Raw genomic sequence first — 56,938 nt, 5'->3', positions numbered from 1 at the left:
ACTCCACTTCCCTCCACTTCGTAACCCACACGCACCCCGGCGCGCCGAGGGAGCGGAGAAAAGGCCTGCGGAGGAACAAAAAAAGCACCGACCTCATGGGTCGGTGCTCGGATGCGGTTTCAGCGGTTGCGGATCAGCGTTCCCCCTGCCGGCGGTCCCAGCGGTCGTTCATCCGGTCCATGAAGGACGACGACGACTTCGGCTTGCGCTCATGGGCCGGTCCGGCGGTGGCGGTGGTCGCTCCTCCGCCCCGGGTCGGAGTCACCGCGAGGATGACGCCCCCCAGCATGACGACGAATCCGATCACGCCCACGATGACGAGCGGAACCGAGACTCCGGCGATGAGGCCGCCGAGGCCGATGAGCACCAGGACGGTGCCCAGCACGATGTTGCGATAGCTCAGGGAACGGCCGCCTCCGCGCGCGCTCACGACATCGGCGTCGTTGCGCATGAGATGGCGTTCCATCTCGTCGAGCAGACGCTGCTCCTGTTCGGAGAGTGGCATGCATCCCCCTCTTTGGGCTCTATGGCGTCGATTCTACGCGGCGCTGGGATCACTAGGCTAGGCCCGTGTCACCCCAGAGCGACCCGGTCGAGGCGGTTTCCCAGCGACTCGACACCTTCGTCACGGGTCAGCGCTCGAGCACCGCGCGGATGGGCGACGAAGCGGCCCTCCTCGTCGACGTCGCCGCGTCGACCCTGCGAGGCGGAAAAGGGCTCCGCGGGCGCTTCTGCATCGCCGGGTGGAGGGCAGTGGAGGAGGCATCCGTCTCGTCTTCCTCGGCGTCCGAGATCACGGATGCCGCGACGACCGCTGCGGCCGCCCTCGAGGTCTTCCACGCGGCCGCCCTCGTGCACGACGACCTCATCGACAACTCCGACACGCGCCGAGGGCGCCCGTCCGCACACCGCGCCCTCGAGCGTGCGCACCGCGACGCGGGGTGGACCGGCGACGCCGCGGCCTTCGGTCGCTCGGCCGCCGTGCTGCTCGGGGATCTGCTCGTCGCGTGGAGCGACGACCTCTTCGAAGAAGCGCTCGCGCAGCTCGACGCCGCGCGTGCCGCCCGCGCCCGCGCGGAGTACGCCACCATGCGACGTGACGTCACGATGGGGCAGTTCCTCGACATCGCCGAGGAGTCGGCCTACGCGAGCGAGCCCGACGACCGTCACGCCGACCGCGCCCTGCGTGTCGCCTCCTTCAAATCCGCGCGCTACAGCGTTCAGCAGCCCCTCGTCATCGGGGCGGCGATCGCCGGCGGCGACGACGCCCAGCGCGCGGCCCTGGCGGCGTTCGGGCATCCGCTCGGCATGGCGTTCCAGCTGCGCGACGATGTGCTCGGCGTCTTCGGCGACAGTGCCGAGACGGGCAAGCCCTCCGGCGACGACCTGCGCGAGGGCAAGCGCACCGTGCTCATCGCGTACGCGCGCGCGGCGCTTCCGCCGTCGGCGCGCAGGATCGTCGACGAGCTCATCGGAGATCCGGGGCTCGACGACGACCAGATCGCGTCGCTCCAGCGCACGATCGTCGACAGCGGTGCGCTCGACCGCGTGGAGCAGCTCATCGCGGATTACGCGCGCGACGCCGACCGCGCGCTGTCGGGCGCGCGCCTCGGGAACACCGCCGTCGGCGAGCTGCGCGATCTCGCGCGCGCCGCGACCGTGCGTACGCGCTGATTACGCGAGAGCCTGCGCGACCCGCCGCACCTCGCTCTTGCGTCCGGCGCGGAGCGCCTCGATGGGAGCCGTCCCGATCGAGTCCTCACTCGTGAGGAGCCAGTCGATCACCTCGTCGTCGGAGAATCCGGCATCGTGAAGCACGATCACGGTTCCCCGCAGCGACGAGAGCGGACGACCGTCGACGATGAAGACCGACGGCACTTTGAGCGGCCCGTGACGGCGCGAGCCGATGAGATGCGATTCGTCCAGGAGGCGATGAACGCGCCCGAGCGGCTCGCCCAGGACCTCGACGAGTTCGGGAAGCGTCAGCCAATCGGTCTCGATGCGCGGCACGGAATCTGCGGTCACGAAGCAACTATCTCATCCACGTGGCGGGGCTGCTCCTGCCACATTCGTCACATTGTTCACAACCGTCACGTGAGAGCACACCTGTTGACACCTGTTCCCATTCGTGACAGCGTTTTCCAAGTCGACAGAGGGGGGATCTCTTGCGACAGGAGAATGGTTCGACAGCTTTTCCGGAGGGCCGCGCCGCGCTCCGCCGACGCCGCGCCGCGGCGGGCGGCGCCGCGATAGCGGGCTCCATCGCCATGGTGCTCTCGGCCGCGCCCGCGCAGGCCGCCGAGACGAGGGCGGAGACGCCGACGCGGATGCCGCACCTCGACCCCGTCGAAGCAGGGGGCCTCGGTCCTGCACGGCCCGCGGGCATGACCGCCGTCGCGGCTCCCGCCGCGGTGCGCCTGCCCGCGGCTCCCGCAGCCGCCGCTTCCGCTCCCGCTCCCGCCTCGAACGGGGTCCCGGAGACGTACGTCGTCCAGCGCGGCGACACGGTGAGCGCCATCGCGGCGCGCCACGGCCTGCGGACGGCGGATGTGCTCGCGATCAACGGTCTCGGCTGGTCGAGCATCATCTACCCCGGCCAAGTGCTGCGGCTGACGTCGGGCGCGGCATCCGCCCCCGCCCCGGCCCCCGCGCCGTCGGGCACGACCTACACGGTTCGCGCGGGCGACACGATCTCCGCGATCGCACGGCGGCACGGCGTCTCGACGACCGCGGTGCTCGCGGCGAACGGCCTCAGCTGGTCGAGCATCATCTACCCCGGCCAGGTCGTGAAGATCCCCGCGGGCGGATCGACAGCCACCGCGGCTCCCTCCCCCGCTCCCGCGCCCACTCCGGCGCCCGCACCCGCACGGCCGGGCACGTCGTACACGATCCAGGCAGGCGACACCATCTCGGCGATCGCCCGGCGGCACGGAGTGTCGACGGCATCCGTGCTGTCGGCCAACGGTCTCACCTGGTCGAGCATCATCTACCCGGGCCAGATCATCACGATCCCGACGGCGGCGCCGGCCGTGCCCGGCCTCGATGCGGAGCAGGTCGCCAACGCGCAGCTCATCATCCGGATCGGTCGCGAGCTGGGCGTGCCCGACCGCGGCATCGCGATCGCGCTCGGCGCCGCGATGCAGGAGTCGTGGCTGCGCAATCTCGACTGGGGCGACCGGGACTCGCTCGGTCTGTTCCAGCAGCGGCCGAGCGCCGGATGGGGCACCGCAGCGGAGGTGCTCGATCCCGCACGGGCCACACGCGCGTTCTTCGGCGGTCCGGGCGATCCCAACGGAACGCGCACGCGCGGACTGCTCGACATCCCCGGGTGGGAGGGCATGAGCTTCGCGCAGGCGGCGCAGGCGGTGCAGGCATCGGCGTATCCGGATCGTTATGCGAGGTGGGAGCAGCCCGCTCACGCCTGGCTCGCGGCCCTCGGCTGACGGTCGCGCGGGTGCGCCGCTGCCCGGGCTGCTCTCACGGCGTCCGTAGACTTCTCCCGTGAGCACGAGCCAGCAGGTGGACCCGCTGATCGGCCGTCTCGTCGACGGTCGATACCGGGTTCGCGCGCGCATCGCGCGCGGCGGCATGGCGACGGTCTACGTCGCCACCGACCTGCGGCTCGAGCGCCGCGTCGCGCTGAAGGTCATGCACAGCCACCTGAGCGACGACACCGTCTTCCAGAGCCGGTTCATCCAGGAGGCTCGTGCCGCCGCCCGCCTCGCCGATCCGCACGTCGTCAACGTGTTCGACCAGGGCCAGGACGGCGAGATGGCGTACCTCGTCATGGAGTACCTGCCGGGCATCACCCTGCGCGAGCTGCTCCGCGAGCAGCGGCGTCTCACGGTGCCCCAGACGATCTCGGTCATGGACGCGGTGCTGTCGGGCCTGGCCGCCGCCCACCGCGCGGGCATCGTGCACCGCGACGTCAAGCCCGAGAACGTGCTTCTCGCGGAGGACGGCCGCATCAAGATCGGCGACTTCGGGCTCGCCCGCGCGACGACCGCGAACACCGCGACCGGATCGCAGCTGCTCGGCACGATCGCCTACCTCGCGCCCGAGCTCGTGACGCGCGGCACCGCCGACGCCCGCAGCGACATCTACGCGCTCGGCATCATGCTCTACGAGATGCTCACCGGCGAGCAGCCGTACAAGGGCGAGCAGCCGATGCAGATCGCGTACCAGCACGCGACCGACTCGGTGCCGCGCCCCAGCGTCAAGAATCCCGGCGTGCCCGAGCAGCTCGACGAGCTCGTGCTGTGGGCGACCGAGAAGACGCCTGACGACCGCCCCACCGACGCGCAGGTCATGCTCGACCGGCTGCGCGAGATCGAGCGCGAGCTCGGCATCACACCGCAGACCACCACGCGCTCGGCGGCGACCGGCGTGATCGCCGACGATGTCATCGACTCGGGTGAGCTCACCGCGGTGCTCCCCTCGACGACCGGGCACACGACCAGCCCCGTCGAGACCGTCGACAACGCGACACGCCTGCGCCGTGCCACCAAGCGCCGCGCCGCGAAGGGCGGCTGGCTCATCGCGCTCGTCCTGCTCCTCGCCGGGCTCGCCGGCGCGACCGGGTGGTGGTTCGGGTCGGGCCCCGGATCGCTCGTCGCGGTGCCCGACGTCACAGGCCGCACGTTCGCCGAGGCGGAGCAGCTCCTCGCCGCCGAGTCGCTCGTCGCAATCGAAGAGGGCGAGAACAGCCTCGACGTCGACCCTGGACTCGTGATCCGCAGCGAGCCACCCGTGGGGGCGCGCGTCGAGAAGGAATCCGAGGTCCGCGTGATCGTGTCGCTCGGGCCGGCGGAGGTCACCGTGGAACGGCTCATCGACCTCACCGAGACCGACGCGCGAAGAATCCTCGAGGATCTCGGGATCACGCCCGACGAGGAGAACGAGGAGTTCTTCACCGGCGCTCCCCAAGGCGCCGTCGTCGGGACGATGCTCAATCCGCGCGTGGGCGAGCCGTACGCGTGCGGTGAGGGCTGCACGGCCCACGAGGGCGATGGCGCGACGCTGTGGGTGTCACTCGGGCCCGTTCCCGACGTGGTCGGCGAGAGCGAGGACTCCGCCCGCCGCACGCTCGAGGGTGTGCGCCTCCTGGTGGCAGAGGAGTCCCAGACCGAGACGAGCGAGGAGATCGCGGCGGGCGATGTCATCCGCGTCCTCGGCCGCGAGGACGGCGGCTGGCTGCGTCCCGGCGACACCGTGACGCTCGTCGTCTCGACGGGCCCGCCGCTGTTCCCGATCCCGGACGTGCAGGATCTCACGCGCGACGAGGCGATCGCGACACTCGAGGGCGCCGGGTTCCAGGTGGACTACGCCGTGTTCTGGGCGGCGTTCCCGAACTCGCTCACGCGCGTGACCGGAACCGACCCCGCTCCCGGCGAGATGCGCGTCAAGGGTACGCGCGTCTACCTGCAGATCACGGCGTCGGGCTGACACGGGCGCCACGGATGCTTCGGCCGAGGCATCCGTCGGTCACCGCTTGTGGTTCTCGAGCTCCTCGGCCACCAGAAACGCGAGCTCGAGCGACTGCATGTGGTTCAGTCGCGGGTCGCACAGCGACTCGTAGCGCGTCGCGAGCGTCTCTTCGTCGATCATCTCGGAGCCGCCGAGACACTCGGTGACGTCGTCGCCGGTGAGCTCGACGTGGATGCCGCCCGGGAACGTCCCGACCGCGCGGTGCGCCTCGAAGAAGCCGCGCACCTCGTCGACGACGTCGTCGAAGCGACGCGTCTTGTAGCCCGTCGGGGTCGTGATGCCGTTGCCGTGCATCGGGTCGGTGACCCACAGCGGCTCCGCGCCCGAGTCCTTCACGGCCTGGAGCAGCGGCGGCAGCGCGTCGCGGATCTTGCCGGCGCCCATGCGCGTGATGAACGTGAGGCGGCCCGGCTCGCGCTCGGGGTCGAGCTTGTCGATGAGGGCGAGCACCGTCTCGGGCGTCGTGGTGGGGCCGAGCTTCACGCCGATCGGGTTGCGGATCTTCGAGAAGTAGTCGACGTGCGCGCCGTCGAGGTCGCGCGTGCGCTCGCCGATCCACAGGAAGTGCGCCGACGTGTTGTACGGCGTGCCCGTGCGCGAGTCGATGCGCGTGAGCGGACGCTCGTAGTCCATCAGCAGGCCCTCGTGGCCCGTGTAGAACTCGACGCGCTTGAGCTCGTCGAAGTCGGCACCTGCCGCCTCCATGAACTTGATCGCACGGTCGATCTCGTTCGCGAGGCGCTCGTACCGCGCGTTCGCCGGGTTCTGCGCGAAGCCCTTGTTCCACGAGTGCACCTCGCGCAGGTCGGCGAAACCGCCCTGCGTGAAGGCGCGGATGAGGTTGATGGTCGAAGCGGCGGTGTGGTAGCCCTTCAGCAGCCGCGACGGGTCGGCCTCGCGCGACTTCTCGGTGAAGTCGTAGCCGTTGACGATGTCGCCGCGGTACGCGGGAAGCGTCACGTCGCCGCGCGTCTCGGTGTCGCTCGAGCGCGGCTTGGCGAACTGCCCCGCCATGCGCCCCATCTTCACGACCGGCATCGACGCGCCATACGTCAGCACGACCGCCATCTGCAGCACGGTCTTGATGCGGTTGCGGATCTGGTCGGCGGTGGCCCCCGCGAACGTCTCGGCGCAGTCGCCGCCCTGCAGGAGGAACGCCTTGCCCGCCGCCGCGCGCGCGAGCTTGTCGCGCAGCTGGTCGACCTCGCCCGCGAAGACGAGGGGCGGGAGGGTGGCGAGCTCAGCGGATGCCGCGGCCACCGCCTCGGCGTCGGGCCACACGGGCTGCTGCTTGATGGGCAGAGTCCGCCAGTGGTCGAGGGCGTCGAGGTGCTGGAGCATCCGCCAATTGTATCGGCGCGCGGTGCGCACCAGCTCCGTCCGTCACCGCCTGGCGGGAGTGCTGCGCGTCAGGACGCGGCATCCGCCTTCGACCCGTCCTTCGACGGCTTCTTGAGCCGGTCCTTGACCGTCGAGGCGTAGACGTCCTCGTACTCCTGCTCGCCGAGCCGCTGGAGGGCCACCATGATCTCGTCCGTGACCGACCGCAGGATGTAGCGGTCGCCCTCCATCCCCGCGAACCGCGAGAAGTCGAGGGGTTCGCCGATCACCACACCCACTCGCACGACGCGCGGGATGCGCGTGCCGATCGGCATCATCGTGTCGGTGTCGACCATGACCACCGGGATGACCGGCACGTGCGCCTCGAGCGCCATGCGCGCGATGCCCGTGCGGCCGCGGTAGAGCTTGCCGTCGGGGCTGCGCGTGCCCTCCGGGTAGATGCCCAGCAGGTCGCCCCGCCCGAGCACCTGCAGGCCGGTGTTGAGCGAGGCCTCGGATGCCTGGCCGCCCGAGCGGTCGATCGGCAGCTGGCCCGTCGCCTTGAAGAACATGCGCGTGGCCCAGCCTTTGATGCCCCGCCCGGTGAAGTAGTCGCTCTTGGCGAGGAACGCGACGGGTCGGTCGATCATGAGCGGCAGGAAGATCGAGTCCACGAACGACAGGTGGTTGCTCGCGAGGATCGCAGCGCCCTCGGACGGGATGTTGCGGCGACCGATGATCCACGGGCGGAAGATCGCCTTGACGATCGGTCCGATCACCACGTACTTCATCAGCCAGTAGAACATCGCTACACCTCGCGCCCCGCGAGATCCGCCGCCCCGATGAGGCCCGCGTCGTTGCCGAGCCTCGCGATCGCGAACTCCGCGACGGGTCGGTCGCCGTAGCCGGGCAGGGCCGTCTCGTACGCGAGGCGCACGGGCTCGAGCAGCGTCTCGCCGAGTTGGGCGACGCCCCCGCCGATCACGAACAGCTCAGGGTCGAGGACGGCCTGGAATCCGCCGCACGCCTCGCCGAGCGCAGTCGCGACCCGCAGCAGAGCCTCGCGTGCCCCTTCGTCTCCCGCGAGCACGAGGCGTGAGACCGCGGGGCCCGAGATCGTGCCCTTCTGCTCGCGCAGCTCCGCGAGGGCTCTCCCCCGCTCGCTGCCCTCGTCGGCGATCGCGTTCGCCTCGCGCTGCAGTGCGCGTCCGGAGGCGTACTGCTCGAGGCATCCGTTCTGCCCGCATCCGCACGGGAGCCCGTCGCGGATGAAGCGGACGTGACCCAGCTCGCCCGCGATGCCGTGACCGCCCCGGAACAGCTCGCCGTCGACCATGACGGCGCCGCCCACTCCCGTGCCGAGCGTGAGCATGACCATGTCGTCGACGTCGCGCCCGGCGCCGAATCGGAACTCCGCCCAGCCTGCCGCGTTCGCGTCATTCTCGATCGAGACGGGAAGCGGGATGTCGCGCTGGAGGATCTCGCGCAGCGGGTAGTCGTGCCACGCGATGTTCGGGGCGTGGATGACCACCGAGTGCGTCTTGTCGATGAACCCGGCCGCGGCGACGCCGACGGCGGACACGTCGTGGTGCTCGATGAAGTGATTCGCCATGTCGGCGACCGCGCTCGCAAGCGCCCCCGTGTCGGCGGGCGTCTCGACGCGGACCTTCTCGAGGATCGCGCCGTCGGCGTCGACGACGCCTCCGGCGATCTTCGTCCCGCCGATGTCGATCCCGACGTTGAGCACCAGTGTCCTTTCAGCCGACGCGCTCGCGACGGCGCCTTGAAGTCTATCCGCGCGAGGCCGCTCGAAACCGGCCCCGCATGTCACCTTCCACAAGCGCATGTCGTGCACAGCATGGGCGACTAAACTCGTCCCATTCACCCGAACATTTCATTGCCGGTACCGAAGGAGCTGCCGTGGTCCAATTCGAAGTCCCAGCGATCGTTCCCGCCGATCCACAGGCGAACGTCACTGACCTTCTCGTCGAACGTCTGAAGGCGACGCCCGACCGGGCGCTGTTCGCCGTCCCCGAAGGCGAGGGCTGGCGTGACATCACCACGGCCGAGTTCCACCGCCAGGTCATCGCGCTCGCGAAGGGCTTCGTCGCGGCGGGCATCGAGCCCGGCGACAAGGTCGGCTTCGTCGCGCGCACGACCTACGACTGGACGCTCGTCGACTTCGCGCTCTTCTTCGCGGGCGCGGTCATGGTGCCGATCTACGAGACGAGCTCCGCTTCGCAGATCCAGTGGATCCTCACCGACTCGGGTGCCGTCGCATGCATCGTCGAGTCCCCCGACCATGCGGCGCGCCTCGACGAGGTGCGCGCCGACGTGCCGCTCATCCGCTCCGTGTGGGAGATGCACCGCGGCGACCTCGACAAGCTCATCGAGCAGGGAAAGGACGTCACCGACGAAGAGATCGAGCGGCGCCGCAACATCGCGAACGGCTCCGACATCGCGACGCTGATCTACACGTCCGGGTCGACCGGCCGCCCGAAGGGCTGCGTCCTCACGCACAGCAACTTCGTCGAGCTGTCGCGCAACTCCGCGAAGGCCCTGCGCGAGGTCGTCGAGTACCCGGGTGCGTCGACGCTGCTGTTCATCACGACGGCCCATGTGTTCGCACGGTTCATCTCGATCCTGAACGTCCACGCGGGTGTCAAGACGGGCCACCAACCCGACACGAAGCAGCTCCTGCCGGCGCTCGGCTCCTTCAAGCCGACGTTCCTGCTCGCGGTGCCGCGCGTGTTCGAGAAGGTGTACAACTCGGCCGAGCAGAAGGCCGAGGCTGGTGGCAAGGGCAAGATCTTCCGCGCCGCCGCGCACACCGCGATCGAGCACTCGAAGCTGCAGCAGGAGGGTCGCAAGGTCCCGCTGGGCACGCGCATCAAGTTCAAGCTGTTCGACAAGCTGGTGTACTCCAAGCTGCGCACGGCCATGGGCGGCAACGTCGTGTACGCGATCTCGGGCTCGGCCCCGCTCGGCGAGCGCCTCGGCCACTTCTTCCACAGCCTCGGCGTCGTGATCCTCGAGGGCTACGGCCTCACCGAGACGACGGCTCCGGCGACGGTCAACCTCCCGACGAAGTCGAAGATCGGCACGGTCGGCCCGGTGCTCCCGGGCGTCGGCATCCGCCTCGCCGAGGACGGCGAGATCGAGGTGCGCGGCATCAACGTCTTCAAGGAGTACTGGCGCAACCCCGAGGCGACGGCCGCCGCGTTCGACGGCGACTGGTTCAAGACGGGTGACCTCGGCTCGTTCGACGAGGAGGGCTTCCTCACGATCACGGGCCGCAAGAAGGAGATCATCGTCACGGCGGGCGGCAAGAACGTCGCCCCGGCCGCGCTGGAAGACCCGATCCGCGCCAACCCGATCGTCGGGCAGGTCGTCGTGGTCGGCGACCAGAGGCCGTTCATCTCGGCGCTCGTGACGCTCGATCCCGAGATGCTGCCGACGTGGCTGGCGAACAACCAGCTGCCGGCCGACATGTCGCTGGCCGAGGCCGCTGCGAACGGCGCCGTGCGCGCCGAGGTGCAGCGGGCGATCGACGAGGCGAACAAGCGCGTCTCGCGCGCCGAGTCGATCCGCAAGTTCACGATCCTCTCCACCGAGTGGACTGAGGCGAGCGGTCACCTGACGCCCAAGATGAGCATCAAGCGCAACGTGATCCTGGCCGACTTCGCGGACGAGATCGAGGAGATCTACGCGGCGCCGGTCAACACGTCGAACGTGTCGCTCAAGTAGTCGAGACGGCGAAGAGCGAGGACCCGGGGCGGATGCCTCGGGCCCTCGCTCTCGCTCTCGCGTCGGAGCGGATGTCGCGGTGGAGCCGGCGTCGCCGCATCCGGTATCGCGTCAGAACCAGTCGCTCTCGCGGACTTGACGCATCGCGACGCGCCGCGTCTCGGGCGGCAGTCGGTCGAGGTAGAGCTTGCCGTCGAGGTGGTCGGTCTCGTGCTGCAGCGCCTGCGCCATGAGCCCCTCCCCCTCGATGACGACCTCGTTGCCGTCGAGGTCGATGCCGACGACCTTCGCGTACGGGTGCCGCGGTGTCTCATGCCAGAGTCCCGGCACCGAGAGGCAGCCCTCGCCCATGAGCTCGGGCTCGCCCCGCACTTCGACGAGCACGGGGTTGAGGACGTAGCCGATGTCGCCGTCGATGTTGTAGCTGAAGGCGCGTGTGCCCACCCCGATCTGGGGCGCCGCGACACCCGCGCGTCCGGGGAGCTCGACCGTGTCGAGCAGATCTTGCACGAGCGCGCGCACGCCCTCGTCGATGCCGTCGACAGGCGCCGCCGGCGCCTTGAGCACAGGGTCGCCGAAGAGGCGGATGGGCCGGACCGTCATCGATCAGGCGGCGACCGCGAGGGCGCGGAGTCCTTCGACGACCGTCGCCGCGAGCTCGCGCGCGGCAAGGCGCGTGGCCGGCTGCAGGTCGCGGAACGCGATAGCGCTCCCGGCCGCGATGTGCGGGTCGTACGGAATCTGCACGACCGCACGCACGCGCGAGCGGAAGTGCGCCTCGAGCTCATCGGCGCGCACGATCGGGGCGCCCGGGCGCGCGTGGTTCAGGACGACCACGGCGTTGCGCACGCGCTCGGCGTAGCCGTTCGTCTCGAGCCACGTGATCGTCTCGGACGCCAGACGCGCTTCGTCGACGCTGAGGCCGGCCACGATCACGAGCTGGTCGGCGCGGTCGAGCGTCGCGCTCATGACCGAGTGCACGATGCCGGTTCCGGTGTCGGTGAGCACGATCGAGTAGTAGTGCGCCGCGATGCGCGCGACGTCGTGGTAATCGCGGTCGCTGAACGCCTCGGACACGCGGGGGTCGCTGTCGGAAGCGAGTACGTCGAGGCGCGTCTCGTCGCGCGCGACGATCGATGAGATGTCGGCGTAGCCGCTCACCTCGCCGCGCGAGCGCACGAGGTCGCGAACGGTCTTGGCGCTCCCGCGCGAGACGCGGTCCGCGAGCGTGCCGCGATCGGGGTTGGCGTCGACCGCGATGATGCGGTCGTCGCGCGCGTCGGCGAGCGCCATGCCCAGCAGCGTCGTGACGGTCGTCTTGCCGACGCCGCCCTTGCGCGACACGACGGGCACGAAGCGCGCTCCTCCCGGAAGCGGCGCCGCGATGCGGCGGTCGAGCTCCTTGCGCGCCTGGGCGCGCTTGCTGTCGCCGAGGTGGATGCGCTTGCCGGAGATCGTGTAGATGAAGTGCTGCCACACGCCCTCGGGCTCGGGCTTGACGACCTGGTGCGGGTCGAGCAGGCGATCGGCCGTGAGCAGATCGGCGCTCTCACGGTTGGCCTCGAACTCCCCCAGCCGCTTCGACGTGAGCGAGATGTCGGACCGCGCGGGCGTGCGCTCAACCGCGCGTGCGGGACGCTCGGGATTCCCGGGGTGATGCGCCTCCCAGCGGGTCGCCGGGCTCGGCGACGGCGTCGCGCGCGTGCTGGGCGTGCGCGAGGGTTCGGCTGTCTCGCCCGCCGCAGTCGGCGTTGCGCCGGTTCCCGTTCCCGTCTCGCGCCCGCGCTCGCCCCGCGGGTGCGCCGCGATCGCGCCCGCGATCAGCGCGTCCAGATCGGCGGTCTCGATCGTCGGGCCGTTCTCCTCGGCCTCGGCGCCGGGCTGTCCCTCATCACCGGGACGCTCGGCGTCGGCATCCGATGCGATCTCAGGATCAAGCATGTCATCGACCTCCGGCTCAGCGACGGCCCCGTCAGCCAACTCGTCCGCGACACCAGCCTGTGCGACCGAGCCCCCATCCGCAACACTCTCGCCGACAGGAGTTTCGCCGATCGGGTGCCCGCCGGGCGTGATCGGGTCGAACGAGCCGGTGTCGACGAGCTCGGCGTCGATGACGTCGTCGCCCTCGTCTGCGTGCTCCGCCGCCGTGTCGACGGCGCCCGTCTCGATGATCTCGGCCTCGGCCGTGTCGGCGCCGAGGAGGTCGGCGTCGATGACGACTTCGTCGCCGACGACGTCGTCATCCAGGTCGTCGTCCTCTGACGCGATCGGGAAGCTCACCTCGACCTGCTCGGTGGATCCGCCCAGGATGTCGAAGCCGGTCGTGTTGATGCTCCCGGTGTCGGCCAGCACGCCGTTCTCGGCGTCGTCGGGGGTCTGGTCTTGTCGCTCAGGCGTCAATGCGGGCTTCTCCAAGGAGGCGTCGGGCAGGCGCGCGTACGATCGCGCGCCCTCCAGGCTACTGGGCGGGACGGATCACGACCAAAAGGTCACCGGCCTCGACCTGCTGCGCACCGCTCAAAGCGAGCCTCTCGACGACGCCGGAGACGGGTGCCGTGATGGCCGCCTCCATCTTCATGGCCTCGATCGACGCGACCGGCTGACCGGCCGTGACCTTGTCGCCGACCTCGACCTTGAGCGTCACGACGCCCGAGAACGGCGCGGCCACCTGGCCCGGCTTGCTCGTGTCGGCCTTCTCGGCTGCCACCTTCTCGACCTTGATCGAGCGGTCGCGCACGTAGACGGGGCGCAGCTGGCCGTTGAGCGTCGTCATGACGGTGCGGATGCCGCCGTCGTCGGGCTCGCCGATCGCTTCCAGACCCACGTAGAGCTGCACGCCGGGGTCGATCTCGGCGACGTGCTCTTCGCCGGGCTTGAGGCCGTAGAAGTAGTCCGGCGTGCCGAGGGCGGAGAGGTCGCCGTACGTCTCGCGGTTGTGCTCGAACTCCCTCGCCGGTCCCGGGAACAGGAGACGATTGAGCGTGCGGCGGCGGTCGGCCGCGTCGCCCGCGAGACCTTCCTGCTCCTCGGCGCTCAGCGGCGGGATGTCGATCGAGACGCTGCGGCCGGCGAGCACCTTCGAGCGGAAGGGCTCGGGCCAGCCGCCCGGCAGATCGCCGAGCTCACCCGCCATGAACCCGACGACCGAGTCGGGGATGTCGTAGTTCTGCGGGTTCTGCTCGAAGTCGGCCGGGTCGGCCTTCGCCGCGACGAGCGCGAGCGCGAGGTCGCCGACGACCTTCGACGAGGGCGTGACCTTCGGAATGCGCCCGAGGATGCGGTCGGCCGCCGCGTACATGTCCTCGATGAGCTCGAAATCGTCGGCGAGACCGAGCGCGATCGCCTGCTGGCGGAGGTTCGACAGCTGCCCGCCCGGGATCTCGTGGTGATAGACGCGACCGGTGGGCCCGGGAAGACCGGACTCGAACGGACGGTACAGGTGGCGCACCGCCTCCCAGTACGGCTCCAGGTCGCTCACCGCCTGGAGGCTGACGCCCGTGTCGCGCTCGGTGTGTGCGAGCGCCGCGACCAGTGCCGACAGCGACGGCTGGCTCGTCGTGCCCGCGAGCGGAGCGGCCGCAGCATCGACCGCGTCGACTCCCGCGGCGCTCGCCGCGAGCAGGGTCGCGAGCTGGCCGCCGGCGGTGTCGTGCGTGTGCAGGTGCACGGGAAGGTCGAATCGTTCGCGCAGCGCCGTGACGAGCTTCGCCGCGGCAGCCGGACGCAGGAGGCCCGCCATGTCTTTGATCGCGAGGATGTGGGCGCCCGCCTCGACGATCTGCTCGGCCAGGCGCAGGTAGTAGTCGAGCGTGTAGAGGCGCTCGGCCGGGTCGAGCAGGTCGGCGGTGTAGCACACGGCGACCTCGGCGACCGCGGTGCCCGTCTCGAGCACGGCGCTGATCGCGGGGCGCATCTGGTCGACGTCGTTGAGTGCGTCGAAGATGCGGAAGACGTCGACGCCGGTGCGGGCGGCCTCCTTCACGAACGCATCCGTCACCTCGACGGGTCGCGGCGTGTAGCCGACCGTGTTGCGTCCGCGCAGCAGCATCTGGATCGGGATGTTCGGCATCGCCTCCCGCACCGCCTCGAGGCGCTCCCACGGATCCTCGGCGAGGAACCGAAGCGCGACGTCGTAGGTCGCGCCGCCCCACGCCTCGATCGACAAGAGCTCGGGCGTCATCCGGGCGACGTGCGCGCCGGCCCGCACGAGGTCACGCGTGCGCACGCGCGTCGCGAGCAGCGACTGGTGCGCGTCGCGGTACGTCGTCTCGGTGACCGCGAGCGCCGTCTGGTCGCGGAGGGCCTTCGCGAATCCGGCGGGACCGAGCTCGCGCAGGCGCTCGAGGTTGCCGGCGGGGATCGGCGTCGTGAGGTCGATGTCGGGCAGCTTGCTGCCCGGCGACACCATGATGGGCTTCTCGCCGTACGGCCGGTTGACGGTGACGTCGGCCAGCCAGTTTAGGAGCTTCGTGGCCCGGTCGCGGGACGGATGACTCGTGAGCAGCTGCGGCCGCTCGTCGATGAACGACGTGCTGACGTCTCCCTCGACGAAGGCGGGCTCGTCGAGCACCGCGCGCAGGAAGGGGATGTTCGTCGCGACGCCGCGGATGCGGAACTCGGCCAGCGCGCGCTTCGCGCGGGCGACCGCCGCCGGGAAGTCGCGGCCCCGGCACGTGAGCTTGGAGAGCATCGAGTCGAAGTGCGGGCTGATCTGCGAGCCCGCGGCGGTCGTGCCGCCGTCGAGACGGATGCCGGCGCCGCCGGGCGAGCGATAGGTGGTGATGCGTCCCGTGTCGGGGCGGAAACCCTGCGCGGGGTCCTCCGTCGTGATGCGGCACTGGAGCGCCGCGCCGCGGAGCTGGATGCTCTCCTGGTGGAGGCCCAGATCGGCGAGGGTCTCGCCGGCCGCGATCCGCATCTGCGACTGCACGAGGTCGACGTCCGTCACCTCTTCGGTGACGGTGTGCTCGACCTGGATGCGCGGGTTCATCTCGATGAAGACGACCTCGCCCGTGCGCGGGCCGGCGGTCTCGAGCAGGAACTCGACGGTGCCCGCGTTGACGTAGCCGATCGACTTCGCGAACGCCACGGCGTGCGCGTGGAGCGCGTCGCGGATGGCGGGATCGAGGTTCGGCGCGGGCGCGATCTCGATGACCTTCTGGTGGCGGCGCTGCACCGAGCAGTCGCGTTCGAAGAGGTGGACCGTCTCGCCGGTGGCATCCGCCAGGATCTGCACTTCGATGTGCCGCGGACGCACGACCGCCTGTTCGAGGAAGACGCGCGGGTCGCCGAACGCCGCGCCCGCCTCGCGCATCGCCTCGGCGATGGCGGGCGGCAGGTCGTCGGCGGTCTCGACGCGCCGCATCCCGCGCCCACCGCCTCCGGCGACGGCCTTCACGAAGATGGGGAAGCCGATCCCCTCCGCCTGGGCGACGAGGGCGTCGACGTCGTCCGAGGCATCCGTCGATCGCAGCACGGGCACGCCCGCCGCGACCGCGTGCTCCTTCGCCGTCACCTTGTTGCCCGCCATCTCGAGCACCTTCGCGGGCGGTCCGATGAAGGTGATGCCGTTCTCGGCGGCCTTCGCGGCGAGCTCGGGGTTCTCGGAGAGGAAGCCGTAGCCGGGATAGATCGCGTCGGCCCCGGACTTGAGTGCGACGCGGATGATCTCGTCGACGTCGAGGTATGCACGCACCGGATGCCCGCGCTCGCCGATCTCGTACGATTCGTCTGCTTTCTGCCGGTGCAGCGACCCTCGGTCCTCGAACGGGAACACCGCGACGGTCCTCGCGCCGAGCTCGAAAGCCGCGCGGAAAGCCCGGATGGCGATCTCACCTCGATTGGCAACAAGGATCTTCTTGAACATTCGCACCTCGCGCAGGATCCGGCCGATAACCCAGCCGCCGGTACGGCTGAGTGTGCTCACAGCCTAGGGGACGGTAACGTAGTGCCTTGTGCACGTACTCTCCGTGAGCTCGCTCAAAGGCGGTGTCGGCAAGACGACCGTCACTCTGGGCCTCGCCTCCGCCGCGTTCGCGCGAGGAGTGCGCACGCTCGTGGTCGACCTCGACCCCCAATCCGACGTCTCCACCGGCATGGACATCCAGGTCGCCGGCCGCCTCAACGTGGCCGATGTCCTGGCGAATCCGAAGGAGAAGGTCGTCCGTCAGGCGATCACCTCCAGCGGGTGGGCGAAGGTCCATCCCGGCACGATCGACGTGATGATCGGCAGCCCGTCCGCCATCAACTTCGACGGTCCGCACCCGAGCGTGCGCGACGTGTGGAAGCTCGAAGAGGCGCTCGCGACGATCGAGGCCGACTACGACCTCGTCCTGATCGACTGCGCTCCCTCGCTCAACGCGCTCACGCGCACGGCGTGGGCGGCGAGCGACCGGGTCATCGTCGTCACCGAGCCGGGCCTGTTCTCCGTGGCCGCCGCCGACCGTGCCCTGCGAGCCATCGAAGAGATCCGCCGCGGCCTCTCCCCCCGCCTCCAGCCCCTCGGCCTCGTGGTGAATCGCGTGCGTCCGCAGTCGATCGAGCACCAGTTCCGCATCAAGGAGCTGCGCGACATGTTCGGCCCGCTCGTGCTCTCGCCGCAGCTGCCCGAGCGCACGTCACTCCAGCAGGCGCAGGGCGCGGCGAAGCCGCTGCACATCTGGCCGGGCGACTCCGCGCAGGAGCTCGCCGCCGACTTCGACGCACTGCTCGACCGCGTCATGCGAACGGGCCGCATCCCCACCCCGGCGACGCCGGGCGAGGTCCGCGCGCAGTAGTGACGACGCTTACAGCGGGCCGAGCACGCCCGCTCCGTCGCGCACCTCGAACACCAGCTGCGTCTCCGTCTTCGTGACGGCCGGATGGATCGTGATGTGCTCGAGGATCAGGTCGCGCAGCCGCTGCGGACTGGGCACCGCGACCAGGAGGACGAAGTCGTCGTCGCCTGCCACGTGGATCACGGAGAGGGCTCCCGGAATCGCGACGAGCCGGTCGAACAGCTCGTTCACGTGGGCGCGGTTGTGACTCGCGAGATGCACGCGTACGACGGCCTGGATCGGACGCCCGACAGCCGCCGGATCGATCCTCGCGCTGATGCCCGCGATGACCCCTGACTCGCGCAGCGCCTTGACCCGACTCGCGCACGTGGACTCGGCGATGCCGACGCGCGCGGCGAGGGCCGCGTTGGTCATCCGGCCGTCTGCTGACAGAGCCTCGAGGATGGCCCGGTCGGTGCCGTCCAAGACCGGCGCGGCGGGGTGCGGATTCTTCGGCGGCGTCATGATTCAGATGGCCCGGATCGCAGATTCCTCATGGAACTCAATTGTGCACCGTGGAACGTTCGGCGTCGATTGCAAAACTGCGAATGATCACCGACGATTGGTGCATGGCACCGACGACGTTGCACCCCGACACCGTTGCCGTGCATGCCGGCCGCGAAGACCTCGCGTCGATGGGCGTGCACGCTCCCCCGATCGACCTCTCGTCGACGAGCCCGCTTCCCGACGTGGAGGTCGGCGGGCTCTCGTACGAGGTGCTCGCGACGGGCGGCCGACCGTTCGACGGCGGCTCGAACGTGTACGCCCGTCTGTGGAACCCGACCGTGGGCCGATTCGAGGACGCCCTCGCGAAGCTCGAGCACTCCGAAGAGGCCGTCGCCTTCTCGTCGGGCATGGCGGCGATCACCGCCGTGCTGCTGTCCCTTCCCCGCGATCGTCGCCATGTCGTCGCCGTGCGCCCGCTCTACGGCGGCACCGACCACCTCCTCGACGCCGAGACGCTCGGAACCGAGACGACCTTCACGACCCCGGACAGGATCGCGGAGGCGCTGCGCCCCGACACGGGCCTCGTGATCGTCGAGTCGCCCGCCAACCCGACTCTCGAGCTCGTCGACATCCGCGCGGTCGTCGCGGCCGCGGGCGACGTGCCGGTCGTCGTCGACAACACGTTCGCGACACCCGTGCTGCAGCGCCCGCTCAACCTCGGCGCCGCCATGTCGCTGCACAGCGCCACGAAGTACCTCGGCGGTCACGGCGATGTCGTGGGCGGCGTCGTCGCGTGCGACGCGAAGACGGCCGCTGCGCTGCGCCGCACGCGGGCGATCACCGGAGCGATCCTGCATCCGCTCGCCGCGTATCTGCTGCACCGCGGGCTGTCGACCCTCCCGATTCGCGTTCGCGCCCAGCAGGCGGGTGCCGCGCGCGTGGCCCAGCACCTCGCACGCCACCCGCAGATCGCGCGCGTCCACTTCCCCGGTCTTCCCGGCGCCGACCCGCACGGACTCATCGGCACGCAACAGGACGGCCCGGGTGCGATGGTCTCGGTCGAGCTCGAGGGCGGCTACGACGCCGCCGTGACCCTCACGTCGAACGTGCGCATCTTCACGCACGCGGTCTCGCTCGGCAGCGTGGACTCGCTCATCCAGCATCCGGCTTCGCTCACCCACCGACCGGTGGCGGCCGCCGCCAAGCCCGGCGCGGGCCTCGTGCGACTGTCGATCGGCCTCGAAGACCCCGACGACCTCATCGCCGACCTCGATCAGGCGCTCGCGCGGATCGACGGCGTGAGCGGCGCGATGGAGGAGACGATCGCAGAGGCGGCCGTGACGGAGACGTCCGCGACCGTCTGATCCGACGCCGCTCCGAGCGGTCGGCGCCGGGTCGTGATCCGGCTCAGGCCGAGCGCGCCGCGCGGCGGGCCGCGAGCTCGTCCACCGCGTCGACCGTCTGCGGGTCGAACTCGACGAGCGTCGACTCGACCTCCCGCAGCACCTTGCCGACGGCGATGCCGAACACGCCCTGCCCACGGCTGACGAGGTCGATGACCTCGTCGTTCGACGTGCACAGGTACACAGATGCGCCGTCGCTCATGAGCGTGGTTCCGGCGAGATCGCGGATGCCGGCGGCACGCAGCTGCTCGACCGCCGTGCGGATCTGCTGGAGCGAGATGCCGGTGTCGAGCAGACGCTTCACGAGCTTGAGCACGAGGATGTCGCGGAATCCGTAGAGGCGCTGCGACCCGGAGCCGTTCGCACCGCGCACAGTCGGCTCGACGAGTTCGGTTCGGGCCCAGTAGTCGAGCTGGCGGTACGTGATGCCGGCGGCGCGGGCCGCCACGGCGCCGCGGTAGCCCACCTCGTCATCCATCGCCGGGAGGCCGTCGGTGAAGAGGAGGTCAGCGACGAAACGTGGTTCGTCAGCCGCTTCCGGTGCGGTCATACGCAATCCCCCCTCGTGGATCCCGATGGTTCAACGCTAGATCAGCCCGGGGCCTCGGGCAACGACATCCGACGTGTGTCGCCGACGTGTCGCCCCGGACGGGCCCGTCTCACGAAAGCAGGCGCTCCAGCGCGGAGCGGACGAAGATCGCGCGCACTTCGTCGAGTCGGCGCGTCAGCTCGGGTGCGAGCTCGCTCGCCCGCGCACGCGACGACGGGTCGGTGCGGCGCAGCAGCGGTGCGAGTGCCGACTCGACGAGAGCGACGTCGCGCTCCGCGCTCTGCCGCAGCGTGCGCAGGTGGCGGGGCTCGATGCCGTGGCGATCGAGCGCGACGAGTGCGCGCAGGATCGCCAGCGACTGCTCGGTGTAGGTTTCGCCGCCCGGGATCACGCCCGTGCTGATCGCGTCGTTGAGCAGCTGCGGCGCGGCGCCGGCGGCCGACAAGAGCTCCTCGCGCCGATAGCGGCGCGGGGCCGGCACGATCGACGGCGGCGGAGGCACCGTCGGTGTCGCGGGGTCGCGGCCCGCGTCGAGGTCTTCGAGGTATTCGCGGATGACGCTCAGCGGCAGGTAATGGTCGCGCTGGAGCGTGAGCGCGAGACGCAGCCGCTCGAGATCGGCCTGCGAGAACTTGCGGTAGCCGGACTCGGTGCGAAGGGGCGACACGATCCCCTGCACCTCGAGGAAGCGCAGCTTGCTCGAGGTCAGGTTCGGGAACTCGGGCCCGAGCCGTGCCAGAACCTGACCGATGCTCAGCAGGCCCGCGGGCGCAGCGCGCTCGCGGGCGTTGGCGCCTGACATCACGCGTCCGCAGCCTGTGCCAGATCGGCCGGTGAGACGAAGAAGTTGAGGCGGAACTTGCCGATCCGCACCTCGGAGCCGTTCGTGAGCCGCCCGCGGTCGACGCGCTCGCCGTTCACGTACGTGCCGTTGAGGGACCGCTGGTCGACGATCTCGAAGGCGGTGCCGCTGCGGGTCACCTCGGCGTGACGGCGTGAGACCGTCACGTCATCGAAGAAGATGTCGGCTTCGGGGTGGCGGCCGATCGTGGTGACGTCGGTGTCGAGCAGGTACCGAGCGCCGGCCGTGGGTCCGGAGCGCACGATGAGGATCGCGGCGCCGCTGGGCAGTGCGTCGATCGCGTCGAGTTCGGCATCGGTCAGGTCGCTGCCGAACGGCACGAACGACAGGTCCGAGTCATGCCCGAATGTCTGCGTCGTGTCGGCCGCGCGATCGGCGGAGCCGGCTTCGCCGCCCCCGCCCGCAGCCCGTCGGATCTCGCCCGAGTCGGGTCGGCGAATGTCGTCCACGTGCTCCTCCTCTGGCGTCCAAGCCTATCTGAAAGGTCGTCCGCCGAAAGAGCGGATCGCGCCTTTCCGGTGAGCGGTCCTCCGCCACCGCCGAGCAATGTTTCGGCGTGTGTCGGCTCGAGGTGCCGGCCGCCCCCGTCCCCCCCTAGCCTGGGCGGGGTAATCGAACCTACTGACAGGAGACCCGTCGTGTCGAGCCCGCACCGCCACCTTCCGCCCCTCGAGGTGCGTGAGCGTCCGGCGTGCATGTGCGCCCACGGCGGAGCCTGCTCGACCTACGCCCCCGGGCACGCGCTGCACCTCATCCAGGCGCGACTGGCCGCCGCGACCCCGTCCGAGTGGGTCGACGCGATCGTCGAGAAGACGGATGCCACGGCCGGCACCCTCACGCTGCGCACGCTCGACGAAGCGACGCGCATCGTCGTGTGGAGCGGGGCCGGCGCGGCATCCGCGGTCTCCGAGGGCACGCCCGTCGCCCTGCACGCACGCTACGACGTCCTCGCCGCCGGCGCGGCGCGGTTCAACGTCCTCCGCTGACGGCGGCGGGTGCCGCCGTCCTCGTCACGCGGCGGCGACCATCGACTCCCGCAGCTTGCTGCAGGCGTCCATGCACGCCTTGCACGCCTGCGCGCACATGCGGCACACGTCGCTGTGGTCGGCGTGCTCCATGCACTCGTCCATGCACTGCTGGCACATGGCGATGCACGCGTCGAGCATGGCGACCATGGTCGCGGGCGTCATGCCCTGCATCCGCAGCATGGCGCGCATCATCGTGTTGCACATGTCCGCGCAGTTCATGCACGCGGGCGCGCACGACATCATCTGGGTCGAGCACACCGTACACGCCTGCTCGCAGGCCGAGCAGGCGTCCAGACACGCCTGCACCAGGGACATGTCCATCGCCTGCATGCCCGGCATCGACATCATGTCCTTCGACATGGCGTCCATCCCGCACCTCGCTTCCGTCTCGGTCGTCGCTTCGGCGGGGCAGGAGCACCCCGCCTGACGGAATGGTAGGCCCGCGTCCGAGCGCGCAACACCCCCGGGCTAGGCTCGGAGTCGTGTTGTCACGAGAAGTTCACAAACGGCGTTCCTCTCCGGCCGCACGATGGGCGGCGACCGTCATCGCGAGCGTGTTCGCACTGAGCTCGCTCACGCTCGTCGCACCGCCCGCGGCGGCCCACGACGAGCTCATCTCCGCGTCGCCGGCAGCCGGCGAGAGCGTCGAGAGCATCCCTGCCGAGGTGCGGCTGGTGTTCAGCGGCGTGCTCTCCCCCGAGGCCGGCGCCACCGCGGTCGACGTCGTCGACGGCGCGGGCACCTCGCTCGCCGACGGCGACCCCGTCGTCGAGGAGAACACGGTCACACAGGCGCTCGACGCGGCATCCGACGCATCCGGAGAGATCCGCGTGCTGTGGCGCGTCGTCTCGAGCGACGGCCACCCGATCTCGGGCGAGTACACGTTCACGGTGACCGCTCCCCCGGCGCCCTCGCCGACCGAAACCGCGACGACCGAGCCGACCACGCCCCCCGCGACCGCCGAGCCGACCGAGACACCGGTGCCCGACGATCCGGACACCGATGCCGACGAGAGCGTGACCTTCCTGGCGTGGCTCATCCCCCTCGTGCTGGGACTCCTCGTGATCGCCGGAGTCGTCTACCTCATCGCATCGAGCCCGCGGCGCCGCCGCGCACGGCGCGAGAAGGCGGCGGCGGATGCCTCGGCCGCGGCATCCGGTTCGCCGTCGTCGGCCGACGCCGACCCCCGATCCGACCACCCCGCCGACCACTAGGCTGGAAGTCATGCCTCACTACGACGTCGCCATCCTCGGCGCGGGGCCCGGCGGGTATGTGGCCGCCGTCCGCGCCGCCCAACTCGGCCTCACGGTCGCGATCATCGAAGAGAAGTACTGGGGCGGCGTGTGTCTGAACGTCGGATGCATCCCCTCGAAGGCGCTGCTGAAGAACGCCGACCTCGCGCACCAGGTGCTGCACAAGGCGGACCTCTTCGGCATCTCGGGTGACGTGCAGTTCGACTTCGGCGTCGCGTGGGACCGCAGCCGCAAGGTGGCCGAGGCGCACGTCAAGGGCATCCACTTCCTCATGAAGAAGAACAAGGTCACCGAGTACGAGGGGCGCGGATCGTTCACCGACGCGAACACCATCGTCGTGACCAAGGCCGACGGCTCGACCGAGACGGTCACCTTCGACAACGCGATCATCGCGACGGGCTCCAGGGTGCGGCTGCTCCCCGGCGTGCAGCTCGGCGGCAACATCGTCACGTACGAGGAGCAGATCCTCGCGCGCGACCTGCCGAAGTCGATCGTCATCGTCGGCGCCGGCGCGATCGGCATGGAGTTCGCGTTCGTCATGGTCAACTACGGCGTGAAGGTGACGATCGTCGAGTTCCTCGACCGCGCGCTGCCGAACGAGGACGAGGAGGTCTCCAAGGAGATCACGCGCCAGTACAAGAAGTACGGCGTCGACATCCTCACCTCGACGAAGGTCGAAACCGTCACCGACCACGGCGACCGCGTCACGGTGACCTACACCGACAAGGACGGCAACGCCGGCTCGATCGACGCCGACAAGGTCATGATGTCGATCGGCTTCGCGCCGAACGTCGAGGGCTTCGGCCTCGAGACGACCGGCGTCAAGCTCAGCGACCGCGGCGCGATCGAGATCGACGATCACATGCGCACGAACGTGCCGCACATCTACGCGATCGGCGACGTCACCGCGAAGCTCCAGCTCGCACACGTGGCTGAGGCGCAGGGAGTCGTCGCCGCCGAGACGATCGGCAAGGCCGAGACGATGCCGTTGGGCGACTACCGCATGATGCCGCGCGCGACGTTCTGCTCTCCGCAGGTCGCGTCGTTCGGCCTCACCGAGCAGCAGGCGCGCGACGCCGGCTACGACGTCAAGGTTGCGAAGTTCCCGTTCTCGGCGAACGGAAAGGCGAACGGCCTCGGCGAGCCCGTCGGCTTCGTCAAGCTCATCGCCGACGGCGAGCACCTCGAGCTGCTCGGCGGCCACCTCATCGGCCCCGACGTGTCGGAGCTGCTCCCCGAGCTCACGCTCGCCCAGAAGTGGGACCTCACGGCGCTCGAGGCGGCGCGCAACGTGCATACGCACCCGACGCTGTCGGAGGCGCTGCAGGAGGGCTTCCACGGCCTCGTGGGCCACATGATCAATCTCTGATCCGAGATCACGTCGAGGGGGCGGTGCCGTCAGGCGCCGCCCCCTCGACGTGAGGTGTCAGAGCCCGAGGGCGCGCCCGAGCTTCGAATCGGATGCCGCGACCCGGCCTCCCACGGCCGCGACGGCCTCGGTCGCAGCGCCCAAGAGGCTTCTCCGCGCCTCGGCGTCCGCCGGCGCGGCCGGTCCGAGCTCGAACTCCCACTCCCGCCACGACTCGCTCCGGTCGCGGCGGACGTCGGTCGCGGTGACGCGATCGTCGACGAACTCGGCCACGACTCCCCCACGCTCGTCGAACAGGTGATACGCGATGCGGCTGTTGACGATGCGGGCGATGAACGTGAGCCGCGCGACGGAGACGTGCGCGACGGCCGCGGTCACGGCATCCGGAATCCCGTCTTCCGCACCCAGCGGCCAGTGCAGTTCGACGCGTGCGCCCTCGGCGTCTCGCGGCCCCTTGATATGCCAGCCCTCGTCGGGTCCGCCCGTGCGACGGCGGACGGCGTAGCCGGCGCGGCCGAGCGCGTACTCCTCGGAGTCGAAGTAGCGGGAGTCGAGCTCTCGCGGCTCGGGCGCCGACACGGCCGCGATCCCCGGCAACGACGCCAGATCGGGCAACGGGGTTCCGGCGCCGACGTCGAACTTCAGCTCGAGTTCGACCGAGCGCTCCGGCGCGTCCGCAGCGTGCAACCGGTTGTGCGGGGAGTCGTCAGTCGTCGTTGGAGGGTCCGATCTCGTCGGTGGCCTCGATGAACCAGAACTCGGCTTCGGTCGGCCCGTCGGACGTTCCCGTCTTGGCGAGATCGCCCTGTCGTCGATAGACGACCTGGCCCTCGCCATAGGGGACGATGAGCGAGTCGAGGTCGGGGCGTTCGAGCGGAAGCAGCTGCCCGTCGAGCGGGCCCCCGTGGAGTCGTGCGATGGCCATGTGCCGAGCCTAGTCCGCACCTCCCCCATCGGTCATCACGCCGTTCTTCGGCGTGCCGGTGCTTCCGCGCGGGTGTCGCCCGCCGCTCGAGCGGCGTGAGCGCGCCCGGGGCCGGTCAAGAGGCCTGCGGCACCGTCTATAGACTCGTCGGGTGAAGGCCATCCGCACGTTCACCGTTCGTCCCGCCCTCGCCGACGCACTGGCTCCGCTCGACCGGCTCGCCTCGAACTGGCGGTGGTCGTGGAGCCGCGCGACGCACGCCCTCTTCGCCTCGATGGACCCCGACCTGTGGCGCGAAATCGGCGAGAACCCCGCCCGCATGCTCGGCGCGCTCGGGCAGCGGCGGCTCGACGAGCTCGCCCACGACGAGGACTTCCTCGCACGCCTCCGAGCCGAGGACGAGCGCCTGACCGCCTATCTCGAAGGCGAGCGCTGGTATCAGCATCTCGAAGGCCCGAAGCCTCAGCACATCGCGTACTTCTCCCCCGAGTTCGGCGTCGACGGATCGCTGCCGCAGTACTCGGGCGGCCTGGGCATCCTCGCGGGCGACCACCTCAAGAGCGCCTCCGACCTCGGCGTCCCCCTCACGGGCGTCGGACTCTTCTACCGCGCCGGATACTTCCGGCAGTCGATCGGCGACGACGGATGGCAGCGCGAGAGCTACCCGCTGCTCGACCCCTACGGCCTGGGTCTCGCGCTGCTCCGCGACGAATCGGGCGCGCCCGTCGAGATCGTCCTCGACCTTCCCGGCGACCGCCGCCTCGCGGCGCGCGTCTGGATCGCGGACATCGGTCGCGTGCCCCTTCTGCTGCTCGATTCCGAGACGCCCTCCAACAGCGAGGACCTGCGCAAGGTCACGGATCGCCTGTACGGAGGCGGCGGCGAGCACCGGCTGCTGCAGGAGCTCCTCCTCGGCGTCGGCGGCGTGCGCGCCCTGCGGGCGTGGTGCAGGCTGACGGGGCATCCGACGCCGGACGTCTACCACACGAACGAAGGACACGCGGGCTTTCAGGGGCTCGAGCGGATGTCGGAGCTCATCACGCACGACGGGCTCACCTTCGACGAAGCGCTCGTGCAGGTGCGCGCCTCCACCGTGTTCACGACGCACACGCCGGTCCCCGCGGGCATCGACCGGTTCCCGCGCGACCTCATCGAGGCGTACCTGCGCAGTGGCCTGTTCGCGGGGCTCGACCCGGCACGCGCTCTCGCGCTCGGTCTCGAGGAATACGCGGGCGGCGACCCCGGCGTGTTCAACATGGCCGTGCTCGGACTGCACCTGGGCCAGCATGCGAACGGCGTGTCCCTCCTCCACGGACAGGTGAGCCGTCGCATGTTCGGCTCGCTGTGGCCCGGGGTCGACGAGAACGAGGTGCCGATCACCTCGATCACGAACGGCGTGCACGCGCCGACGTGGCTCCACCCGGCGCTCAAGGGGCTCAGCGAGCGCGTGTTCGGCGACGCGCACGTGCCGAACCACGACTGGCGCGATCCGGAGGCGGTGTCGGACGAGGAGCTGTGGGGCATCCGGCACGAGATGAAGACCGAGCTCATCGCCGAGGCTCGGCGCCGACTCGTCGCGGCCGTCGAAGGCAGCGGCAACGTCGTGCCCGCGTGGGTCGAGGACGCCCTCGACCCCGAGGTACTCACGATCGGATTCGCGCGGCGCGTTCCGACGTACAAGCGACTCACGCTCATGCTGCGCGACCCCGAGCGGTTGACGCGCATCCTCACCGACCCCGAGCGCCCCGTGCAGATCGTCATCGGCGGCAAGTCGCACCCGGCCGACGACTCGGGCAAGATCCTCATCCAGCAGCTCGTGCGATTCAGCCGCGACCCCAAGGTGCGCGGCCGCATCGTGTTCCTGCCGGACTACGACATCACGCTCGCGAAGACCCTCTACCCCGGCTGCGACGTGTGGCTCAACAACCCGCTCCGCCCCCTCGAGGCGTGCGGCACGAGCGGCATGAAGGCGGCGCTCAACGGCGCGCTCAACCTGTCGATCCGCGACGGCTGGTGGGACGAGTGGTTCGACGGCGAGAACGGCTGGGCGATCCCGACCGCCGACACCGCGTCGAGCGACGAGGAGCGCGACGACGCCGAGGCATCCGCCCTCTACGACCTGATCGAGCACCAGCTCGTGCCGAAGTTCTACGAGCGCGAAGGCGGCGTGCCGCGCGAGTGGCTGCGCATGGTGCGCCACACGATGACAGACCTCGGCAAGAAGGCGACGAGCGACCGCATGGTGCGCGAGTACGTCCAGCGGCTGTACGTGCCCGCGGCCGAGCACGACACGGCCCTGCGCGCGGACGCGCACGCGGGCGCACGCGAGCTCGCGGCCTACGTTGCGCGCGTGCGCGACGCGTGGTCCGAGGTGCGTGTCGACAGCGTGGACGGTTCCGGCATCCCGCAGCAGGCACAGGCGGGCGACACGTTCGAGGTGCGCGCCGGCATCCGGCTCGGGCGCCTCACTCCCGACGACGTCGAGGTCGAGCTCGCGTACGGCCGCACCGACGAGGACGACGACATCGCCGACGACCACTCGCTGCACCCGCTCTCTCCCACCGGCGAATCGACCGACGGCGTGACGACGTTCGGCTGCACGCTCCCGCTCGACGTCACGGGCACCTTCGGCTACACCGTGCGGGTGGTGCCGAAGCATCCGCAGCTCGTGTCGCCCGTCGAGCTGGGCCTCGTGACGTACGCAACATGATCGCCTCGCTTCGTCTCGCTTCGCTCGCGCTGCGAGCGGAGGATAACGTGACGGTGTGAAGCCGTTCGTCCTGCTGGCGACGCGCGCCGAGGATGCGCCCGCCGACGAGGAGTACGCGCTGTTCCTGCGCGCCACCGGGCTCGATGAGCGCGACCTCGTGCGCGTGCGGCTCGAGGCCGGACCCATGCCTGAACTAGACCTCGACGACCTGTCGGGCATCTTCGTCGGGGGCGGTCCGTTCAACGCGTCCGACCCTCCCGAGCGCAAGTCCGACGTGCAGCGGCGCGTCGAAGCGGAATTCGCGCGGCTGCTCGACGACGTGGTCGCGCGCGACTTCCCGTTCCTCGGCGCGTGCTACGGCATCGGCACGCTCGGTGCGCACCAGGGCGCCGCGATCGACCGCACGTATTCGGAGCCGATCAGCGTCGTGACGGTCCAGATGACGTCGGAGGGAGCGACCGACCCGCTGCTCGCGGGCGTGCCCGAGCGGTTCGAGGCGTTCGTCGGGCACAAAGAGGCGATCAGCGCCCTTCCCCCGCACGCGACACTGCTGGCCCGCTCGGAGGGGGCGCCGGTGCAGATGTTCCGCGTCGGCAGGAACGTGTACGCGACGCAGTTCCACCCGGAGCTCGACCTCCCGGGCATCGAGACGCGCATCCACGCCTACGCGGACTACGGGTACTTCGCCCCCGACGAGCTCGACCTCGTGCTCGCGGCGGTGCGGCGCGTGCCCGTCATGCACCCCGGCCGGATGCTGCAGAACTTCGTGGAGCTCTACGCGCGGTGAAAACGCCGGGCTGAACGGCGCGCGCGGGATGGCAGGCGCACGGAGAACCCGGATTCAGCCCGCCGGTTTCACGCACCCGCATCCCGCGGGCGCCCCGCCACGGCGTACGCCACGGGACCGCTCGTGAGCGGTGCTTCGGCGAACGGCAGATCGAAGTCGACGAACACGATCGCTCCGCTCAACTCGGGTCCACGCGCGGTAATCAGGCCCGGCTTGACCGCGCCGAAGGTGACGGTGACGGATGCCGGAAGCACGACGTCATCCGCGGTCGTCCCGTCGTCGGGATGCAGCCCGCTCGGCAGGTCCACCGCGATCGTGCGCGGATGTCCTGCCCGCACCGCGGGCAGGAGCGCGCTGACGACCTCGCGCGCAGCGCCGCGCAGGGCGGGGGCGCCGGTCGTGCCGATGCCGAGGATGCCGTCGATCACGAGGTCGTAAGCCGCGGCATTCGCCTTCACCTGCTCCAGGTCGACGCGCCGCGCGCCCGCCGCGAGCGCCGTCTCGAGGCCCTGCTCGTGCGCGGAGTCGGAGGTGCAGAACACGTCGATCGCGAGGTCGTCGCCAGGCGGGTTCTCGGCAGCGGCGCGCTGCGGCAGCCACTGCAGCAGCGCGGCCGCGGCGAAGAGCGCGTCTCCGCCGTTGTTGCCCTTCCCCGCGAGCACGAGCAGTCGCCCGACGATCGGCGCTCCCGCCTCGCCGGGCAGATCACGACCGCCCGTGCGCGCCGTGACGCCGGGGTCGACGAGCTCGTCTGCGATGACCTGCGCGAGGGCGCGCGCGGCCCACAGCATGAGCGGCACGCCCTTTTCGAGTTCAGGCTCCTCGGCGGCGCGCACCTGCGCCGAGCTGTACACCGGCACCCACTCGGTCATCGTCCCCTCCGTTCCTTCTCCTCCATTGCGCGGGCGAGGTGAAGCTCCTCCGTCGCGACGGTGACGGCGTCCTCCGCACGGCGCAGGCGCCGTTGCGCGAACGTCTCGGCGCCGTACTTGACGCGCACACGGTCGGTGCGCTCAGCGGCGCCCACGATGATGTATGCGCTCGCGATGAGGATCACCTGCGCGGACAGGTTGAACCACAGCAGCAGCGCGATGAGCGACGCGAACGAAGCGAGCAGCGGGTTCGAGCCGGCCCCGCTGATGAACAGTCCCGACAGCTGCTGCAGGACCGTGAGCCCGAGCGCGCCCAGGAGGGCGCCGCTCCACAGCACGCGGGCGGGCACGCGTTCGCCGGTCAGCACGCGGAACAGCACCGCGATCACGACGGCGTCGAGCGCGAACACGACGAGGACCGCGACGCCGCGTCCGGCGATCTCGACGACCGGATGCCCCGGCGGCAGCCCGAACCACCCTGCGACGATCGCGATCCCCGCGGTCCCGAAGAACGTGATCGCGGCCGACACGCCCAGTGCGACGCCGAAGCCGATCGCCACGGCGAGGTTGCGCAGGATCACCCAATACCACGCGAGATCGTCGACCACCTTGTCGGCGAGCACGAGGAGCGCCGCCCGGAGCGAGCCGATCGCGCCGATCGCCGCGCCCACGAGGCCGACGAGCGAGATGATGCCCGCCACCGTGAGGCCGGCCGGCACCTGGATGTCGTCGGGATCGATGAGTCCGCCCTCGCCGACGAGACCGGGCACCGCGGCATCGACCCCGTCGATGAGCGCCTGCCACGCGGCAGGGTTGCCCACGAGCCACAGGCCGGCGATCGAGAAACCCAGCAGCACACCGGCGAAGACGCTGAAAAGTGTGCGGTATGTGACGGAGTCCGCCCACGCCGGTCCGCGGTGCTCGACGTAGTGGAGCACCGCGCGGACGATCTTGAGCGACAGGGCCCACGCGATGACGCGCTGGAGGAAGCTGCGCGAGCTGGTCGTCTCTGCCTCGGCCATGTTGAGAGGCTATCGAGCGCGACGGTTGATGCGCGGGGGCTTGACGTGACAGGCGAGTCGCGGATGCCGCTGTCCGCGCAGTCCCGTATGATCGCATGTGAGGGGGATGGGGATCCCCTGATTCTGGGGATTTGGGGATTGCCGTGAAGGTATCTGCACGCACGTGCGCGGGCGCGCCGCTCGAGCCGAACGTCGTCGCCCTCGAAGCGAGCAAGGCGTCGCTGCGTGAAGCCGGCTGCTCGAAGCCGACCCCGAGCCTCTCGACGATCGAGGAGGTGCTGCGCGTCACCGTGTGACGCACAGCCCCGGTCGTCCAACAGACCGGGGCCGGCCGCCGAGCAAGCGACAACCCCCCGTCGCGAGCGACATCCCCCCGTCGCGGATGCCGGTGGCCGGCCCTCTCCCCTCTGCACGGTCGATGCTCGCGCCCCCTCTGCGCGGTCGATGCTCGCGCGCCGTCTGCGCGGCCGATGGGGCACCATGGCGCAGGTCATTGAAAAGCACAACCATTGTCACGTGATCCTTTTTCTGCAATAGTGCGCAGGGAAACGCGTTCATCGCGAAGAAGGGATCAACGTGAAACACAAGAGTCTGGCCGCGCTGACGACGGCCGGGCTTGTTGCGGGCCTCCTGCAGGTCTCAGCAATCCCGGCCGCCGCTGCGCCGGCCCCCGAGGGGGTCTACCGCGGCGACCTCTCGACGGGTTCGCGCTACGTCGTCGATGTGCCCGCCGACTGGAACGGCAAGCTGCTTCTGAACAGCCTCGGCTACATCGGCGGCCCGCCCGGCGGCGAGGCGACCAGCGGGCCGGGCGGAGCCGCAAGGACGTGGCTCCTCGAGCAGGGCTACGCGATGGCTTCGATGAAGCCGACCACGAACGGCTGGGCCGTCGAGGACTTCCTCGAAGAGCAGCCCGAGGTCTATGAGAAGGCGGTCGAGATCCTCGGGCAGGAGCCCGTGGCCACGATCGCGTGGGGCAGCTCGATGGGCGGGCTCATCTCCGCCGCCCTCGCGGAGCGCCACCCCGAGATCATCGACGGAGCGCTCCCGATGTGCGCTTCGGTCGCCGGCGGCGTGGGCATGCTCAACAGCGGCCTCGACGGCGCCTTCGTGTTCAAGACGCTCCTCGCACCCGAGAACGACACCATCGAGCTCGTCAACCTGACGAACGAGTCCGCCAGCACCGCGGCCGCGCGCAGCGTGCTCGACGCGGCACAGGCCACCCCCGAGGGACGCGCACGGGTGGCGTTCGCAGCGGCTGTCGCGAACATCCCGGGCTGGTCGCAGAGCGGTCAGCCGCGCCCCGCCGACGACGACTACGTCGCGCAGCAGGCGCAGCAGGCGTCGCAGGTGATGTTCAGCATCTTCTCGCCGCGCACCCCGCTCGAGGCCCGCGCGGGTGGGAACTTCTCGTGGAACACCGGGGTCGACTACAGCGAGCAGCTGACGAAGTCCGGCATGCGCCACCAGGTGGAGGCGCTGTACGAGATGGCGGGCCTCGACCTCGACGCGGACCTGGCGGCGCTCGCCGCCGCGCCGCGCATCACCGCCGACGCGAGCGCCGTGCAGTACATGCTGCGCAACGCCACGCCCACGGGGAACATCTCCCAGCCCGTGCTGACGCTCCTCGAGAGCGGCGACACGGCACCCGTCGTCACGCAGGCGGAGGCGTACGCCGACGCGGTCGCCGCGGCGGGCAGGTCGGACCTCCTGCGTCAGGCGTTCGTCGACCGCCCCGGCCACTGCGGTTACAGCGCCGCCGAGACGCTCGCAGCGCTCGACGCGCTCGTCGAGCGGATCGACAGCGGCTCCTGGCCCGACACCTCAGCCGCCGCCCTCGACGCGCGTGCGCAGGCGATTCAGGACGGTGCTCCGGCGTTGAACCTCGGAGTCGCGGACTTCGCGGACCTCGACGTGAACGACTTCGCGCGCCCCTACTACCCGCGCGAGACCGTGTCGACGACGGGAACGCTGCCCGATGGAACCCGCTACAGCGCGCTCATCCCGGCGAACTGGAACGGCAAGGCAGGAGTGTTCGCGGGTGCGACCGGCTTCACATCCGCCAGCTACCAGTGGCTCGCCGAGCAGGGCGTCGCCATGGTCGGCTACCAGCTCTCGGGCGACTGGGACCTGGCACGGGATCGCGACAACGCGACCGCGTCGTACGACGTGCTGTCGACGCTCGCGGGCGCCTATCCGTCGGCGACCTTCCAATCCGGGCAGTCGCAGGGCGGGCTCACGACGCGGATCGTCGCGCAGGCGGCTCCCGACTGGCTCGACGGCGCCCTCCCGATGTGCGGCGGCGGTGCCGGTGCGATCAGCATGTGGAATTACAAGCTCGACAGCGCGTTCGTCCTCAAGACGCTCGTCGACCCGAGCTCGCCCATGACGATCACGCGCATCCAGAATGCGAGCGCCGAGAACGCGGCGGCCACCGCGCTGGTCGACACGGCGCGTGAGACGCCGCTGGGTCAGGCGCGCCTCGTGTTAGCGGCCGCGATGTCGAAGATCCCGGTCCTCGACGCACAGGCCGACGAGATCGAAGGCCTGGAGAACCGCATCGACGCGTACGGCCAGTCCATGGCGTTCGCGCTGGGCATCGGCGTCCGCGCCGGATTCGAGGCGACGGTCGGGGGCGGGTTCTCGTGGAACAACGACGTCGACTACCGCGAGCAGCTTCTGGCGTCGGGCCGCATCGACGAGGTGCGCGCGGCGTATGCCCGGGCGGGTGCCGACCTCGAAGCCGACCTCAACACGCTGCAGGCCGCGCCACGCATCACGGCGGACAAGGACGTCGTCGAGCACGTCGAGCGTCTCGCGACGTTCGACGGCGACCTGTCGATCCCGGTGGTCACGCTCCACACGATCGGCGACACCGCGGGCACCACGGCCGACGACGACGCGTACCGTCGCACGGTCGAGCGCGCCGGCGCATCCGACATGCTGCGCGAGACCACCGTGAAGGCGAACGGGCACTGCGCGTTCTCCCACGCCGAGCGCGTCGCGGCGTTCGACCTGCTGCTCGACCGCATCGACTCGGACGAGTTCGACCCTGCGGAACCCGCCGACCTGAACGCCCGCGCGGCCGCGCTCGCCTCGCAGACGGCGCTCGACCTCGGCACCAGTCGGTTCATGTCTCCCGCCGACCTGACGCCGGCTCGGGAGTGGGACGTGCGCAACTGGGGCACCTACAGCCCCGAGAGCCCCGTGCCCGCCGGTCCAACCGTGACGACCGAGGGCGCCGAGGTGCTGCTGGGCGACGCGGCGACGGTGACGCTGGAGTCGTTCACGACGGGTGGCGCCTACGAGCTGTGGCTCGCGCCGAACGGACCCAAGATCGCCGATGTGACGGTCGACGTGAACGGGAGCGCACAGGTCGACGCGACGATCCCGGATTCGCTGGAGCCCGGGCGCCACACCCTCGAGGTGCGCTCTCCGGCCGGAACGCTCGTCGCCGACACCGAGCTGACTGCGCTGCCGACGGCCGCAGTCGCTCCGGCGACGGGCTGCGTGGGCAAGTCCGTGCAGCTGCGGGTCGCGGTGACGAACACGGCGAACGTGCGGGCCGACATCATCGTCGACACGCCGTTCGGCAGCCAGAGCTTCACCAACGTGAAGCCCGGCAAGACGCACAAGGTGCAGATCAACACGAAGTCGGGTTCCATCCCCGCCGGCTCGGTCGGCGTGACGACGACCGTCCGAGGCGACGATGGGCTGAGCTCGACCACCGAGACCGCCTACGCCGGGTTCACCTGCGGGTGAGCCGGCCTCCGGCCCGGGGCCTCGCCCCGGGCCCGGAACGGCGGACATGAGGATGGCCCGGGGCGAGCCCCGGGCCATCCTCATGTCGGTCAGGCGGCGGTGACGCGCACGGGAACGCGCGTGTATCCGAGCTCCGGCATCCGTGCGTACTCGAACGGGCCGACCGCGGTGAACTCGGTCGTCGACGTGAGCAGCTCCCGCAGGGCGATCTGGAGCGCCATCCGCGCCAGCGGCATGCCCGCGCAGCGATGACGGCCACGCCCGAAGCCGAGGTGCTCGGCGATGTTCGGGCGATCGAGGATGAACTCGTCGGGATCGGGGAACTTCTCGGGGTCGCGGTTCGCCGCCGCGTACACGAGCGTCACCGGCTCGCCCGGCTCGATGCGGCGACCGTACATCTCGATGGGCTCCGACACGGTGCGCGAGAAGCCGCGGTACGGCGAGTAGAGGCGGATGAACTCCTCCACCGCGGCGGGGATGAGTTCGGGCTCCGCGCGAAGGCGATCCTGCAGCGCTCGGTCGTCGGAGAGGTGTTTGATGATCGAGCCCAGGACGATGGGCGGCGCCACCATGCCGACGACGAGGGACTGCCTGAGCGCGCCCAGCACGTGCTCCTCGGCGAGCGGCTCGCCGTCGACGCGCTCGCTCAACAGCGAGCTCGCCGGATCGAGCTCGAGCGGGAGCGGCTGCTCCCTGCGGCGCCGCAGCAGATCCGCCGCGATCTCGTACATGACCGCGCTCATGGCGTTGGTCGTCTCGGCGTCGCGCTCGCGCCACGCCGAGACCCACCGGAACGATGTCTCGGCGAGGACCGGCGCGATCTCGGGCTCGAGGTTCAGCCACTCGGTGGTCACCCATGCCGGGAAGTGCACCCCGAAGTCGGTCGCGATGTCGCCCGAGCCCGCTTCGAGAAGCGGTGCGAGCGCCGCCTTCGCCCGCTCGCGCAGGATCGGCTCCAGGCGGACGAGCCGTCCGCGCTGCAGCGTGCGGTCGAGCGCGCGCCGGTACGGCGTATGGGCGGGCGCGTCGAAGTTCAGCGGCGGGCGTCGAAGGCCGCGCGGATCGTGGGGCACGACGGCCTGCACCGAGGAGATGAACGTGCGCGAATCGCTTGCCGCGGCCTTCACGTCTTCGTACCTTGTGAGCGCCCAGAACCCGCCGTACGCCGAACTGCGCGCGAGCGGCGCCTCCTCGCGCAGTCGAGCGTGCTCGGCTCGCACGGCATCGACGTCGTCGAGACCGGTCGGGTCGAAGTCGACGCTGTCTTCGCTCACGTGGGATCCTTGTCTATCGAGTGCCGAGTGCTCTTACTATGCACTTTATCGTTCTTCTGCAATGAAGACTGCAAAGGAATCGGAGAGCCTACGTGGCGACGTCTGACAGCGCGGTGTCGTTGCCGCGCCCGCAGGCCGGAGGGCACCCGCAGCACCTCACGGTCACGCTCCTGGGCGACTTCTGGAAGGGGCATCCGGTCTTCCTCCCCACCGCCGCCATCGTCGACATGCTGCGCCTGCTCGGCGTGAGCGAGCCGAGCGCCCGGTCCGCACTCAGCCGCCTTTCGGGGCGCGGCGTGCTCGTCACCAAGCGCGATGGCCGGGGCACGCTCTATCGCCTCGCGGACGACGTCGATCGGCTCGGCGCAAGCGGCGTGCATCGGATCTTCGACGCCGCTCGCGGCGATGTGCTGCAGGACTGGGACGGCATGTGGACCGTCGTCACGTTCTCGCTGCCGTCCAACCTGCGCACCGAGCGCAGCGCGCTGCGCTCGTCGCTGCGCGCGCTCGGGTTCGCGCCGCTCCAGGACGGCGTGTGGATCTCGCCTGGCGCCTTCTCCCCCGCCGTCGCCGACGCGCTGCGCGGCGCACCCGAAGGCACCGTCTCGGCGTTCCGGGCGAAGCTCGAGTTCCCCGAGTCCCTCGCGTCTCGCCGCGCGGAGCCCGCCACCGCCCTCGAGGAGCTCGGTGACCGATACCGGCGGTTCGTGGAGGTGTTCTCGCCCCTGCTCGAGAAGTTCGAGGCCGGCGCGCTCACCCCCGCAGAGGCATTCGTGGGGCGCGTCTCCCTCATGGACACGTGGCGCGCGCTTTACCACGCCGATCCGCAGCTTCCGTCCGAACTGCTGCCCGACGACTGGGCGCGGCCGGCGGCCGGTGCGCTGCTCATCGCGGCATACGACCGACTCGGACCACTGGCGGAGGAGCACTGCCGCGCGCTGCTCGAGCCGTTCGGACTCGCGGACGAGGACCAGCCCCGCCACTACGTCTCATCGGATGTGCTGACCGCGTAGCCCGCAGACGCTGTGGCCGGAGCCGCCGGCGCCGCGACCTCGTGCGCGGAATCCAGCAGTTCGCGCCAGTTCGCGAACGAGTGACGCCGGATGAGCGTCGCGAGCTCGGCATCGTGCGGCCGGATGATGTCGCGGATCGTCGCCTCGGCATCCGCGCCGAGGGAGTCGTACACCAGTGCGCATCGCGCGTACGCCTCGACCGCGGGCCACCCGTCCGGCAGCAGCCGCCGCGGGATGCTGGGGTCGTGACGCACGATCTGACGCCACTCGGCCATGATGTTCGTCCTCGCGACGAGCGCCTGATCCGCGGGGGTCCGCGCCGATTCCTCCGGCCAGTCGCGCAGGAACGTCTCGTACTCGCCGCGGAGCGCCGGCAGGTCGAAGAGCGACCGGATCGCGGCCTCGGGCGTGAGGCCGGAGAGCTCCGAGGTGGTCAGCGCCACGACGTCCGTCACGCCCGCCTCCTCCGCGAGCTCGAGCGCGACCCGCACCTGGTCGCGCGGACTCACCCACACCGCGTCGTAGAGGCTTCCGAACCCATGCTTGCGCAGGCCGTCGCGGAAGCTGCGCCGGCTCGCCTGCTGCACCTCGGGAACGGTGAACGCCACCACCGTCCACCGCCCGTCCCACTCGGTGCGGAACGGCGGCTCGAAGATGAGCCGCGAGCTCTCCTCGATCTTCGAGAGCACCCGCGGCGACACCGCGTACGCCGTCTGCCGGCCCTCACGGGCCGCGACGAGGAAGCCCCGGTGCGCCAGCCGCTGGATCGCTGCGCGCGCCCCCGCGGCCGTCACGCCGAAGTGCCCGAGCAGGTCGACGAGGGCGGCCGACGGAAGGTGCTCGGAGCGCCCGAACCAGTAGTCGCCCAGCAGGGTCGAGAGCAGTCGCTGCGGACGCGCACCGCCTTGGAAGCGCGGCAGCGGCCGCCCGCTGTAAGACACCATCACCCCGCCCCGTACCAGTCTCGGATCGGATTACAGAATGGCACGGCGGATCCACCGCGCACCAACCTCGAGCGCCAGCACGATGACCAGCAGCCCGAGGACGATCGCGCTCGTCGTCTCGTAGTGCAGCGTGCGCGTCGACTCCTGCAGGAGGAACCCGATGCCTCCCGCTCCGACCACGCCGAGCACGGCGGACTCGCGCAGCGCGAGATCGGACGTGAACATGCCGTTCCCGACGAAGCTGGGCATGAACTGCGGCCACACGCCGGCGACGAACACCTGCAGGCGACCGGCGCCGGCGGACTCGAGGGCGCGCATCGGCAGCGGGTCGAGGTTCTGCAGCGAGTCGGTGAAGAACTTGGCGGCGAGAGCCGTCGACGAGATCGTGAGCGCGAGGAATCCGGGGAACGGCCCCAGGCCGAGCGCCGCGACGAACAGGAGCGCCCACACCAGGTCCGGCACTCCGCGCACGAGCACCACGACGACCCGCAGGATCGTCGAGACGACCGGCACGCGCACGACGAGATCCGTCGAGAGGATCGCGAGGATCAGGCCGATCACGACGCCGAACGTCGTGGCGGTGATCGCCATGAGGAAGCTCTCCCACAGCCCCGCGAACACGGCCGGCGAGAACGCCGGTGGGAACATCCCGATCAGAAGGCGCCACGTCGACTCGAGCGACCGCAGCGCCCGGTCCGGATCGGGGGCGATGACCCACAGAGACCACGCGACGACGGCGATCAGACCCCAGACGGTGATCGCACGGATGACGCGGCGGCGGGTCCATCCGGGTGTCCACGCGTTCCGCCCCGGCGAGAAGAGCATGGCGACGTCGCCCTCGTGCGCGTGCTCCGCGAGGCGACGCTGCACGAGCACCGAGACTCCCTCGAGCACGAGCAGGAGCGCCACGATGACGATGATGATGCCCGCGGCGTATCGGTAGTTGAGCGTTCCGATGGCGGTCTGCAGGGCGACTCCGATGCCGCCCGCGCCCACGATGCCGAGGACCGCCGAGGCGCGCACGTTGATGTCGAGCCGGTACAGCACGATGGCCGCCATGCGCGGCATCGCTCGCGTGAGCGTCGTGGCGATGAAGGTCTGCGCCCGGCGCGCGCCGGCCGCCTCGACCGCGTCCGCTGCGAGTGGGTCCTGCTCTTCGAACGCGTCGGCGAACATCTTGCCGATCATGCCGACCGAGTGCAGCGCGATCGCCAGGCCGCCCGCCGTCGGCCCGAGTCCGAACACACGGACGAGGATGAGCGCGAAGACGAGGCTCGGGATGGCTCGCGTGACCATGATGACGGCACGCGCGAGCCACTGCACGACGCGCGGGCCCGTGAAGCGATCGGATGCCGCGGCCCCCAGCGGCACGGACAGGACCGCCGCGATCGCGGTGCCCGCCACCGCGATGAGCAGCGTCTCGAGGAGCATCCGTGCGACCTCGAGGGGGTTTCCGAAGGTCGGCGGGAACATGCGCTCGACCAGTCGCCCGATGTCGGCCGCACCCGCGATGACCGCCTCGAGCGAGACGCCGATCCACCAGCATCCGTAGATCGTCAGCGCGATGTACACGGCGCACACCAGCAGCACGGGGCTGATGCGCCGCGGCCGCTTGGGCGCGGGCGGCGCCTCGAGGGGCTCGGCCGTGAGAGACGTCGTCATTCCGCTGACTCGCTCGCGCGTCGGTACACCGAGTGGATGTCGTTCCCGGTGGTCTCGGCGGTCGGCTGGTCGAGGATGATCCGCCCCTCTCGCACGGCGACGATGCGGTCGGAGTGCGAGAGGGCGAGGTCGACCTGGTGCAGGCTGCACACGACCGTGAACCCGTCCTCCTGGCTGAGCCGGCGCAGCATCTCGAGCACGTCGACGCTCGCGGTCGGGTCCAGTGAGGCGACGGGCTCATCCGCCAGGACGATCGCGGCGTTCTGCATCAGCGTGCGTGCGATGGCGACGCGCTGCTGCTGACCGCCCGACAGCGTGTCGCACCGCTGGAACCGCTGATCGGCGAGCCCCACTCGATCGAGCATCTCGACGGCACGTTCACGCAGCGCGCGCGGGTAGCTGATGATTCCGTAGCGCGGGGCGCGCAGCCGGCTGAGCGCGCCCATCAGCACGTTCTCGAGCGCGGTGACGCGTCCGACGAGGCCGAACTGCTGGAAGATGAAGCCCACCCTCGCGCGGAGGCGCTGCAACTCACGCCGGGAGCAGTCAGCGGGCGAGGTGTCCAACACGGTGATGGACCCCGACGTCGGCTTGTGCATGCCGTTGATCAGCCGCAGCAGCGTCGACTTGCCGGCCCCGCTCGGACCGACCAGGGCGATGAACTCCCCCGCCGACGCGGTGAAGGAGATGTCGTGCAGAACCTGCTTGTCGTGGAAGCTCTTGTCGACGTGCTCGAACCGGATCCTTGCCGCGGCCGGGGCAGGTGCCCCGCGCTCGACACGCGGGGCACCGTCCTCGTGAGTGGTCACGACCATCAGCTGTCGGCGCGGCAGACGTCCGCCTGGGTCGTCTCGCAGATCTTCGCGATCGGCTCGTAGGCGGCCGCATCCGTCGGGATGAAGGAGAAGGCGCCGGTGCCGCCCCACATGCACGCGGGCTCGCCGGCGAGCTCGCCCCACGAGTCGGGCGCGTCGATCTCGGCGCCCTCGCAGAAGCCGGCCTCGGCCGCGGTCACCGCGTTGTACTTGAGGAGCGCCTCGGTGATCCGCTCCTGGAGGTCGTCGCTGAGCCAGCCGCCGAGGACGAACGGCGGACCGGGGATCGGGTCGGACGTCCAGATGACCTCGACGTCGTCGGGCTCGAGTGCGCCCTGCGCGGGCAGGATGTCGTCGACGAAGGCCTGTGCGGCGTAGGCGAGATCGCAATCGCCCGAGAGGAGGGCGAGGACGGATGCGTCGTGGCCGCCTGCGAACACCGGTGTGATGTCGTTCTCGGCGTCGACGCCCTCTTCGATGAGGCCTGCCGCCGGAGCGAGGTACCCCGTGGAGGATGCGGGATCGGTGAAGCAGACCTTCTGGCCCGCGGCCTCCGAGATCGCGGAGATTCCGTCGCCCGCGCGCACCAGACCGTAGGCCGAGATCGACGGGTCTGCACCCGGTGCGCGCTCGTCGACGGCGACGGGGACGACGTCTGCGACGCCGGTGGCCAAGTAGTAGCTGAACGCGCCGTACACCGCGATGTCGACCCGCTCCGCCACCTGCGCCTCGATGACGCCGGCGTTGCTGCTGACCGGCTCGAACCGCACCGGGATGTCGAGCTCGTGCTCGAGCGCGGCCACGACCGGGGCGAACGCAGCCTCGAGGCTCTCGCTGTCTTCGCTCGGGACGGCGGCGAAGACGAGCTCCGTGGGCTCGTCTTCGGCCCCGTTGCCGGCTGCGGGGGCATTCGGACTCTGGCCGCATCCGGCCAGCAGCAGCGCTGCTGCGCCGCACGCCGCGAGGAATGCCGCTGACGTCTTACGCATCTGACACCTTGCCTTCTTCTTCGAGGATGCGCTACCTCGCGCATCATATGGGGTATCGGTCAGCCCAAAATGTGTGGCCTATTGGTCACACCACTACGTGCTTGCCCCCACCCAACCACGTATCGTTCCCGTGGTCAATGATTGACGAAATCAAGATTCGCGGGAACGAGATCGCGCGGCACGCGGACGGTCATGACGTCGAACGGCTCCCCGTCGCCGTATGCGCCGTTGAACAGCGGGACCGCCTCCGGAGCGAGGGCCGTGTCGATCCGCCACATCACGACGTCGCCGTCGAGGACGGGGGGCGACGGATGCAGCGCCACCAGATCCGCTCCCTCGGCGGCGAGCACACCTCCGGGCTCGATGTTCACGACCGGCCGATCGAGCGCGATCCGCAGGGCTCCGAAGTGGGCGGCGATCGTCACCGCGCCCGCGAACGCCACCGATGGCCAACCCGGCTGCTCCGCCGCGAGCGGGAAGTAGAGCTCGCGGCCCGTCGTCATCGCGGCGCCGCCCGAGAAGTCCCAGCGCGCGTCGTCGAGACGCCGAACGTAGTCGACGAAGGATCGCTTGATCCCCCACGCCATGCCGACGTCGGCACGCTCGGGAAGGCGATCGGGGTGCGGCGACACACGGGTCACCCTAGTCCAGCCCATCGTCGCGTTCGCGCGCCGAGGTCTGAGTGAGCCTCTGCCCGAGGGTCGTCGTCAGGCGCCGACGAGCAGCCCCGAGTACCAGTGGCCGAGGGCCTCGCCGGCGAACACACCGATCCACGCGCCGGCGATCATCCACGGCCCGAACGGAATGGCCGTCTTGCGGCCCGCCCGCCTCGCGAGCAGGAGCACGACGCCGAACAGCCCGCCGAGGAGGAAGGCGGCGAACGCACCGACCGCCAACGCGCCCCACCCGATCCAGCCGAGATAGAACCCGAGAAGGCCCGCGAGCTTGACGTCGCCGCCGCCCATGCCGCTCGGTCGCACGAGGCGAAGCGTGAAGTAGAAGACGTAGAGGGCCGCCATTCCGATGACCGCGCGGAGCAAGGCGACAAGGTCGCCCGAGAGGAGCGCCGCGGCCGTGAGGAGTGCGGCCGCCACGGCGTAGCTCGGCAGCACGATGCGGTTCGGCAGTCGGTGCGTGCGCAGATCGATCACCGTGAGCACGACCGAGATGACCGCGAGGTAGAGCAGCGCGACGACGACGAGCGCGAGTGCGATGTCGCTGGATCCGGGCATCCGTCAGATCCTCGTCGTCAGTCGACCGTGTCGAGCCGCACCGTGCAGACGTCTCCGAGCTCGAGGCCCTCGGCCTTGCGCACGGCCTTCTTGAGCGGGAGCGCGTAGGTGTCGCCGCTCGGGAAGATCGAGGTCATCCACTCGGTGGCGCCGATGCGCACACGCACGCGAACGGACCCGAAGCCTCGAGGCATGCGCGGTACTTCGCGGATGTCGGCGCTGAGTTCTTCAGGAACGGTCACGAACAGCCAGCCGTCGTCGGTGCGTGCCTGCCAGCGCCAGATCTCGGCCTCGAACTCGAACTGCACGACTTCACGCTAGTCGCGGCCGCCGACACGTCTGACGTCCCATCAGCGTCCGGCCGCGGGCGCCCAGCCGTCTTCGTCGGTCCAGTTGTCGGCATCCGTCGCCCACTGCTCGGTGGTCTCGGGAGACCACGTGCCCGCCGCGGGCGCGCCGTCGTCGCGCCGGTGCCAGGGCGCACCCTCGGGCCAACTCGTGGCGAACGTCGGGAACACCTTCCACACGCGCTTGCCGATGGCGAGGGGCGTCTTGAACGGCCGCGCCGACACGGGCATGCGCAGCTGCGGGTCGTAGCGGACGCCGTCGGATCGCCGCAGACGGATCGTGAGGTCGAGGTCGTCGTGCACTCGTGGGTTCGTGCGGTCGACCTTGTCGCGCACGCGCTCCCACACACGCGTGCGCATCGCGAAGTTCGACCCGAACACGAGCGGCACGCCGAGCCACTTCGGGATCAGACGGTGGCCCAGACCGACGTACCAGTGGTCGCCGATGTGATTCACGAGTCGGTTGCCGCCGTAGAACTCGGATGCGCCGCTGAGCACGCCCAGCGACGGATCGGCGACGAACGCGCGGACGATGCGCGCGATCCAGTCCGGGTGCGGCCGGGAGTCGGCGTCGAGCCGCGCGATGATGTCGGTGTCGGCCATGGCTTCGTCGTAGCCGCGGGCAGCGGCGGGCCAGATGCCGACGAGTTCCTCGCGGATCACCTCCGCGCCGTGACGGCGGGCGACGGATGCTGAGCCGTCCGTGCTGCCGTTGTCGACGACGATCACGCGATCGGCGCGCCGGGTCTGCGCGTCGAGCGCTTTCAGGCACTCCTCGAGGAACTCCGCATCGTTACGGCACGGGATGACCACCGTGACACGGAGTTGGAGAGGCACCGTCTCACCATACTCCTGCCCGAAAGCACGGGGCGGGAGACACGTCCGGATGCGGGACGGGTGTCGGAACGCGGGACTACGCTGACCGCATGCGCGGGTCGGAGCGGCCGGATCCCGACGCGAGAGTACCGGATGCGCCGGATGCTCCCGCCGCGGCCGCTCGCGCTCGAAACGGCGTGTCCGAGGGTGAGCTTCGCATCGTCCCCGCGAACCAGGCGCCGTGGGACGACCTCCAGGCGATCCTCACCGGAACCGCAGGACGGTGCCAGTGCGAGCGACAGCGGCTCGGCGACCGCGACTGGTGGCACCTCCCGGTCGCGGAGCGTGCGGCGATCTTCCGTGCGGAGACGCACTGCGGGGATCCCCGAGCGAAGGAGACGATCGGTCTGGTCGCGTACCTGGACGGTGAGCCCACGGGCTGGTGCGCGGTCGACCGGCGGGGCGTGTACGGCCGGGTGCGCGGCTCCCCCGTGCCGTGGAAGGAGCGTCCGTTCGAGAGCAAGGACGACGACACCGTGTGGGCGATCCCGTGCCTCGTCGTGCGGAAGGGCTACCGCCACCGACACCTCACGTACGACCTCGTCGCCGCGGCGGTCGAATACGCGCGCGAGCGCGGGGCGCGGGCGATCGAGGGCTACCCGCTCCTCACGGGCGGCAAGGAGATCATCTGGGACGAGATGAGCGTCGGCTCCGTCGGCGCGTTCGCATCCGCGGGGTTCCGTGAGGTGTCGCATCCGACGAAGCGGCGTGTCGTCATGCGCCTCGATCTCTGACACTCCGACCACCATCGAATCCGACCCGCCGTCCTGAATAGAGTGGGCCCGTGCACTACCTGCGTGACGGTGTGTTCATTCTGGGGTGGTTCAGCCTTCTGGGCGCGGTGTGGTTCTGGTGGGCATCCGAAGCGCCACCGCGGCGCGCACGCCCCGTGGCTCGGTGTCGGGCTCGCGCTCAGTGTGCTCGGCGCGCTCGTCGGCGGCTTCTACACGTGGCGGTTCTGGACCACGCAGTCGATGCTCGACGGCCGAGTGGAGGTCTTCGGACTCGTCCTCGCCGCGACGATCGTGGTCGCCGTCGTGACGTGGGTCGTGCTGGCGCGCACCGGCCGCGAAGCGTCGATCCCGCTCTCGGTCGCGGTGGTCGTCGCGTTGCACTTCGTCCCCCTCGCGTACCTCCTCGGCGACTGGGGACTCGTCGTGCTCGCACTCGGCCAGATCGTGCTGACCGTGCTCGCCTCGCGCTTCGCGAAGCGGCGCGAGCTCGCGCCGAGCTATCCGATCGGGGTCGTGATGGGCGTCTCGCTGCTCGGGTCCGCCGTCGTCGCCGCCGTGCTGTGGCTCCCCCGCGCCCTCGCGGCCTGAGCCGCGCGCGACCTCACCACTGCGGGTGGATCGACGCGCGCAGCCGCCGGTCGTAGACCTCGTGCACGACGCGGTCGAACCCTTCGAGGTCGAACCCCCCGTCCAGCAGGGCGGCCGCTTCGGCGTTCGACTCCGCCTGACGCACGTTGCGCGCGCCGGGGATCACGCTCGTGACGCCGGGACGCGACGCGATCCACGCGAGGGTCGCGGCCGGCAGCGAGACTTCCTCGGGGAGGGCTTCGGCGAGCTCGGATGCCGCGGCCAGCCCCTCTTCGTAGTCCACGCCCGAGAACGTCTCGCCCCGGTCGAACGCCTCGCCGTGGCGGTTGTACGTGCGGTGATCGTCTGCGGCGAACGTCGTCGAACGCGTGTACTTGCCCGAGAGGAGTCCCGATGCGAGCGGCACGCGCGCGAAGATCGCGACGCCCGCCTCGGCGGCGGCGGGAAGCACTTCGTCGAGCGGCTTGAGCCGGAACGGGTTGAAGATGATCTGCACGTTCGTGACGTTCGGGCGCGCGATCGCCGCGAGCGCCTGCGCGCAGGTTTCGACCGACACACCGTACGCCGCGATCACGCCTTCGGCGACGAGCTCGTCGAGGGCGTCGTAGGTGGCGTCGGCCTCGATCACCGACGTCGGCGGGCAGTGCAGCTGCACGAGGTCGAGCGTGTCGACGCCGAGGTTGTTGCGTGAGCGCTCGGTCCACGCGCGGAAGTTCTCGGGCGAGTAGTTCTCGTGCAGCTGCGGCAGGCGGCGGCCCATCTTCGTCGCGACCGTGATGCCGTGGCCGGGGCGCTCGGCGAGGAATCGGCCGATGATCGACTCGCTGCGCCCGTCGCCGTACACGTCGGCGGTGTCGAACAGGGTGACGCCGTGATCGACGGATGCCGCGAGCACCGCCCTGGCGTCATCCTCGCTCACGGCACCCCAGTCCGCGCCGAGCTGCCAGGTGCCCAGTCCGATGGCCGAGATGTCGCGTCCGGTGCGTCCGAGGGGTCGTTGCTGCATGCGTTACAGCATGCCACCGGCACCACCCGCCCGGACGCCCGTCCCCCGGTCGCTGAGCGAGCGAAGCTGCGCTCCCTCGCTTCGCGTTCGGGTCAGCGACCGCGCTCGCGCGCGACGAGCTCACGCGCCGCGGGCGCGACCTCGGCGCCGAAGCGCTCGGTCATCGCGATGTCGTCGCCGCCGATGACGAAAGCACTGATGCCGTAGTTGAGCGCCATGTCGGCGATGTGGTCCACCCATGCCTCGGGCGGACCGTTGAGCAATCCGCGCTCGCTCGGCGCGAAGCCCACGCGCATGAAGTTGAACACCCGACGCACGTCGGCCGGGTCACGCCCCGCTTCCACCGCGGCGGCGTCGATGCGCGCGTTTGCGTCGGGCACGCCGGCAAGACCGCCCTCGATGTACTCGAGCGTCGGGAGCCAGCCGTCGCCCATCGCGCCCGTGAGCTCCAGCATCCGCGGCTTGTATGCGCCCACCCAGATCCCGATGTCGTGGGCAGGACGCGGACCGCGCTTGGCGCCCTTCGCGGTGTAGTACGTGCCCTCGACTCGCACGATCTCGGGGTTGTCGACGTCCCACAGCTCGCGGATGATCTGGATCGCCTCCTTGAGCGCGGTGACGCCCTGCCCCGGCGTGAGCTTGCGTCCACCCATCGCGGCGATCGCGTCCCAGAATCCTCCCGCGCCGATGCCGAGCTCGAAGCGCCCGCCGCTGAGGATGTCGAGCGACGCCGCCGCGCGCGCGAGCACGGCCGGCGGCCGCAGCGGCAGGTTGGCGACGTTGGCGCTCAGGTGCACGTTCTCGGTGCGGGCGGCGGCGAAGGCGAGCAGCGTCGACGTGTCGAAGAACGCCGGCTGGTACGGGTGGTCCTGGAACGTCACGAGGTCGAGGCCGGCACGATCGGTCGCGACCGCCATGTCGAGCACGTGCTCGGCGTTGTCGGCCGTCGGGGTGACGAAGGTGCCGAAGAGCAGGTCGTGGCCGTAGTCGGTCATGCGATCGCCTCCGAAGGGGTCTGTGCGGCTGCGAGCGAAGGCTCGTCCGCGGGGTCGATGTTGAAGTTGTCGCGCAGGAGGTTGTGGGGATCGTATCGGCGCTTGAGCTCGCGCAGGCGGTCGAGCACCCGCGGAGGGAACGCGTCGCGCAGCGTCTCCGGCGTGCGCTCGGTCTCGAAGCTGAGATACAGCCCCTCCGTGTGGTGACGCAGTGGCGCCCACGCGCGGTCCAGCCGGTCGTCACGCGCTCCCATCGCGGTCACGTGGAACGCGGGCGAGCGGAAGGCGAAGGCTGTGGCATCCGGTTCGACGTCGGCGATCGCGCCGCCCATCGCGCGCAGCTGGAAGAAGTACACGGCGCCCGTGGCGAGCATCTCGGCGGCATCGTGCGCGAACTCGGGTGTGAGCTCGCCGATGAACGCCGAGCGCGAGTGCGGTTCGCCGTGCCCGTGGTGCCCTTCGGCCCCGACGTCGGCCGCCATGGCCATGACCGACTCGTACGACGTCATGACGACCTGCTGCTCGGCGAGCACCCCGAGCTCGAGGAACGGCGTGAGCCGCTCGACGACGGTGTCGGGATCCGGGTTGTCGACGATGCCGTACAGCTGGAGTCGCGCCACGCCCTGCCGAGGCTGCCCCGTCACGAGGAACACGGTCGTGTCGCGAGGCGCCGCGCTCGCCAGCTCACCGTAGCGACGCAGAGAACGTTCGAGGTCGTCCGTCATGAACATCAGCTGCGCCCACCCGACGTCACCCACCTCCGAGACCTCGAACTCGAAGGCCGTGGCGACGCCGAAGTTGGCACCCGCGCCGCGCACGCCCCAGAAGAGGTCGGCGTTCTCGGTCGGAGTCGCGCGCACGAGACGGCCATCGGGCAGGACGAGCTCGACCGCACGGAGGTGATCGATCGTGAGACCGTGCTTTCGCGAGAGGAGACCGATGCCGCCCGCGGTCGCGAGACCGCCGACGCCCACTCCCCCGTAGTCGCCCGAGCCGAGCGCCCAGCCGTACGGCGCGAGCGCCGCGGCGACGCGCTTCCACGTCGCGCCGGGACCGACGTGCACGAGGCGTCGCTCGACGTCGAGCACCTCGATCGAGTTCATCGCCCCGACGTCGATCACGATCCCGCCCTCGTTCGTCGAGCGGCCGCTGATGCCGTGGCCGGCGCTGCGGATGCCGAGCGGGAGATCCGGATGCCGGCGCGCGAACGCGAGTGCGTCGGCGACCTCGTCCGGGGTGCGGGGGCGCAGCACGAGCCCTGGCCGCCCGCCGCGGAGGTACGTCGACGCGACCGATGCGTACTCGGCGTCGCCCGGCTCGACGGCGGTCTCGGTGAGCGACTCGGGCACGTCGTCGTAGTCGATCCCGGCGACCCGCCGCGCGCGAGCAGCCGCGGACCGCCGACGCCCCGTGATCCCGGCGCGTTCCGGCACGAAGGACGTGACGCGGTCGACTTCCTCGAGCGACGCCACGGGCACGACGACCGGCAGGCCGTCGCGCTCCGCCAGGGCGGCGAGAGTCGCAGCGTCTGCGTCGGCGGATGCCACGACCCACGCCGCGGCATCCGTGATGACACGTCCGCGCGCCAGTCTCTCGAGGCTCTCGCGCGCTCGTCCGATCACGCTGGGGTATGCGGCGGTGCTGTCGGTCGGGTCGGGAGCCGTCGGAAGGGGCCGGTCGATGCCGATGCCGATACTCTTCGTGGCGCCGGCGAGCCATGTCGCGAGGGTCCACGGGTCGATCCCTCCGTCCGCCGTCGAGGAATCGACGACGACGAGGTCGAGCCCACGCTCTTCCGCCCGTCGGGCGAGCTCGGTGACGGCGGCTGCCTGCCGTGCGTCCGTCGCCCGCACGGCGATGCCGAGTTCGATGTCCATTGTTCCTTCCCGCTCCGCGCCGGGTGCGCGGAGAGCCGAAGCCGCCGGAGGCGGCACGACTCCTGTAACGCGCGGCGAAAGATGATATTCCCCACAGATCACTGTCATGACAACTGATCTGGCGTACCATTGATGCATGGCAGCCGATGATCCGCGGCATCCGCCGATCACCCAGGACTTCGGGTGGGCGCTCGGCGTGCTCCTGCGCGCGTATCGCGATCGCATGGCGCCGATCCTCACCGACTTCCCGCAGAGCACCCGCGGCTACGAGACGCTCGCAGAAGTCGTCGTCAACGGCCCGCAGCCGAGTCAGCTCGCCCTCGCGCAACGGCTCGGCATCGACCGCACGGTCATGACCTACCTCGTCGACGACCTCGAAGAGGCGGGCCTGCTCACGCGCCGCCCGAACGCCGAAGACCGCCGGCAGCGCCGCATCGTCGCCACGAAACGCGGCGAGGAGGTCGCCGGCGAGCTGTGCGCCCTCGTCGCGGGCGCCGAGCAGGAGGCGCTCGCGGCTCTCGATCCGGACGAGCGGGCGGAGTTCCACCGGCTTCTCATGAAGGCGGCGGCCGGTGCGGCTGCAGAGGACTCCCCCGCGTCCGACGCGCCAAGGGAGGCGCCGGCGACCGCGTGACGCGTCACTCGCGCGAGCTCAGCACCCCCGCTGCCCGTGCGGGTGCGGCGTACGCCTCGGCCAGCGACGCGATCGTGTCGTGCGCGTTGAGCCCGCTCGGGTTCGGCACGACCCACAGCTCCGCGCCCGCGAGCGTCTCGGGCTGCCTGCCGGCGACCGCACGCGGTCGGCGGAACCCCGTCCGGTAGGCGGTGAGTCCGACGATCGCGACGACGCGCGGGCGCCAGCGCGCGGCATCCGCCTCGAGCCTTTCGGCTCCCGCCCGAAGCTCGTCGCGAGTGAGCTCATCCGCGCGCACCGTCGCCCGGTTCACGAAGTTCGAGATGCCGATGCCGGCGTCGAGGAACATGCGTCGGTCGTCGGGTGAGAGCCCCGCGCCGGCACCGTCGATGCGCGGCACCCGGGGGATGACGCCCGCCGCGACGAGCGCGGGATAGAAGCGGTTGCCCGGATGCGCGAACGGCACACCGGTCGCGGCGGTCCACAGGCCCGGGTTGATGCCGACGAAGACGAGCCGCGGATGCTCGGGCATGAGATCGGGGATGCCGCGGCCGCGATACGACTCCAGTTCGGCGCGGGTGAATCCCATCGCCCCAGTCTCCCCCAGCGGCGCGCAAGACCGCGCCTCCTTGCATCTCCAGGATACCGAGGGGGTGGGGCCTTGCCGCAAGACCCCCGGTCAGAGGCACAATTGACCCTCCCCGACGGAGCTGAGGACGTGACTCGACCGACCACACACGTATTCGACCTTCCCGACAACCTCGCCGCCAAAGCCGATCCGCATCTCGTTGCGGACGACGAGCGCCACTTCGCGCTCATGGCCGAGACCCTCGACAGCGAGATCGCCGACTTGTCCGCGCGGCTCGACGCAGAACGGCTCGCCCCCGCGGGATCGGGCCAAGCCGCGCTCGACCGCGACCTCGAGATCCACCGCCTGACGTCGCGCCTGCGCACCCTGCGGCGCTTCCGCCTCGACCTGTGCCTCGGACGCATCGTGCGCGAGGGAGACCCTGAGCCGATCTACATCGGCCGCCTCGGCCTGAGCGACCGCACAGGCGAGCCGCTCCTCATCGACTGGCGCGCGCCCGCAGCGGAGCCGTTCTTCGCGGCGACCCACGCGAACCCGCAGGGAATCGTGAGCCGGCGCCGCTACCGCTGGACGAACGGACGCATCACCGACTACTGGGACGAGGTGTTCACCCCCGATGGCCTCGAGCAGCCGGTCGCGCTCGACGAGGAGTCGGCTTTCATCGCAAGCCTCGGCGCGAGCCGGTCTCCGCGCATGCGCGATGTGCTGAGCACGATCCAGGCGGATCAGGATGCGATCATCCGCGCCGACTCCCGCGGTGCGCTCGTCGTCGACGGCGGCCCCGGCACGGGCAAGACCGTCGTCGCCCTCCACCGCACGGCCTACCTGCTCTACTCCGACCCGAGGCTCGGCCATCGGCGCGGCGGCGTGCTGTTCGTGGGCCCGCACGAGCCCTACCTCGCGTACGTCTCGGACGTGCTTCCCAGCCTCGGCGAGGAGGGCGTGCTCACCGCGACGCTGCGCGACCTCGTGACCGAGGGTGCGACAGCCGGGATCGAGACGGATGCCGCGGTCGCCCGCCTCAAGGAGACCGCCGATGTCGACCGGATCATCGAGCGCGCGGTCCGGTATCACGAGGAGCCACCCGCCCGGCCGATGCTCGTCGAGACCCCGTGGATCGACGTCGTGCTCACGCCCGACGACTGGGCTGAGGCGTTCGATGCCGCCGACCCCGCTTCGACGCACAACGACGCGCGCGACGACGTGTGGGAGGCGCTGTTGGAGATCCTCCTCGACAGGCTCGAGGGCGAGGCATCCGAATCGGCCCTCCGTCGCGCGCTGCGCGCGAACGACGCGCTGACGTCGGCCTTCACGCGCGCCTGGCCGATCCTCGACGCCGCAGGAGTCGTCGCCGACCTGTGGTCGGTGCCGGCGTATCTCAAGGTGTGCGCGCCCTGGTTGACGGCGGAAGAACGACGGATGCTGCAGCGGCCGGATCCACGCGCGTGGACCGAGTCCGACCTGCCGTTCCTCGACGTCGCGCGCCGACGCATCGGCGACCCCGAGGCCGGTCGGCGCCGTCGTGAGCGCGAGGCGCACCTCGCCGCCGAGCAGGAGGAGCGCTCCCGCGTCGTCGACCACCTCATCGAGGCGGACGACAGCGAGATGCTCATCATGTCGATGCTGCGTGGGCAGGATTTCACGAACACGCTCGTCGACGACGCCGCGCTGCCGAGCTACACCCCCGATGTGCTCGCGGGCCCGTTCGCGCACATCGTGATCGACGAGGCGCAAGAGCTGACCGACGCGCAATGGCGGATGCTGCTGAGCCGCTGCCCGTCGCGCAGCTTCACGATCGTCGGCAACCGCGCGCAAGCCCGCCACGGCTTCACAGAGTCGTGGGAGGAGCGGCTCGCGCGCATCGGGTTCCGCGACGTGCGCGTGTCGTCGCTCACGATCAACTACCGCACGCCCGAGGAGGTCATGGCCGAGGCGGCGCCGGTCATCCGGGCGGCGCTGCCCGACGCGAACGTGCCGACGTCGATCCGCTCGACAGGTGTGCCGGTGCGGTACGGCACGGCGGACGAGCGCGACGCGATCCTCGACGAGTGGCTCGCCACCCACGACGAGGGCGTCGCCGCCGTGATCGGCGATCCGACGTTCGCGGGGTCGCGTCGCATCCGGTCGCTCACCCCCGTCACCGCGAAGGGTCTCGAGTTCGATCTCGTCGTGCTGGTCGATCCCGAGTCGTTCGGCGAGGGGATCGAGGGCGCCGTCGACCGCTACGTGTCGATGACGCGCGCGACGCAGCGGCTCGTGATCCTCACGCGCTGATCACGCGCTGACGACACACCGGAAACCGATGTGCGTCGTCGCGGAATCCTCGGCCTGCGGCGAGCGCGCAGCCGGCCGGAACCGCAGACAGTACTCGGGCGAGCACAGGTACGACCCGCCCTTGAGCACGCGGCGCGGGATCGTCGACCCGGGTTCGGGGCTCGCGGCGCGCGGCAGGTCGACCCGGCCCTCCGCGTCGACCTGCGGCGTCCCCGGCACGATATGCCACGGCACGTAGTAATCGGTCGTCCACTCCCATGTGTTGCCGATGAGGTCGTACACGCCATAGCCGTTCGGCGGGTAGGACCCGACGGGTGCGGTGTCGGCGCCGAAGCGACCGCGGTTCTCGTACGGGAACCGCCCGATCCACGAGTTCGCCTGCGCGACGCCGTCCGGGAAGGGCTCGCTCCCCCACGCGAACCGCTCGGCGTCGGCGCCGCCGCGCGCCGCGTACTCGTGCTCGGTCTCGGTCGGAAGGCGCTTGCCCGCCCAGTCCGCATAGGCCGAGGCATCCGCGAAGGACACATGCACCACCGGATGCCGCGACCGCCCCTCGAGCGACGACTCGGGTCCGAACGGGTGGCGCCACGACGCGCCGGGCTCCCACCGCCACCACTGGCGCCAGTCGCTCAGGTCCACGGGACCGGAGGTCGGTGTGAAGACGAGCGAGCCGGGTGCGAGGTCTTCCGGCGCGACACCGGGATACTGCGCCGGATCGAGCGATTGCTCGGCGGTCGTGACGTACCTCGTGTCGGCGACGAACTCGGCGAACTGCTCGTTCGTGACGGCGAAGCGGTCGATCCGGAACTCCTCGACGACGCGGTGGTGCACGGGCTGCTCATCGGGGTAGAACTCGTCGGAGCCCATGCGGAACGTGCCCGCCGGGATCCGGACCATCGAATCGTCGGTCACGTGCTCATGCTAGGCGGGCTCGAACACCACCAAGGGGGGTGTCGTGCGAGCGCGGGCGCGGACTGATGGAGGTCGCCGCCGCTTGAGCCACCACGCGGGCCGTGCTCACGAACCACCGGGGCGGAACGCGGGCGGGTGCTTCGGTCGGTTCGTCCATTCGTGACTGCTTCCGTCGCACGGCCGGTGACGCGAGTCAGTCTGGCAGAGGGGTGGTGCCTCTGGAAGCGGACAGACGAACCGTGACTCTCAGACCGCCGCCTTCGCGTGGGCGCACGTCGAGCGTGCCGTCGTGCGCGCGCACGATGCGGTCCACGATGGCGAGGCCCAGGCCGACCCCGGCGTGGTCCGTGCGGACGCGCTCGGCTCCGCGCCGGAACGGCTCGGTGAGAGTCGCGACGAGCGTCGGGCTGAGCACCTCGCCGGTGTTGTCGATCTCGAGCACGGCGGACAGTCCCTCCACGCGGGTGCGCAGGTCGACGGACCCGCCGCTCGGCAGGTTGTGGACGATCGCGTTGTGGAGGAGGTTCGTGGTCAGTTGCAGAAGGAGAGCGTTCGACCCGAAGACGGTGGCGGGCTCCGCCCGCATCCGGATCGACACCGCGCGGGTTTCGGCGAGCGGCTGTAGCGCCTCGGCGGCTTCTTCGGCCACGAGCGAGAGGTCGACGTCTTCACGGGTGAACGCCCGGCCGTCGGCGCGGCTCAGCGTGAGGAGGGCCTCGGTCAGCTCGATCGCGCGGGCGTTGACGGTGTGCAGGTGCTCGAGGAGCGCCTCGGTGTCGCGATCCGGATCCTTGCGCGCCACGTCGAGCAGCGCCTGCGTGATCGTGAGCGGCGTGCGCAGCTCGTGCGACGCGTTCGCCGCGAAGCGCCGCTGCTCGTCCACGTGCGCCTCGAGCTGCGCGAGCATCGTGTCGAAGCTGTCGGCGAGCTCGCGGAACTCGTCGCTGCGCCCTTCGAGCTCGATGCGGTGCGACAGCGAGCCGTCGGCCGCTCTGCGCGTCGCGGCGGTGATGCGCGTGAGCGGCGCCAGCATCCGTCCCGCGAGGAACCAGCCGCCTGCCAGCCCGAAGACGAGCAGGAAGAGAAGCGCCCACCCCGCGGCCGGCGCGAACGCGCGCACGAGGTCGCCGCGATTGGGGACGAACGGCCCGGGGCCGGTGATCGGCCCGGCCGGCACGTACCGCAGCAGGAAGAGCCACACGACCGCGAGCAGCAACACGCCGGCGACCATGAGGAACCCCGCGTAACTCAGGGTGAGCTTGAGGCGGATGCTGACGCCCGGAGCTCTATCCGCCATCGTCGCCTCCATCGCCGGCGCCGACGGGCACCTCGATCCGATACCCCACCCCCGGCACGGTCGCGATGACCCACGGCTCGCCGAGCCGCTTGCGCAGCGCCGACACCGTGATGCGCACGGCGTTCGTGAAGGGGTCCGCGTTCTCATCCCACGCGCGCTCGAGCAGCTCCTCCGCGCTGATGACGCCGCCCTGCGCGGCCATGAGCACCTCGAGCACCGCGAACTGCTTGCGCGTGAGCGGCACGTACCGGCCATCGCGGTACACCTCGCGACGGAACGGATCCAGCCGCAGGCCCGCGATCTCGAGCACGGGCGGCCTCGCATGCCCGCGCCGACGGCCGAGCGCACGCAGCCTCAGCACGAGCTCCTGCATCGCGAACGGCTTGGTGAGGTAGTCATCCGCCCCGAGCTCGAACCCCGACGCCTTGTCGTCGAGGCGGTCGGCAGCGGTCAGCATGAGGATCGGCGTGCCGCTGCCCGAAGCGACGATGCTCGCGGCCACCTCATCGCCCGACGGGCCCGGGATGTCGCGATCGAGCACCGCCACGTCATACGCGTTGACCGCGAGGAGCTCGAGCGCGGTGTGCCCGTCGCCCGCGATGTCGGCGGCGATCGCTTCGAGGCGCAGGCCGTCGCGGATCGCCTCGGCGAGGAGGGGTTCGTCCTCGACGACCAGTACGCGCATGGGTCGATCCTAGGAACCGACGCATATCGTCCGCGTATGGAGAACCGCATACGCCCTCGCAACACGTCGGTTGCTGAGCTGGCGTCATGCCAAGACAGTCATCGGAAGTCGTCGTCCGCAGGACGATCGGCCTCGCCCTTCTCGGCACCGTCATCGCGGGGGCGGCGCTCGTCGGGAGCCTCGTGCTCCAGACGGTGCCTTCTTCGGCGGACTCGGTTGCGAGCACACCCGCCGCTCCCCCGCTGCTGGGCCCGGACGGCTCTCTCCCCGACGGCGTGACGGTGTTCGACGACGAATACGCGGGCGTCGCGCGGATCTCGCCGGAGCTGCTGGAGGCGCTGCGCGCCGCGGCGACGGCGGCGGAGGCCGACGGCATCCGGTTCTTCATCAACAGCGGCTGGCGCTCACCGGAGTATCAGAATCGACTGCTCGACGAAGCCGTGGCGGAGTACGGATCGCGCGAGGAGGCGGCGAAATGGGTCGCCACGGCCGAGACGTCACCGCACGTGACCGGCGACGCGGTGGATGTGGGTGAGACGGATGCGACGTCCTGGCTCTCGCAGCACGGCGCCGCGTTCGGGCTGTGCCAGATCTACGCGAACGAACGATGGCACTACGAACTGCGGCCGGAGGCTGTCACGCACGGGTGCCCGCGGATGTATCCGGATCCGACCTTCGATCCGCGGATGCGGGGGCAAGGGTTCAACTGATGCGGAGCTCGGCGATCCGACCGTCGCGGAGCGTGAAGGCGAGCGGCCCGCGGCCGTTGAACCCGTTCCCGGTGACGTCGATCGTGACGACCCAGTCGTCCGGTCCGTCCCCCTTTTGCGACGTCGACGACTTCGAAGTGGGACTGCTCGCCGATGTTGTCGGTGCGGTCCCAGCTGCGCACACCGTCGTGGCCGTGGAATTCGCGGCCCCAGTCGTTCAGGTACGCGTTCTTCGGTGAACGCGGCGACGAAGCGATCGGAATCGCCGGCATTGGTCGCCTCGACGAACTCGCGGATCGGGTCGGGCAGTTGCAGTTCGGACATCGTGACCTCCCTGGTCCGAGGTTAGCGGCGCGGGGTGCGCGACAGTCTCCACCCGGTCAGCGCGATCACCACGAGGGCGACGAGGCTGAGTCCGGTGAGCCCGGCTGCGAGCCCGGCGATGTCCGCGACGACCGCGAGGCCGAGGACGGGGAGGATCATGCCGAGGTAGGCGGCGAGGAACATTCCGGCGACCACCTCGCCCCTCGCGGAGGCGTCGGCCAGGGATCGGGCTTCGACCATCGCGGCCTTGAAGACGAGCCCGGCGCCCGCGCCGCCGACCGCGGCGCCCGCGAGGAACACCGCGAGCCCCCCACCCAGCCCCGTGACGAGCAGGAGCGCGTACCCCCCGGCGAGAGTCACCAGCCCGATGGCGAGCTGGCGGGCCGCCGTCACGTGCGTCGCGACGAGCTGGGCGATCACCGCGATCGCGAACACCACGCCGCTGACGAGGCCGGTCACGGCGGTGGAGGTGACGCCGAGCGTCGTGATGAGGATCTTCGGAGAGAGCGATGTGAAGAGCCCGAACAGGGAGAAGGCGAGGAACGCGCCCACCGCCAGGAGGAAGTAGCGCGCGCGGCCGGCGCGCGGAACGACGACGCGCTGAGGTCGATACGACCGCTCATGGCGTGTGACCGTCTCGGGGGTGAACGCGATGGCGATCGCCGCGAGGGCGAGGAGCACCAGGAAGATCAGGTAGACGGTCGTGAGGGGGCGCGGCAGGGTGGCGGCGAGGACGCCTGCGATCACCGGGCCGACGCCCAGGCCTCCGAGGTTCGCGGTGGTCGTCACGGCGTCCGCGAGG

Annotated in this window: 54 protein-coding genes; 20 read left to right on the top strand and 34 right to left on the bottom strand. The window is 70.5% G+C overall.

The window, feature by feature from the left end:
- Positions 1-133 precede the first annotated feature (133 nt).
- Positions 134-505, bottom strand: a complete 372-nt coding sequence (locus VNR19_RS01490) for an SCO2097 family morphological protein (RefSeq protein ID WP_325723204.1) — start codon at positions 503-505, stop codon at positions 134-136.
- A 65-nt stretch (positions 506-570) separates the two neighbouring features.
- Here VNR19_RS01490 and VNR19_RS01485 point away from each other — a divergent pair, with 65 nt between their 5' ends.
- Complete coding sequence (locus tag VNR19_RS01485) at positions 571-1,674, top strand: polyprenyl synthetase family protein (protein WP_325723202.1); 1,104 nt, start codon at positions 571-573, stop codon at positions 1,672-1,674.
- Here the strand turns inward: VNR19_RS01485 and VNR19_RS01480 are convergent, their stop codons facing one another.
- Positions 1,675-2,025, bottom strand: a complete 351-nt coding sequence (locus VNR19_RS01480) for an Rv2175c family DNA-binding protein (protein WP_325723200.1) — start codon at positions 2,023-2,025, stop codon at positions 1,675-1,677.
- Between the two features lie 242 nt (positions 2,026-2,267).
- Here VNR19_RS01480 and VNR19_RS01475 point away from each other — a divergent pair, with 242 nt between their 5' ends.
- Entirely contained in the window at positions 2,268-3,443 is a 1,176-nt protein-coding gene (locus VNR19_RS01475) for a LysM peptidoglycan-binding domain-containing protein (RefSeq protein ID WP_325723198.1), read from the top strand.
- A gap of 58 nt (positions 3,444-3,501) precedes the next feature.
- Entirely contained in the window at positions 3,502-5,445 is a 1,944-nt protein-coding gene (pknB, locus tag VNR19_RS01470) for a Stk1 family PASTA domain-containing Ser/Thr kinase (protein ID WP_325723196.1), read from the top strand.
- Positions 5,446-5,484: 39 nt separating this feature from the next.
- Here pknB and VNR19_RS01465 read toward each other — a convergent pair whose 3' ends face one another.
- From VNR19_RS01465 to VNR19_RS01455, 3 genes are all read right to left on the bottom strand, one after another.
- Positions 5,485-6,828: a class II 3-deoxy-7-phosphoheptulonate synthase gene (locus VNR19_RS01465; RefSeq protein WP_325723194.1), complete on the bottom strand. Its 1,344-nt coding sequence runs from the start codon at positions 6,826-6,828 to the stop codon at positions 5,485-5,487.
- A 68-nt stretch (positions 6,829-6,896) separates the two neighbouring features.
- On the bottom strand, positions 6,897-7,613 hold the full coding sequence (locus VNR19_RS01460) for a lysophospholipid acyltransferase family protein (RefSeq protein WP_325723192.1): 717 nt from the start codon (positions 7,611-7,613) through the stop codon (positions 6,897-6,899).
- A gap of 2 nt (positions 7,614-7,615) precedes the next feature.
- Positions 7,616-8,554: an ROK family glucokinase gene (locus tag VNR19_RS01455; protein ID WP_325723190.1), complete on the bottom strand. Its 939-nt coding sequence runs from the start codon at positions 8,552-8,554 to the stop codon at positions 7,616-7,618.
- A gap of 173 nt (positions 8,555-8,727) precedes the next feature.
- Between VNR19_RS01455 and VNR19_RS01450 the strand changes: the two genes are divergently transcribed.
- Positions 8,728-10,554 (top strand): AMP-dependent synthetase/ligase, encoded by a 1,827-nt coding sequence (locus tag VNR19_RS01450; protein ID WP_325723188.1) that lies wholly within the window; start codon positions 8,728-8,730, stop codon positions 10,552-10,554.
- A 111-nt stretch (positions 10,555-10,665) separates the two neighbouring features.
- Here VNR19_RS01450 and VNR19_RS01445 read toward each other — a convergent pair whose 3' ends face one another.
- From VNR19_RS01445 to VNR19_RS01435, 3 genes are read right to left on the bottom strand one after another with little or no spacing between them, the layout of a single operon-like run.
- Positions 10,666-11,157, bottom strand: coding sequence for a peptide deformylase (locus VNR19_RS01445; protein WP_325723186.1), 492 nt, complete (start codon positions 11,155-11,157; stop codon positions 10,666-10,668).
- 3 nt (positions 11,158-11,160) lie between these two features.
- Complete coding sequence (locus VNR19_RS01440; protein WP_325723184.1) at positions 11,161-12,954, bottom strand: MinD/ParA family ATP-binding protein; 1,794 nt, start codon at positions 12,952-12,954, stop codon at positions 11,161-11,163.
- Between the two features lie 58 nt (positions 12,955-13,012).
- On the bottom strand, positions 13,013-16,420 hold the full coding sequence (locus tag VNR19_RS01435; protein ID WP_325723306.1) for a pyruvate carboxylase: 3,408 nt from the start codon (positions 16,418-16,420) through the stop codon (positions 13,013-13,015).
- A gap of 88 nt (positions 16,421-16,508) precedes the next feature.
- On the opposite strand from VNR19_RS01435, the gene VNR19_RS01430 reads away from it, so the two are divergent.
- Positions 16,509-17,330: a ParA family protein gene (locus tag VNR19_RS01430; protein ID WP_179490772.1), complete on the top strand. Its 822-nt coding sequence runs from the start codon at positions 16,509-16,511 to the stop codon at positions 17,328-17,330.
- 9 nt (positions 17,331-17,339) lie between these two features.
- On the opposite strand, the gene VNR19_RS01425 is transcribed toward VNR19_RS01430, so the two are convergent.
- Positions 17,340-17,834 (bottom strand): Lrp/AsnC family transcriptional regulator, encoded by a 495-nt coding sequence (locus VNR19_RS01425; protein WP_325723181.1) that lies wholly within the window; start codon positions 17,832-17,834, stop codon positions 17,340-17,342.
- A gap of 104 nt (positions 17,835-17,938) precedes the next feature.
- On the opposite strand from VNR19_RS01425, the gene VNR19_RS01420 reads away from it, so the two are divergent.
- Positions 17,939-19,180, top strand: a complete 1,242-nt coding sequence (locus VNR19_RS01420) for a trans-sulfuration enzyme family protein (protein ID WP_325723179.1) — start codon at positions 17,939-17,941, stop codon at positions 19,178-19,180.
- Positions 19,181-19,223: 43 nt separating this feature from the next.
- Here the strand turns inward: VNR19_RS01420 and VNR19_RS01415 are convergent, their stop codons facing one another.
- From VNR19_RS01415 to VNR19_RS01405, 3 genes are all read right to left on the bottom strand, one after another.
- Complete coding sequence (locus VNR19_RS01415; protein ID WP_325723178.1) at positions 19,224-19,769, bottom strand: MerR family transcriptional regulator; 546 nt, start codon at positions 19,767-19,769, stop codon at positions 19,224-19,226.
- A 109-nt stretch (positions 19,770-19,878) separates the two neighbouring features.
- Entirely contained in the window at positions 19,879-20,571 is a 693-nt protein-coding gene (gene ftsR / locus VNR19_RS01410; protein ID WP_325723176.1) for a transcriptional regulator FtsR, read from the bottom strand.
- Positions 20,571-21,080, bottom strand: coding sequence for an FHA domain-containing protein (locus VNR19_RS01405; protein ID WP_325723174.1), 510 nt, complete (start codon positions 21,078-21,080; stop codon positions 20,571-20,573). Before VNR19_RS01405 ends, ftsR begins: the two co-directional genes overlap by 1 nt.
- A gap of 189 nt (positions 21,081-21,269) precedes the next feature.
- Here VNR19_RS01405 and VNR19_RS01400 point away from each other — a divergent pair, with 189 nt between their 5' ends.
- The gene (locus VNR19_RS01400; protein ID WP_325723172.1) at positions 21,270-21,617 is read left to right on the top strand and encodes a hypothetical protein; all 348 of its coding nucleotides are present in this window, start codon (positions 21,270-21,272) and stop codon (positions 21,615-21,617) included.
- Positions 21,618-21,641: 24 nt separating this feature from the next.
- Here VNR19_RS01400 and VNR19_RS01395 read toward each other — a convergent pair whose 3' ends face one another.
- Positions 21,642-21,917 carry a four-helix bundle copper-binding protein gene (locus tag VNR19_RS01395; protein WP_491715941.1) on the bottom strand — a complete coding sequence of 92 codons (276 nt, stop codon included), beginning with the start codon at positions 21,915-21,917 and terminating at the stop codon, positions 21,642-21,644.
- Here VNR19_RS01395 and VNR19_RS01390 point away from each other — a divergent pair.
- Genes VNR19_RS01390 through lpdA form a run of 3 tightly spaced genes read left to right on the top strand, consistent with a single transcriptional unit; the run spans position 21,838 to position 24,281 of the window.
- Positions 21,838-22,086 (top strand): hypothetical protein, encoded by a 249-nt coding sequence (locus tag VNR19_RS01390; protein ID WP_325723168.1) that lies wholly within the window; start codon positions 21,838-21,840, stop codon positions 22,084-22,086. The two genes, VNR19_RS01395 and VNR19_RS01390, sit on opposite strands and share 80 nt — an antisense overlap.
- Positions 22,087-22,141: 55 nt before the next feature.
- On the top strand, positions 22,142-22,873 hold the full coding sequence (locus VNR19_RS01385) for a copper resistance CopC family protein (RefSeq protein ID WP_325723166.1): 732 nt from the start codon (positions 22,142-22,144) through the stop codon (positions 22,871-22,873).
- Between the two features lie 10 nt (positions 22,874-22,883).
- Entirely contained in the window at positions 22,884-24,281 is a 1,398-nt protein-coding gene (gene lpdA, locus VNR19_RS01380) for a dihydrolipoyl dehydrogenase (RefSeq protein ID WP_325723164.1), read from the top strand.
- A 57-nt stretch (positions 24,282-24,338) separates the two neighbouring features.
- Here lpdA and VNR19_RS01375 read toward each other — a convergent pair whose 3' ends face one another.
- Together VNR19_RS01375 and VNR19_RS01370 are read right to left on the bottom strand one after the other, a co-directional pair.
- Positions 24,339-24,968 (bottom strand): CYTH domain-containing protein, encoded by a 630-nt coding sequence (locus tag VNR19_RS01375; protein WP_325723162.1) that lies wholly within the window; start codon positions 24,966-24,968, stop codon positions 24,339-24,341.
- 19 nt (positions 24,969-24,987) lie between these two features.
- On the bottom strand, positions 24,988-25,206 hold the full coding sequence (locus VNR19_RS01370; RefSeq protein ID WP_325032414.1) for a response regulator: 219 nt from the start codon (positions 25,204-25,206) through the stop codon (positions 24,988-24,990).
- A 151-nt stretch (positions 25,207-25,357) separates the two neighbouring features.
- On the opposite strand from VNR19_RS01370, the gene glgP reads away from it, so the two are divergent.
- Both glgP and VNR19_RS01360 read left to right on the top strand, forming a co-directional pair.
- Positions 25,358-27,916: an alpha-glucan family phosphorylase gene (gene glgP / locus VNR19_RS01365; RefSeq protein ID WP_325723159.1), complete on the top strand. Its 2,559-nt coding sequence runs from the start codon at positions 25,358-25,360 to the stop codon at positions 27,914-27,916.
- Positions 27,917-27,971: 55 nt separating this feature from the next.
- Positions 27,972-28,703 carry a glutamine amidotransferase gene (locus VNR19_RS01360; protein WP_325723155.1) on the top strand — a complete coding sequence of 244 codons (732 nt, stop codon included), beginning with the start codon at positions 27,972-27,974 and terminating at the stop codon, positions 28,701-28,703.
- Positions 28,704-28,771: 68 nt separating this feature from the next.
- On the opposite strand, the gene VNR19_RS01355 is transcribed toward VNR19_RS01360, so the two are convergent.
- Positions 28,772-29,575 carry an NAD(P)H-hydrate epimerase gene (locus tag VNR19_RS01355; RefSeq protein ID WP_325723153.1) on the bottom strand — a complete coding sequence of 268 codons (804 nt, stop codon included), beginning with the start codon at positions 29,573-29,575 and terminating at the stop codon, positions 28,772-28,774.
- Positions 29,572-30,597 (bottom strand): YihY/virulence factor BrkB family protein, encoded by a 1,026-nt coding sequence (locus tag VNR19_RS01350; protein ID WP_325723151.1) that lies wholly within the window; start codon positions 30,595-30,597, stop codon positions 29,572-29,574. The genes VNR19_RS01355 and VNR19_RS01350 overlap by 4 nt, the downstream gene beginning before the upstream one ends.
- Positions 30,598-30,740: 143 nt before the next feature.
- Here VNR19_RS01350 and VNR19_RS01345 point away from each other — a divergent pair, with 143 nt between their 5' ends.
- Together VNR19_RS01345 and VNR19_RS01340 are read left to right on the top strand one after the other, a co-directional pair.
- Positions 30,741-30,893, top strand: coding sequence for a hypothetical protein (locus VNR19_RS01345; RefSeq protein ID WP_325723149.1), 153 nt, complete (start codon positions 30,741-30,743; stop codon positions 30,891-30,893).
- Between the two features lie 280 nt (positions 30,894-31,173).
- The gene (locus VNR19_RS01340; protein WP_325723147.1) at positions 31,174-34,359 is read left to right on the top strand and encodes an alpha/beta hydrolase family protein; all 3,186 of its coding nucleotides are present in this window, start codon (positions 31,174-31,176) and stop codon (positions 34,357-34,359) included.
- A gap of 89 nt (positions 34,360-34,448) precedes the next feature.
- Here VNR19_RS01340 and VNR19_RS01335 read toward each other — a convergent pair whose 3' ends face one another.
- On the bottom strand, positions 34,449-35,633 hold the full coding sequence (locus VNR19_RS01335) for a cytochrome P450 (protein ID WP_325723146.1): 1,185 nt from the start codon (positions 35,631-35,633) through the stop codon (positions 34,449-34,451).
- A 92-nt stretch (positions 35,634-35,725) separates the two neighbouring features.
- Between VNR19_RS01335 and VNR19_RS01330 the strand changes: the two genes are divergently transcribed.
- Positions 35,726-36,646, top strand: coding sequence for a PaaX family transcriptional regulator (locus VNR19_RS01330; RefSeq protein WP_325723144.1), 921 nt, complete (start codon positions 35,726-35,728; stop codon positions 36,644-36,646).
- Here the strand turns inward: VNR19_RS01330 and VNR19_RS01325 are convergent.
- The 8 genes from VNR19_RS01325 to VNR19_RS01290 all read right to left on the bottom strand — a co-directional run bounded on the left by VNR19_RS01325 (position 36,616) and on the right by VNR19_RS01290 (position 43,472).
- A complete protein-coding gene (locus tag VNR19_RS01325) occupies positions 36,616-37,590 on the bottom strand; it encodes a PaaX family transcriptional regulator (protein ID WP_325723142.1) in 975 nt (324 codons plus the stop codon). The two genes, VNR19_RS01330 and VNR19_RS01325, sit on opposite strands and share 31 nt — an antisense overlap.
- 30 nt (positions 37,591-37,620) lie before the next feature.
- The gene (gene phnE / locus VNR19_RS01320; RefSeq protein WP_325723140.1) at positions 37,621-39,252 is read right to left on the bottom strand and encodes a phosphonate ABC transporter, permease protein PhnE; all 1,632 of its coding nucleotides are present in this window, start codon (positions 39,250-39,252) and stop codon (positions 37,621-37,623) included.
- Entirely contained in the window at positions 39,249-40,061 is an 813-nt protein-coding gene (gene phnC, locus VNR19_RS01315; RefSeq protein WP_325723138.1) for a phosphonate ABC transporter ATP-binding protein, read from the bottom strand. The genes phnE and phnC overlap by 4 nt, the downstream gene beginning before the upstream one ends.
- Positions 40,062-40,066: 5 nt before the next feature.
- Positions 40,067-41,056 (bottom strand): phosphate/phosphite/phosphonate ABC transporter substrate-binding protein, encoded by a 990-nt coding sequence (gene phnD, locus VNR19_RS01310; protein WP_325723136.1) that lies wholly within the window; start codon positions 41,054-41,056, stop codon positions 40,067-40,069.
- A gap of 134 nt (positions 41,057-41,190) precedes the next feature.
- Positions 41,191-41,688: an HtaA domain-containing protein gene (locus VNR19_RS01305; protein ID WP_325723134.1), complete on the bottom strand. Its 498-nt coding sequence runs from the start codon at positions 41,686-41,688 to the stop codon at positions 41,191-41,193.
- 75 nt (positions 41,689-41,763) lie between these two features.
- Positions 41,764-42,288 carry a prepilin peptidase gene (locus VNR19_RS01300; protein WP_325723132.1) on the bottom strand — a complete coding sequence of 175 codons (525 nt, stop codon included), beginning with the start codon at positions 42,286-42,288 and terminating at the stop codon, positions 41,764-41,766.
- Positions 42,289-42,305: 17 nt separating this feature from the next.
- Positions 42,306-42,596: a DUF1905 domain-containing protein gene (locus VNR19_RS01295; RefSeq protein ID WP_325723130.1), complete on the bottom strand. Its 291-nt coding sequence runs from the start codon at positions 42,594-42,596 to the stop codon at positions 42,306-42,308.
- Between the two features lie 42 nt (positions 42,597-42,638).
- The gene (locus VNR19_RS01290; protein ID WP_325723128.1) at positions 42,639-43,472 is read right to left on the bottom strand and encodes a glycosyltransferase family 2 protein; all 834 of its coding nucleotides are present in this window, start codon (positions 43,470-43,472) and stop codon (positions 42,639-42,641) included.
- Between the two features lie 89 nt (positions 43,473-43,561).
- On the opposite strand from VNR19_RS01290, the gene VNR19_RS01285 reads away from it, so the two are divergent.
- On the top strand, positions 43,562-44,245 hold the full coding sequence (locus VNR19_RS01285; RefSeq protein WP_325723125.1) for a GNAT family N-acetyltransferase: 684 nt from the start codon (positions 43,562-43,564) through the stop codon (positions 44,243-44,245).
- 63 nt (positions 44,246-44,308) lie between these two features.
- The gene (locus tag VNR19_RS01280; protein WP_325723123.1) at positions 44,309-44,833 is read left to right on the top strand and encodes a hypothetical protein; all 525 of its coding nucleotides are present in this window, start codon (positions 44,309-44,311) and stop codon (positions 44,831-44,833) included.
- 13 nt (positions 44,834-44,846) lie between these two features.
- Here VNR19_RS01280 and VNR19_RS01275 read toward each other — a convergent pair whose 3' ends face one another.
- From VNR19_RS01275 to VNR19_RS01265, 3 genes are all read right to left on the bottom strand, one after another.
- Positions 44,847-45,839: an aldo/keto reductase gene (locus VNR19_RS01275; RefSeq protein WP_325723121.1), complete on the bottom strand. Its 993-nt coding sequence runs from the start codon at positions 45,837-45,839 to the stop codon at positions 44,847-44,849.
- 92 nt (positions 45,840-45,931) lie between these two features.
- Positions 45,932-46,834, bottom strand: coding sequence for an LLM class flavin-dependent oxidoreductase (locus tag VNR19_RS01270; RefSeq protein ID WP_325723119.1), 903 nt, complete (start codon positions 46,832-46,834; stop codon positions 45,932-45,934).
- Positions 46,831-48,711: an FAD-binding protein gene (locus VNR19_RS01265; RefSeq protein WP_325723117.1), complete on the bottom strand. Its 1,881-nt coding sequence runs from the start codon at positions 48,709-48,711 to the stop codon at positions 46,831-46,833. Before VNR19_RS01265 ends, VNR19_RS01270 begins: the two co-directional genes overlap by 4 nt.
- Before the next feature lie 136 nt (positions 48,712-48,847).
- Here VNR19_RS01265 and VNR19_RS01260 point away from each other — a divergent pair, with 136 nt between their 5' ends.
- The gene (locus VNR19_RS01260) at positions 48,848-49,345 is read left to right on the top strand and encodes a MarR family winged helix-turn-helix transcriptional regulator (protein ID WP_325723115.1); all 498 of its coding nucleotides are present in this window, start codon (positions 48,848-48,850) and stop codon (positions 49,343-49,345) included.
- Between the two features lie 4 nt (positions 49,346-49,349).
- Here VNR19_RS01260 and VNR19_RS01255 read toward each other — a convergent pair whose 3' ends face one another.
- Positions 49,350-49,934, bottom strand: a complete 585-nt coding sequence (locus VNR19_RS01255; protein ID WP_325723113.1) for a mismatch-specific DNA-glycosylase — start codon at positions 49,932-49,934, stop codon at positions 49,350-49,352.
- A gap of 129 nt (positions 49,935-50,063) precedes the next feature.
- On the opposite strand from VNR19_RS01255, the gene helR reads away from it, so the two are divergent.
- Positions 50,064-52,208 (top strand): RNA polymerase recycling motor ATPase HelR, encoded by a 2,145-nt coding sequence (gene helR / locus VNR19_RS01250; protein WP_325723111.1) that lies wholly within the window; start codon positions 50,064-50,066, stop codon positions 52,206-52,208.
- Here helR and VNR19_RS01245 read toward each other — a convergent pair whose 3' ends face one another.
- The 3 genes from VNR19_RS01245 to VNR19_RS01235 all read right to left on the bottom strand — a co-directional run bounded on the left by VNR19_RS01245 (position 52,209) and on the right by VNR19_RS01235 (position 55,102).
- Entirely contained in the window at positions 52,209-53,105 is an 897-nt protein-coding gene (locus VNR19_RS01245; RefSeq protein WP_325723304.1) for a formylglycine-generating enzyme family protein, read from the bottom strand.
- Between the two features lie 208 nt (positions 53,106-53,313).
- Positions 53,314-54,417: a sensor histidine kinase gene (locus VNR19_RS01240; protein ID WP_325723109.1), complete on the bottom strand. Its 1,104-nt coding sequence runs from the start codon at positions 54,415-54,417 to the stop codon at positions 53,314-53,316.
- A complete protein-coding gene (locus VNR19_RS01235; protein ID WP_325723107.1) occupies positions 54,407-55,102 on the bottom strand; it encodes a response regulator transcription factor in 696 nt (231 codons plus the stop codon). The genes VNR19_RS01240 and VNR19_RS01235 overlap by 11 nt, the downstream gene beginning before the upstream one ends.
- Positions 55,103-55,188: 86 nt before the next feature.
- Here VNR19_RS01235 and VNR19_RS01230 point away from each other — a divergent pair, with 86 nt between their 5' ends.
- The gene (locus VNR19_RS01230; RefSeq protein WP_325723105.1) at positions 55,189-55,812 is read left to right on the top strand and encodes a M15 family metallopeptidase; all 624 of its coding nucleotides are present in this window, start codon (positions 55,189-55,191) and stop codon (positions 55,810-55,812) included.
- A gap of 345 nt (positions 55,813-56,157) precedes the next feature.
- On the opposite strand, the gene VNR19_RS01225 is transcribed toward VNR19_RS01230, so the two are convergent.
- On the bottom strand, positions 56,158-56,938 hold a 781-nt coding region (locus VNR19_RS01225; protein ID WP_325723103.1), incomplete at its 5' end, for an MFS transporter.

The organism is Microbacterium sp. (genome assembly GCF_035556355.1).
Classification (GTDB): domain Bacteria; phylum Actinomycetota; class Actinomycetes; order Actinomycetales; family Microbacteriaceae; genus Microbacterium.
This window is presented reverse-complemented; position numbering and strand designations above follow the sequence as displayed.

Bases quoted from the DNA above. Each gene is read 5' to 3' on its own strand.
- VNR19_RS01490 (WP_325723204.1), bottom strand. From the start codon at position 505: ATGCCACTCTCCGAACAGGAGCAGCGTCTGCTCGACGAGATGGAACGC.
- VNR19_RS01475 (WP_325723198.1), top strand. From the start codon at position 2,268: ATGGTGCTCTCGGCCGCGCCCGCGCAGGCCGCCGAGACGAGGGCGGAG.
- VNR19_RS01465 (WP_325723194.1), bottom strand. From the start codon at position 6,828: ATGCTCCAGCACCTCGACGCCCTCGACCACTGGCGGACTCTGCCCATC.
- VNR19_RS01460 (WP_325723192.1), bottom strand. From the start codon at position 7,613: ATGTTCTACTGGCTGATGAAGTACGTGGTGATCGGACCGATCGTCAAG.
- VNR19_RS01445 (WP_325723186.1), bottom strand. From the start codon at position 11,157: ATGACGGTCCGGCCCATCCGCCTCTTCGGCGACCCTGTGCTCAAGGCG.
- VNR19_RS01435 (WP_325723306.1), bottom strand. From the start codon at position 16,420: ATGTTCAAGAAGATCCTTGTTGCCAATCGAGGTGAGATCGCCATCCGG.
- VNR19_RS01425 (WP_325723181.1), bottom strand. From the start codon at position 17,834: ATGACGCCGCCGAAGAATCCGCACCCCGCCGCGCCGGTCTTGGACGGC.
- VNR19_RS01420 (WP_325723179.1), top strand. From the start codon at position 17,939: ATGGCACCGACGACGTTGCACCCCGACACCGTTGCCGTGCATGCCGGC.
- VNR19_RS01415 (WP_325723178.1), bottom strand. From the start codon at position 19,769: ATGACCGCACCGGAAGCGGCTGACGAACCACGTTTCGTCGCTGACCTC.
- ftsR (WP_325723176.1), bottom strand. From the start codon at position 20,571: ATGTCAGGCGCCAACGCCCGCGAGCGCGCTGCGCCCGCGGGCCTGCTG.
- VNR19_RS01390 (WP_325723168.1), top strand. From the start codon at position 21,838: ATGGCGCGCATCATCGTGTTGCACATGTCCGCGCAGTTCATGCACGCG.
- lpdA (WP_325723164.1), top strand. From the start codon at position 22,884: ATGCCTCACTACGACGTCGCCATCCTCGGCGCGGGGCCCGGCGGGTAT.
- VNR19_RS01370 (WP_325032414.1), bottom strand. From the start codon at position 25,206: ATGGCCATCGCACGACTCCACGGGGGCCCGCTCGACGGGCAGCTGCTT.
- VNR19_RS01355 (WP_325723153.1), bottom strand. From the start codon at position 29,575: ATGACCGAGTGGGTGCCGGTGTACAGCTCGGCGCAGGTGCGCGCCGCC.
- VNR19_RS01350 (WP_325723151.1), bottom strand. From the start codon at position 30,597: ATGGCCGAGGCAGAGACGACCAGCTCGCGCAGCTTCCTCCAGCGCGTC.
- VNR19_RS01325 (WP_325723142.1), bottom strand. From the start codon at position 37,590: ATGGTGTCTTACAGCGGGCGGCCGCTGCCGCGCTTCCAAGGCGGTGCG.
- phnE (WP_325723140.1), bottom strand. From the start codon at position 39,252: ATGACGACGTCTCTCACGGCCGAGCCCCTCGAGGCGCCGCCCGCGCCC.
- phnD (WP_325723136.1), bottom strand. From the start codon at position 41,056: ATGCGTAAGACGTCAGCGGCATTCCTCGCGGCGTGCGGCGCAGCAGCG.
- VNR19_RS01300 (WP_325723132.1), bottom strand. From the start codon at position 42,288: ATGCCCGGATCCAGCGACATCGCACTCGCGCTCGTCGTCGTCGCGCTG.
- VNR19_RS01285 (WP_325723125.1), top strand. From the start codon at position 43,562: ATGCGCGGGTCGGAGCGGCCGGATCCCGACGCGAGAGTACCGGATGCG.
- VNR19_RS01275 (WP_325723121.1), bottom strand. From the start codon at position 45,839: ATGCAGCAACGACCCCTCGGACGCACCGGACGCGACATCTCGGCCATC.
- VNR19_RS01270 (WP_325723119.1), bottom strand. From the start codon at position 46,834: ATGACCGACTACGGCCACGACCTGCTCTTCGGCACCTTCGTCACCCCG.
- VNR19_RS01265 (WP_325723117.1), bottom strand. From the start codon at position 48,711: ATGGACATCGAACTCGGCATCGCCGTGCGGGCGACGGACGCACGGCAG.
- VNR19_RS01260 (WP_325723115.1), top strand. From the start codon at position 48,848: ATGGCAGCCGATGATCCGCGGCATCCGCCGATCACCCAGGACTTCGGG.
- VNR19_RS01255 (WP_325723113.1), bottom strand. From the start codon at position 49,934: ATGGGATTCACCCGCGCCGAACTGGAGTCGTATCGCGGCCGCGGCATC.
- VNR19_RS01245 (WP_325723304.1), bottom strand. From the start codon at position 53,105: ATGGTCCGGATCCCGGCGGGCACGTTCCGCATGGGCTCCGACGAGTTC.
- VNR19_RS01240 (WP_325723109.1), bottom strand. From the start codon at position 54,417: ATGGCGGATAGAGCTCCGGGCGTCAGCATCCGCCTCAAGCTCACCCTG.
- VNR19_RS01235 (WP_325723107.1), bottom strand. From the start codon at position 55,102: ATGCGCGTACTGGTCGTCGAGGACGAACCCCTCCTCGCCGAGGCGATC.
- VNR19_RS01230 (WP_325723105.1), top strand. From the start codon at position 55,189: ATGCCAAGACAGTCATCGGAAGTCGTCGTCCGCAGGACGATCGGCCTC.